This is a genomic window from Streptosporangium sp. NPDC049046, assembly GCF_040649155.1.
Lineage (GTDB): Bacteria > Actinomycetota > Actinomycetes > Streptosporangiales > Streptosporangiaceae > Streptosporangium.
Genome location: NZ_JBEZEZ010000050.1, coordinates 1 through 43,611 on the forward strand (window position 1 = coordinate 1; position 43,611 = coordinate 43,611).

The window sequence follows — 43,611 nt, forward strand, 5'->3', positions numbered from 1 at the left end:
AAACTACGCTGTTGCCCCCTTCGCGCAGGTCAGCTCATCAAAGCCATCTTCGCTCTCCAAGCCCGCGAATCAGGATGAAATACGTTCAGTGATCCGTACGACATCGACGGACCTGGCACCTACGAACACATCGACGGCCCCTGGTACATCTGGGAGGTCAGCGACTGGTAGGTAGGTGGCCCGTCCGTCTCGTGCACCAAGGGTTCATCAGGGCCGGAGCAGCTCGGCGAGGTGATCCGTTCGCCTTACGGGAGTCACCTTGGGAGCTATCCAGGCGGGCGATCATGGACTGGACTGAACAGCCCCGAACGGCCGGAGCCCTGACGATCAGCAGAACGAACGGCTTTGAACGTTCCTGGAGATTGTTCGAGGATCTACGGATTAGAAAGTGAGGCCGCACCCTCGATCCAGGAGCGCAGCCGATGGAGGATCTCGCGCAGGTGGGCGTCATCGGCGAGGCCGGGAGGTGCCCATACTTCCGTCCTGAGTTCGCTCTCGGCGTCGAGTTCGCCCCACAGTTCTTCGAACGAGTCCCTGATGCTCAACTCGCGCGGATCGGCGGCTTCGAACAGGCCGCGAAGGTCCTCGGCCAGCTTGGGTAAGGAGATTCCATCCGAGTCGTACAGGTCAAGTCGCGCAGCCATTTGGCCAATGAGAGCGCGTTTGTAGTCCTCCACGGCATCACCTTCTCGATTTATGCCGACGGCCGACAGTTGGTACCGTCCCGAGGATGCTCAAGCTGCGGTGGAGAGGACGTCCTGGGGGGACGTCCCCACAGGGCGAGAGCGGAGCGAGATGGGGCCTGATCGACAACGGAACGCCCAGTGGCGATAGCGATGCGACGCGGGCAGGGTTCCCCCATTCACCGTTTTGATGTTGATGGGCGGTGGACCGATACACGAGGGTGCTGACGCCGCACCCCGCATACTTTTCCTTTCATCCGTCCCATTCGGTTGCAACCTGTCCTTAAGTGCCGCCGTCCATGATCCGATCATGGGGAAGACGACGCGGGAGCGCCGTAACAGACGGCAGCGATGGGAAGCGGCCCGAGCGCGCGAGGGGGCGCGGGCTCAGCGGCGACGGGAGGCTGCCCGAGCACACGCGAAGGCGCAGGAGCAGCACCTCAACACGAACGGCTCTTCCTCGACGGCTCGGAGGACCGGCGAGATCGGCGCGAACCTGTTCGTTGGGCTGGGGATGCTTATGCTGCTCTTCGCGCTGGTGGGATTTCCGGTCCTCATCATCGACTCCACCGTGCCCGACGTGCGGACGGCGCTCGGCATGGAAGGCGAACCCGGGACCGCGACCGTCCTATCCTGCCGTGAGTATCGGAGGGCACGCCGCGCCGCCACCCAATACGACTGCAAGGTCCGGTTCGTGTTCGAGGACCCGGCCAGAGCACCGATTGTCATCCAGACCGTGGCGGAGACAAAGGCAGGCGAGATATTTCCGGCCGCGATCAGCACGGAGGGAGACCTTGCCATCCCTACCGGCACCCGAGGCGTATGGAGAGTCATGCCGGTGATGAGTGTCGTCCTGGTCATCCCGGCCATACTGCTGTTCTCCATCGGCATCCTGGTGGAATCCAGGGCGATGAAGATCGGCACGGGCGTACTGGTAGCTGTCATGGCCGTGGCCATGACCGGAGGATTCGCACTCGGCCGGTAAAACGCCGGTCAGGCCGGCGCGGTCCGACCCAAGGTCGGTGCGTCATGTGTAGGTCGCCGTCGGATTCGTAAGCACCGGCGGCCATCGACGCAGCCGTTGAGTGAGGGGTACGGGAATGGAGGACGGTTGACTTGGGTGGATCTGAACAGCCGGGCTTTTGGATTGGCAAGGAAGTCGGCTCTGAGTTAGCCTGAATATTCCCTGGATTATTCGGACATATGCATCCGATAACACCTCATTCCCCCATTTCTCCGCCGTCCCCTTGCTGCTCCGTCCTCGAGTGCATCGAAGCGAGGCACTGGCCAGGAGGTAAGGCAGGTCATACGCTCCGATCGTGGCGGACATAGGCTATTTCGAGGCGTGGCAGATGTGGCTGAACGGCAGGTCCACCTTGGGAAACGACATGTTCGGCCTGCCGATGATCTGGTGGGGCAGGGCCGGGAAAATCGCGGCCTTCGTCAGCGGTATGACGATCCTGCTCGACATCGCGGGTCCCGAGCGTCTCACGTCGTTCGCAGGTCGGCTACACGCCCTCGTTCAGGCTCTCTGGAGCCACGCGTTGATATATTCGTTTTCGGTTGCCTCGTTTGTCATGGCGTTCAGCTGGGTCGCCATATGGGACCTCGTATGGAGCATCGACATTCCCGTACCGGTTGCTGTCTCCGGCTTGGATGTGTTCGTCGGCCTCCTCAGGATTGTCGCCATCGTCGCGCTGTGCTTTCTGCTCCCCCTGGCCATAGCAGGAACCGTACTTGTCATCGACAAGGTGTGCGCGAAGCTGCCTACGATTTTCACGCATCCCCGCGCGGTTCACATCCGTATTGTGGCGGCCGCACTACTGATCGTCGGTTTCCATTTCGATCTGCTCGCCTCATAACTCGTTCCCAATAGCTTCCCCTGCGACCGGGTTGCCAGGGGTGCTATACGCCGATGTCGGGTGAGGTGAAGTAGGCGGCGCTCTCGGCGTCCGTCGGGTAGTAGGACTCGATCGCGACCTCGTCCAGGGTGATGTCCATCGGAGTGCCGAAGGTGGTGGTCGTCGAGAACAGTCGCAGTTCCCGCCCGCCGAAGTTGAAGATCATTGGGATGGCGATCTCGGACTCGACCGGCTGGCTCGCGTCCTCCGGGTGGGGGGCGAGGAGGTCCTCGTAGAGTGCGGTGAGCTCGGGGTCGGGAGCCGTGGCAAGCTGTCGTGTGATCCGGATGCGCAGCACCGCACGCACCTGCGCGAGGTTGACGATGTGCGGAGCGAGGCCGCGCGGATCCAATCCCAGCCGCACCATGTTGATCGGCGGGGTCAGCAGGTCGGGGGCGACGTCGGTGAGGAACGGGGCGATGGCGCGATTGCGCATCACGATGTTCCATCGGCGGTCGACGGCCAGTGCCGGATACGGCTCATGCGCGCGCAGCACCCGTTCGATCGCGCTCCAGGCCGCCGCCAGCGCTTGCTGATCGAGCGGTCGCTCGGCATAGCGGGGCGCGAAGCCGGCGGCCAGCAGCAGCCGGTTGCGCTCACGTAATGGCACGTCGAGCTGCTCGGCCAGCCGCAGGATCATCTCGGTGCTCGGGTGGGACTTGCCGGTCTCCACCAGGCTGACGTGACGAGCCGACACGTCGGCGGCGATCGCGAGGTCCAGCTGGCTGAGTCGCCGGCGATGCCGCCACTGCCGCAGCAGTTCACCCACCGTGTACATGGACGTCGATGCTACTCATCGAACAGCCGGGCGCCATGAAATGGGATTTCATCGACAATCTTCCCGGAAGGTGGAAACACTGCTGCCCATGACCACGCAGAACATGGCTTACGACAACAAGAGCATCGTCCAGCAGGCGCTGACGGCGCTGGTCGCGACCGGTGACGTCGACGCGCTCGCGCCGTTGCTGAGTGACGACTTCCTGCACCACCGGCCGGACGCGACCTCCCGGACGAAGCCGGAATGGCTGGCCGCCGTGGGCGCCGCGCTCGTCCCGCTCGCCGGCATGCAGGTCGAGATCCAGCACGTGCTGGCCGACGGCGAACACGTCGTGATGCATTCGCGGCGCCGGCTGCCCGGTGCCGGGCCGGAGATCACGGTCGTCGACATCTGGCGGCTCGACGACGGTCTGATCGCCGAGGCGTGGGAGATCATCGAGCCGACCTCCCACGCGGCCGCCAACCTGAAGTGGTGGGAGATTCGCTGATCGCCGACCGTACGGCATGCCGGTCGATGGCCCGCGCCGCGACAATGTCGCGTTCGGGCTGAGCGGGGTGGGTCGCACATCTCCGCGTCACGCCAGGATCGAGGGAGAGGCGCACAGTACGCGGCCCGGGCCTCGAAAAGGCGCGCCGTGCGCGGCCCGGGCCTCGAAGGGGCGTGCCGTACGCGGCCGAGGGCTCCGGGAGCGTCGGAAGACGAGCTTGCGGGATGAACGGCAGGTCAGCTCTTCTCCGCCAGGCGCCGCCGAGCGGCCTCCCATCGCCGCATCCCACCCTCTTCTTCGGAGTCCTCCTCGTACCAGCCGGTTCCCGAGACCCAGGTCTCAAGCCAGTCGGGCAGGCTCTCGGAGTCGACGTACCATGCGTCGTGCCAGTCGTCTTCGATTCCGTTCGGCTCGAAGAGCAGTATCGTGCCCGCAGGGGTCCGGCAGTCCATCGCGGCGTACATGCCGCAGCCCCAGTCCAGGATCGGCAGGACCTCCGCCGGCCAGTACGCCTTCTCGCCAGGCCCTGAGGCCGCGCGTTCCTCGTGGTAGACGCTCACGGCGGTGCGGCCCTCTCCCAGGAGCGGGAAGAGCTGGTATTCGGGGCCGAAGCCGCCGTCGGCCACCTCCCGATAGAGCCGTGCGAACAGCGGAGGAAGCCCGAAACCCAGGATGTTCTCCGCCCGCGCGACCTCTTCCTCCGTCGCGGCGGGAGGCAGTCGTTCTTCGCTCGCGCTCGCCTTCGTGAACACGCGCCGGAGGAGGTCGTCGATGTCTGTCACGGCGACGATCCTGCCATCCGCCCACGACAGATTCCCCTGATCGAGAGCCGTCCCGAGTCGCCTCTCCGGCGCGTGAGACGAAGTATGGGAGAAGGTTGAAGCCGACCTGCCTACGGTGCCTCTTCGACGGTGGGCACCCGATTGCCCAGTCCGTGAGGCATCAGCAGGAAGACCTTGGGGGACAGCCGGTCCATGTCCCCGCCTCTGCCGAACACCAGGCCGGCGGCGAAGTCGACGAACTGTTTCGCCTCGTCGTCCGTGAGCCCGTTGAGGTCCATCACCACGGGCATGCCCGTACGGAAGAAGTGTCCGACGTAGATCGCCTCGTTGTAGTTCTGGGGACGTAGTGTTTTGACCACCGGACAAGTCTCCACCGTCCGTCACAGCCGTCAAGGTGTCTTCTGCTTGGAACCCGCGAATATGTCGCGTACCCGGGAGTGATCGCGTGACCGAGTCCGGCAGGCTTCTGTACGTCATCGTGTGCGCGGCGGGCGCCGCCCGGGACGTCGGCCGTCTCGTCGCCCTCGCCCTGGACGAGGGCTGGGTCGTCCAGGTCGTCGCGACCCCGTCCGCGCTGGACTTCATCGACGTCCCCGCCCTGGAACGGCAGACCGGACGTCCCGTCCGCAGCCGGTATCGAAGGCCGGACGAGCCCAAGCCGCCCAGGGCCGACGCGATCATCGTCGCCCCCGCCACCTACAACACCGTCAACAAGTTCGCCCAGGGCATCGCCGACACCTACGCCCTCGGCCTCCTCGCCGAGGCACCCGGCCTCGGCATCCCCGTGGTCGTCCTTCCCTTCGTCAACGACGCTCTCGCCACACGCGCGCCGTTCCGCCGGAGCGTCGAGGGCCTCAGGGCCGAAGGCGTCCGCGTCCTGCCCAGCCCTTCCGGACCCGACCCGGCCGACACCGGAGACGAATGGGCCCTCGCTCTCCAGGAGATCTCGGGGAAACAGGCTTACCCTCGGTCGAACAGGCAGTAGGCGGCCGTCGCGTCGTCGTGGGTTTTCGTCCGGGGCCAGCGGGAGCCGTCGGAATCGGTGTCCTCCGCCTCGCGGACCCTGCGGATCAGCTCGCCGGGTCCTGAGCGTTCGAGGATGTCGAGGGCCTCGCGCCAGGTGGTCAGCCCGAACAGGTCGACGAGCCGGGAGGCTCCGTCGCTGAGCAGGGCGGCCGCCCGGACCCGGTCGGCGGGGAGCGTGCCGGTGAGCGACCGTTCGGCGGTGAGCGGGTCGACGGCGGCGATCCAGAAGCCGCCTTCGCGGTTGCGGTGGTCCCGCATGGTCTCCACGTACTCCCGGCGCGCGGTCACGTGCTCGGCGCTTCCGTGGGCGAGGCTGTCCATGGCCGACCGATGCGCCCTGCCGATCCGGTTCACCCGGTCGTCACAGACGACCGTCGGCTCCTGCTCGCCGACCACGTCCAGGAGGAGGACGGAGTCCGACAGGACGAGGAAGTCCAGGTTGCCCGCCATACGGCGGACCATGATCACTGTGGCGGACGGCGATCCGGGGTGGGTGAGGTCGCAGAGGAAGTGGTGGAGGGAGGCGACGGCTTTTATGCCGTTCGCGAGTATCTCCGTGAGCGTTCCCGTGTCCTGCGTCATGCCCGCGAGGAGGGTCGAGCCCAGGGAGCGTACGTACCAGCCGACGCCGTGAACGCATCCGGTCTCCGCCCCCGCGGGGGTGCCGGCGCCGTCGAGGAGGACGTAGGCGTCCGGGGTCGCCCCGAAGAAGTCCTCGTTGTCTTCGCTGTCCGCGCTGTCCGCGCTGTCCAGGGTGTCCGTGATACCTGCGGCGTCCGTGGTTTTGTCGGCGTCCGCGTTCTGCCTGCCGGGTGCCGCTTCGGTGGCGAAGGTGATGCGCATCGGGTCGGAGCTCCTCGTGCTGGACGGGCGTGCGCGTTTCCCTCACGAGTTCCCCGGTTGGAACGGCGTACTCCCACTCACTCCGCGGGGGACGTCCGCGGCGTACTCTCGCGTGCACTTCGCGCGGGACGTATTCCGCGGCTTACCGCCGTGGCACATCCTCAGGCCTCCAGGGCGTCCCGTACGGCGATTCGTGGATCCGGGGCAGGGCGTCACCGGTCCTTCGAGGTAGGCGCACCGGTGCGGGGACGAGCGAGGCAGATGAGCCGGGCACGGAAAAACCAGGGCACGGAGACGCCGGGGATGGGACACCGGAGCGCGGCGACCGGGATCCGGGGCGCGGGACGGACCATCGGAGAGGGTGGATCCTCGGTGGGGATGGACCCTCAGAGGGGGCGGAGGTCAGTACGAGGGTTCGGAAATGGACTCGGCCCGGTAGACGTCCAGCGGTCCCTCCTCGTCCTCGTCCTCGCCCACCTTCCTCAGCAGCAGGGTTCTGCTGCCGATTTTCAGGGAACGTTCGCCGTTGATCTCCGTGGACGCGAACACCGTGACCGCGTGACCGTGCATATCGCGCACCTGGTCATATTCCGGTCCGTCAGGAATCTCCAATTTGATGCGCCTCATCTGGAATGTCACTCTTCCAGTGTGAAAGCCGCGGCCCGGAAAATCGATCGTGCGTATGACGATATTTGGCATCATTTTTGACTGAAAAGGTATGAATGTAAGGCCCCTGCCGAGGTTCGGGTCCGTACGGTCGGCGGTGGCCGCCATGCCGGCGCGCCGCTCGGCCACGTCACCCGGCCGGGGAGCGGGTCAGGGCAGGGGATCGATCTCGATGTTCTGGTCGTACTGGACGAGCTCCGCCCCGCGATCGGTGAGGATGGGCCACTTGGTGGCGCGGGCACACCAGACGACGTGTCCGGCCGTGATGTCGCGCGATCCGTCGAGGATCTCCGCGATGTCCCCGACCTTCCCGTGGGTGAAGTCGTCGATCTTCACGCCGGGTGTCGTGACGAGCTCGAACAGCTCCACCTGGGTCGAGATCGGGGAGATGGACAGGACGGCCGCGAGACTGGTCGCCGGGACGCATATCCCGCCGCCACGGAAGAGACACATGGCCGCGACGCTGCGCGAGTATTCGGTCTTCGCCACCGCGATGTCGACCAGTGCGCTCACGTCGAGCACTCGACCGGGAAGCATGGCTCAGCGCCTCCGGAAGCGACGAATGCCGATCTGGCCCCACTCCGCCTCGGAGAGCTGGTCGACCCCGAGGGAGTCGGCCGCCGTGTCGAGGTCATCGCGATGCAGGTTCCAGCGGCGCATCAGAGTGATCACGTGGGGTTTGTTGCCGATCTCTCTCTGGAGGGCCGCGTGGATCACGTCGGCGAGGCGGTTTCCGGTCAGCCGCGCCTTACGGGAAAGCGCCTCATAATCCGCTTTATCCAGCTCTATGGTGATAGCTGTATCAGAAACCGGTGCGCTGATTTCCTTTTGCCCTTCTCTGAGCTGAAGGTGCGCCAGCCACAGCGGAACCGAATCCGATTCTTGTCTGGCGCCATCGTGATCATTTGATGATGGTTTTTCCGATCCTGTGCCGTCTCGCCATGCCGGCATGGAGTGGGCCATGCGTTCGACAGTAGCTGCGAATTGCGGATTATGGCAGCACTTCTGCATCAAAGGTCATCACTGCTGGAACCCCGGCGGTTGAATGTCGGGATTCGTAGGAGCGGAAGGATCACCGGGGTTCGTGGGGCCGGAGGGAGCGGAAGGATCGCCGGGATTCGTAGGAGTGGAAGGATCGCCGGGGTTCGTGGGGGCGGAAGGATCGCCGGGATTCGTAGGAACGGAGGGATCACCGGGGTTCGTAGGAGCGGTGGGAGCAGTGGGATCGGTGGGGGCGGTCGCGCCGGGGCTGGGGGTGGTCGCGCCGCAGAGTCCCAGGGCCCGCCGCTGCGCGGCTATCTGGTCGACCGGAGCCTGGTAGGTGAGCCGCTCCTCGGGCGACGGTTCGTACCGCCACGCACTGCTCTCGAAGACGAAGCCGAACTCCGTCGTCTCGCCGAGCCTGGCCGCCTCGACCTTGGCGCTGTCTCCGGTGATCGTGACGGTGGAGATGGTGAGCGGGGAGTTCGTCACGGGCGGCGGGCAGATCTCGAACAGCCTCACATACTCCTCCCGCGCGATGAGCCCCTGCGCCTCGACGGTCCACAGGTCCCAGAAGTCGCCGTACAACCCGCTGCTGTAGGCGTCGAGTGCCGGCTGGACGGCCTGGCGGACCGAGACCTCCGAGTGCTCGCCGCCGCCTGTCGGGGATGTGCTCGGCGGTGACGAGGGCGGGTTGAGCACCGTGAGAACGGTGATGAGGGCCCCGATGGCCACCCCGACGGCCATGATGACTATCGCGGCCAGCCCGCGTCCTGTCTCGCCACGTGGCGGCTGGCCGTACTGCGGCGGGTAGCCCACGTGCGGTCTCCGGGGGGCTGGCAAGAGCGGATAAAAGTGATCATAACGCTCGCAGCTCTCGGCTGACCACGTCATCGGTCCGGTGATCGCGCTGGAGTCGACATTTAGGTAAACATCGACAAATCGCCCGAATCTAGGGCAAACCTACTGGGAAATTACCTACCATGCGAGACCATTTGCGCTTCTATCGGCATCGATGGTTCAAGGCGTGGATCGCCCTGATCGTTCTGTCCTTCTCGCTCATCACCATGATGCAGGTGGCCGGTAACCAGGCCGTCCTGCCCGCGGCCTTCTTCTACGGGGCGGCAGCCGGGCCCATCGCGCTCCTGCTCGCCGTCCACGACCGTATCCACATCGCCACCAGCGTGCCGGCCATGACGCTGGCGAGCATGTTCATGTTCGGCGGGGGCGTCGCGCTCCTGCTCGGCGGCTACTTCGACGCGCTTCTCATCTCCGAGAAGAACAGCACCTCGATCCTGCGGGTCGGCTGGATCGAGGAACCCGCGAAACTTGTCCCGCCCCTCGCGGTCGCGCTCACCGGCCGCCACCTCACCAAGGCCGCGGGGATCGCACTCGGCCTGGCGTGCGCGACCGGGTTCGCGATCATGGAGTCGATGGCCTACGCCTGGAAGAGCGTCGCCAACCACGACGGTGCCATGGGCGCGGGCACGGTCCTTCTCCTGCGCGGCCTCAGCACCCCCTTCAGCCACCTCGTCTGGACGGGCCTGGTCTGCGCGGTGGCCTTCGGCGTCTGGGAGGTCCGGGGGCGCGCCGTCGTCGCCCTGCCCATCGTCGTCGCCTTCGTCACGGCGGCCATGCTCCACTCGCTCAGCGACGGCCTGCTCATCCTGGACATCCCCCGGCCGGCGAGGCTGTTCTTCATCGCCACCGCCGTGACGAGCTACTGGCTGTTCCACCGGGCCACCCGAGATCTGAAACCGGTGCCGCCCCTGGAACCGGAACCGTCCCGCGCCTGATCCGCGGGGTCGGAGTCCCGCGCTGATCCGCTGGGTCAGAGCTGTGCCAGCAGCCACCGAGGCCCGGTGACCTCGGCGCCCAGTTCCGTGACCCGCTCGCGCAGTCCTCGGTCGGCGGTGACGACCAGGACGTGCTCCCACGGCCGCGCGTCCCGTACGGCCTGGACGACGGCGTCGTCCCCGCTCCCCGGCGCGGCGATCACCCGGACGCCGGGTACGGAGGTGACGCCGCGGGCGGCTCCCTCGACGATCGCGGTCAGCCTGGGAAACCAGCGTGCCAGCGTCGGCGTACGGCCGGGCACGGTCAACCGGCCGTCGCCGGCGCTCGCGCCGATCTCGGCGAGCAGTCTGGACGCCGCCCCCGCGCGATCCCTCCACCAGCCGTGTTCGGCGCGGGCGCCCACGATGTTGGCGATGTCGAGGACGACGAGGGAGGGGGTGAGCGCGAGGCCGACGACCGGCCAGGTCGCGGCGAAGCCGGGGTGGAGCTCCCTCGCGGTGATCTCCTCGGTGGGGACCCAGCGCAGGTCGTCGCTCTCGGCGCTGGCGGGGACCACGCGCAGCAGCTCGGAGGCCTCGGCGATCACGGTCTCGAAGGACCAGCCGCCGTGGTCGTCGAGGTAGACGCCCTGGACCCGTAGATCGGTACCGTCCAGCGCGGCCTCCTCGAAGGCCTCGCGCAGCGCGGTCTCGATCGTGTCCTCGTGGCTGTCGCGGGCGCCGCCCGGCAGTCCCCAGGTGCCGCCGTGGTGGCTCCACGCGGCGCGCTTCTGCATCAGGACGCGGGGCCCGTCCGCGGGGTCGTGGTGGACGGCGAGCAGACCGGCCGCGCCGTACACCCCCCAGTGCCGGTGCCCGAGATCGCACCGGGCCCAACCGTCCCCATCCCTCGCCGTCATGACTTCATGATGTCCCAGGGCATGCTTGAGGATTCTCCGCCCCCGGCCGATCAGGGAGACGCCGGGGATGGAGGGGACGGCCGGCAGGTAAAAATCGTTCATGCTGCCATGTCATGATCCGGCATACTTGCCGTTTTGATCCTCGTTGAAGGACTCGCATGTATCCGAGCGCGCGTTTCGCACCTGTTCGCGTCCTGCGGCCGGTCCGCGCGTTCGCGACCGTGGCCCTCACCCTGATCGCACTGAACTCGGTCTTCGCCGCGGGGACCTCGGTGCTTCGGCTCCTCTACCGGGAGGGCTGGTCGTGGCGGGCGGCCGACGAGTGGAACGCCGTGTTCGCGCTGCTCCTCTCCCCGATCCTCCTTCTTTTCCTGGCCCTCCAACTGGCGGCGGGCATCGCCTTCATGTGCTGGTCGTTCCGCGCCCGGGCCAACGCGTACGCGATCTCTCCCGGTGTTCTCCACAGGTACGCCACGCCGTTCCTGGTGTTCGGATGGATCGCCCCCCTCGTCAACCTGTTCGTCCCTAAGGGGCTCGTCGACGACATCCTGACCACCTCAAGGCCCGGCGGGCTGCGGCCGGGAACCGACCTCTACCGGTACCGGGGGCGCCGCTCGGGTCTGGTCTGGGCGTGGTGGCTGACATGGCTGGCGTGGGCGGTGATGGAGGCGGCGTCCGTACCTCTGGGGTACGCGGGCATGACCGTTGCGGAGACCGCCGTCCTCGTCGCCTGCGTCCTGCTGCCGATCGCCGCAGGCCTGCTCGCCGCCCGGGTCATCCTGAAGATCACCAACCTTCAGGAGAGCGCCCGTGCCGGCCTGCCCGCGGGAAGAGGCCCCCTGAAGAGGCAGGAGCCACCGGTGGGTTCCTACCTCGGTCTCACCACCGTCGTCGTACGCGACTACGACGAGGCCATCGGCTTCTACCTGAACGTCCTTGGCTTCGAACTCCTGGAGGACACGCCGCTGGGCGACGGCAGGCGCTGGGTGACCGTCCGTCCGCGCGGCGCCGGGGAGACGGCGCTGCTGCTCGCACGCGCCAACGGTCCTGAGCAGGAGGCGAGGGTCGGCGACCAGACCGGCGGCAGGGTCGGCCTGTTCCTGCACACCGACGACTTCCTCCGCGACTACGAACGCCTGCTGGCGGCGGGCGTCGTCTTCGAGGAGGCCCCGCGCAGTGAGCCGTACGGCCAGGTCGTCGTCTTCCAGGACCTGTACGGCAACCGCTGGGACCTGCTCCAGCCCGCCGACGTCTCCCCGGCGTACGGCTAGCCCGGCCCTGCTCGGTGTGCCGGGCTCAGCTCCCGCCCTTCGCGAAGTGCTGGTAGTCCCTGGCGCCTGACCAGGAGCCGCCCCACTCCCAGCCCTTCTGCTCGAAGGCCCTGACCACGCGGTCACCTGGGTTGATCACCCCGGGAGCCTTCAGCGGGCGCTCGGCGAACTCGCGGGCGTTCTTGTGCGACACCGAGCCGTTGGCGTACACGTACGGGTTCTCGCGCGGGTTGATGTCGATCGCCCGGCCGTAGGCGTGCTTGGACCAGTTGCTCGTCCCCTCCACGGGGCGGCAGTTGAAGGCCGAGGTGTTGTCGGCCTCGATGGAGGCGAAGTCGCTGGCCTTGTAGACGTCGACGAGCTCCATCCTGCGGATCGGCCAGCGCCAGTCGTACAGGCGACGGAAGACGGAGACGATGTCGTCGGTGACGTCCTTGTTCACGACCAGCTCGCCGGTGTGTGGTTTGTCGTCGAAGCCCCAGTAGGTCATCGTGATCAGCCGCAGGTCGCCGACCGGGACCGGGCATCCGGGCCGCCACGAGTGTTCGAGCCGTTCACGGGCGACCCGGGAGATCTTCGCGGCGAACTCCGGCGGGCCTGTCGGGGTCGGCGACACCGTGGTGGACGGGCCGGCCGTCGGCGTCGCGGCGGACGGCTCCGGGGGGGTCACCCCGGTGGAGGGCGAGGACGCCGAGATCGGCGCGGAGGTGGCCGGGGGCGCGGCCGGGGCGGGCTGGGAGGTGGCCGGGCCACACGCGGCCGCCGCCAGGCAGCCGGCGGTCGCCGCGAGCACGGCCCGCGTACGGATCATGAATCGGGAACCTGACACGTGCCGCCTCCTCAGAAAAACGGACAAAAGCGACAAAAAGCTATTGTAGGCGACCGGCCCGCCCGGGGTGGGAGGTGGCTGCGGCGGCGATCCACCCGTGGTCGATCGTAGGCTCCGGCGGTCAGGCCCCGATCCCGGCGACGTTCTCCGAGGGGGTGTTCTTCGAGGGGGTGCCGCTTACGGCCGGATTTGTGGTCGCTTGGCGTGGGGGCCCACATTCCTTGGGGAGGCTTTTCATCGAAACGTATCGCGCCTGTGTTCGAACCCGCGCTACAGTCATGGGCACGGGATCGAACACGGGTTCGGTCTGACGTTCTCCCAGGTGAGGGGTGTGCCATGGCGACGCTCGCGGTGCCGTCGACGACGCGCCCCCCGCTCCCTCGCCCGTCGGCGGAGGGCGGCGCGACACGCCGTAGCGCTTTCTACGGAATTCTAAGCAGGCCGCTATATCCCGTCATAAAGTCCGAGAGCGTGGACCCCGTGCGCAATCCCTACGCTCCCGGTGCCGGACAACGCCCCCCGGAGCTCGCCGGCCGCGACCGCGAGCTGCAGCAGTTCGAGATCGTCCTGGAACGGGTGGCCAGAGGGCGCCCCGAGCGCAGCATGGTGGTCACCGGGCTGCGCGGCGTGGGCAAGACCGTTCTGCTCAACACCTTCAAGTCGATGGCCATGCAGCGGTTGTGGGGCACCGGCAAGATCGAGGCGAGACCCGACCAGTCGATCCGGCGTCCGGTGGCCGCCGCCCTGCACATGGCGATCAGAGAGCTCGCCCCGAGACATCGGGCGCCCGAGCGCATCGAGGAGTTCCTCGGCGTGCTCAAAGCGTTCGCGATGCGCGACCCGTCCGCGGCCAAGGGCACCTCACACTGGTCGCCCGCGATCGACGTGCCCGCGGGCCGGGGGCGGGCCGACTCCGGAGACCTGGAGATCGACCTCACCGAGCTGTTCGTCGACGCCGCCGCGGTCGCCACCGACCTGGGGGTCGGCATCGCCCTGTTCATCGACGAGATGCAGGACGTGCAGGCCCCCGACGTCTCGGCGCTCTGCGCGGCCTGCCACGAGCTCTCCCAGAGCGGCGGCCCGCTGATCGTGGTCGGCGCCGGGCTGCCGCACCTGCCCAGCGTGCTCTCGGCGAGCAAGAGTTACTCCGAGCGCCTCTTCCGCTACGCGAGGATCGATCGCCTCGACCGGGAGGCGGCCGACCTCGCGCTCATCGCCCCGGCCGAGAGCGAGGGCGTGGAGTTCACCCAGGACGCCCTCGACGCCCTCTATGTGGCCGCCGACGGTTACCCCTACTTCGTCCAGGCGTACGGCAAGGTCGCCTGGGACCTGGCGCTGCGCAGCCCGATCACCGCCGATGACATCAGGGTCTCCGCGCCGGAGGCCGAGGAGGAGCTCGCGGTCGGGTTCTTCGGCAGCCGCTACGAGCGGGCCACCCCCGCCGAGCGCGACTACATGCACGCCATGGCCGCCATCGGCGACGAGCCCGTCGCCACCGCCGAGGTGGCCGAAGGGCTCGGCCGCAAGCCGTCGAGCCTCTCCCCGGCCCGCGACAGCCTCATCAAGAAGGGCCTCATCTACAGCGCGGAACGCGGGCTGATCGCGTTCACCGTTCCGCACTTCGGAAAATTCCTGCGGTCACAACCGATCTGATCGAACATTTGTTCGATATAGTGTACGGGAACCCCTAGCCCTCTATATGGCTCTCTAGTGGGGAAGCTAGAGAGCCATATAGAGTTCAATCGTGCTGCCCTAGGAAAATCTAGGGCTCTCTAGCGTCCAGCCGAGATCGGCAGAGATTCCGGCAGAGACTCCGTCGCCACCGGCCGCCCGTCCAGACCGACCATGGCGACCCGCACCGCCGGGTGCCGTCCGCTCAGATAGATCGCGAAGACCACGTCGACGGGGTCGCCCGTGTGGCTGTTGCCGGGATAGACGAAGAACCGCCAGCACAGCTCCCGCCAGCTGTCGACCGGATCCTTGCTCGACAGCAGTCCCAGGTGCGAACGCCAGACGGCGCTCGACCGCAGCCGTCCGAGCGCGGTGGCCGGGTCGAGGCGGCGCTGCTCGCAGGGCGCCCGGTGGCGGAGCCTCGCGACCGTCTCCTCGATCTCCGGTGAGAGCGCGGCGAGCAGCAGCAGCCCCGCGAGCGCGGCCGACGCGTGGGTCCACGTCAGATCCGCCGTCGACTCCCAGCCGGAGATCCCCGGGGTGAGGAGCAGTCCGAGGGACATCGCCGTCAGCACCATGGTGCGGCCGAGTGACCGCCGTCCCACCGGGAGCGCGCTGACCTCGCCGAAGCAGCCGCAGCCCGCGTCCGGACGGCGACGCCGCAGCTCCCACAGGACGTAGGTGGAGACCGCGAAGAACCCGGCGGTCGCCCACCGGAAGAACGGATGGCCGGTCAGCAGCAGCCCGCTCGCCAGGAACAACTCCACGAACGCGCAGCACAGCATCGCCGGCGCGCGCCAGCGCTCGGGCACCAGCACGGCCGGCCCCAGCTTGCTCAGCATGCCCGGCTCGGTCTCGCGTACGACCGTTCCGACCTTCGCGACCGTGCCCGCGACCAGCAGCACGAACACGACCGGCAGCTGTGCGGCGGCGATCGTCGTCAACATCCGTGTCACCCCATTCCAAGCCGGGCGTTGAAGCACCCGGTGGTCAGGTCTCCGCCGAGTTCCACGAAGGAACTCGGTGACAGTTCCAGAATCCGGCCGCGCGGGGAGGTGCCGCACTCCAGGCACCGGTCACAGAATCGGCCGGCGAGGCAGCCGCAGGCCACGATCGGCAGGAGCGAGGTGCGCCCGGCGCACACGTTGCGCACGTTGAGCATCGACCCCAGCGCCAGGTACGGCAACCCCGCGCAGGACACACCGGTGTCGTCGCACGCCGTGTCGGCCCGCTCCAGCATGGGGTAGGCCACCCCCTGCTCTCCGTCGTCGAAGGTGTCCGACCAGGTCGCCGTGCCCGAGATCCGCGACTGCACGCCGACGTAGCCGGAGGGCGGTGGCGGTACGGCCGTCCACCGGTAGGGCGGCTGCGAGGTCGCGGGCAACCGCGCCCGCGCCGCACCGTCCTCGCGGACCCCGATGGCGTCGAACAGATAGCCGGGCTCGAACCGCGGATGCCTCACCCGCAGCCGGCCTGAGGAGCGGTAGGGGATGACGATCGTGCGCCGCCCGCGGTGCGGCCCGCAGTACAGCTCCACGGTGTGGTCCTTGCCCTCGGTACCGATCGACTGGATCACCCCGGTGATCCTGGTGATGTCCGCCCAGATCCGGTCCACGACCCGGCCGGACCGCAGCGCCTTGATAATCACGTTGGCCCCCCGGGGGAGGTCGGCGGGGCTGACGGCCTCACCGCGCCAGGCGGTCGCCCACGGGGCGATGACGAGCCGCTCCTCCTCGCCCTCCGGGGTGTCGATGACGATCAGATGCGGGCTGACGTCGAGGACGGTGCCGCTGACCGCGTGGAAGGACTCGCCTTCGAAGGGGAGAGGGCCCGGTTCCTGGACGGCCCGGCCAAGCGCGGCGGCAGCCAGCGTACGGCGGCGATCGGCGCTGCGATAGGGCATCGTCGCTCCCCAATTCTGCGAGGTGTCGCAGCCAGCGTCACACGCTTCGCGGAATCCCGCTGTCCGCTCCACGAATAATCACGGCAGGTGTCCAACCAGGTACTAAAGTTCCCCTCCCTGGTGGAACGCATTGGTGCCCACCCCACAACAAACCGCTATCTAATGGTTCTTGCGTGCTCCATCGCCCATCGAAGCCGATCTTTACCTTTGATGGATGAAATATAGATTTCGGTTCAGCCGCAGTATGGGTTCGGGCTGCGATTCTGGCACCTAAGCACCTGGAGCACAGGCTGGTGATCGCGGTGACCGGCGGGACCGACGAGGAGTTCCGCGAGTATGTCCTTGCTCGCGGCCCCGCGCTGCTGCGTGCCGCCTACCGGCTCACCGGGCATCCGAGCGACGCCGAGGACCTGCTGCAGGCGGCGCTGGTCAAGACCTATCTCGCCTGGGACCGCATCCAGGACCGCGGCGCCCTGGACGGATACGTACGCCGGGCGATGGTCAACATCAACATCTCCTGGTGGCGGCGGCGCAAGCTGGAGGAGTATCCGTCGGGCGAGCTGCCCGAGCCGGTCGCCGCGGGCGGCCAACACCTTCCGGAACGTGTCGAGCAGGCCCTCGACCGGCTGCCCACCCGGATGCGGACCGCCGTCGTCCTGCGCTACTACGAGGACATGACCGAGCCGGAGATCGCCAAGGCCCTGGGGATCAGCATCGGGACGGTCAAGAGCACGGTCTCCCGGGGAATGGCCAAACTCCGCGGGGACCTCACGCCCTCCGAGCCGCGGCACCTGGATCGGACGGGATGAGCGCGCCCTGCTCCTGCCGGAAGTCCTCGGCCCCCGCGGTGGCGCACGGTCGTACGGCGTCGCGGATGGTCCTGAGGGTGGCGAGGAAGGAGTCGAGCTCCGCGGGAGGGAGAAGCCCGGTGAACCAGGTCTCGATGTCGATCAGGTGTTGCGGGAGGACCTCGCCGAGCCGGTCGACGCCGGTCTCGGTGATGGCCGCGTAGGAGGCCCGCCGGTCGGTGGGACACGCCTGTCTCATGACCAGGCCCTCGCGCTCCAGCCGGTCGACGACCCGGGTCGTCCCGCTCGTGGACAGGCTCGTCTGCGCCGCCAGATCGCTCATGCGCAGCCGCCGCTGTGGCGAGCGCGCCAGCCTGACCAACGTCTCGAAGTCGACCTCCGAAAGCCCCGCGGCCGCGAAGGACTCGTGCGACTTCGCCGCGATGCCGCTGTAGACCTCGGCGAGGAGGCCCATCGCCGTCAGCCGGGGGTCGTCAAAGTGGTTCACGGTCATACCCTACCCGACAGTAGTTGACGAGAGGAATATTTCTCGTGTAGAAATCTGTTGACGCAATCATCCAATCGGCAAGCATCTCTTCGGGAGCAGAAAATGACCACTCGGACCTGGGAGAACCTTCAGATCCCCGCCCCGGGCACCTACGCTCTGGACGTCGCCCACACCCAGATCGGCTTCGTCGTCAAGCACATGATGGTGAGCAAGGTCCGCGGTCACTTCAACGAGTTCGCCGGCACCGTCACCATCGCCGAGAACCCCCTCGACTCCTCCGCGCAGCTTTCGATCAAGACCGCGAGCATCACCACCGGTGCTCCCGACCGTGACGGCCACCTGCGCAGCGACGACTTCCTTTCCGCGGAGAAGTTCCCCGAGCTGACCTTCCGCAGCACCCGCGTTCTGGGTCACTCCGGTGACGAGTTCACCCTCGTCGGTGACCTCACCATCCGCGACGTCACCAAGCCGGTCGAGCTCACCGTCGAGTACGGCGGCGCCGGCACCAACCCGTGGGGCCAGGACGTCTGGGGCTTCTCGATCAAGGCCGAGATCGACCGCGAGGAGTTCGGCCTGACCTGGAACCAGGCGCTGGAGACCGGCGGCGTCCTGGTCGGCAAGAAGATCAAGATCGAGATCGAGGGCGAGGCCAACCCGGCCGCCTGATCTCCGTGACCACCCGAGGTCCCACCGGGCGGTCGGGGCCTCGGAAGTGTTCACGTGGTGAGATGTAGCGTCTCGCGAACTGGGAATCCACAGGATTTCCGCCACACCCAGCTGCGGATTCCCCGGTTTGTCCACAGGGGCGAGGAGAGTTATCCACTGCTTGTGGATAACTCTCCCCCAACTCTTGCCCGAGACGTGATCGTTAACCACTTTGCCGCCTTGCCTGATGGCCGGTACTCTGTGCTGAGCCGAACGGCAACCAGGAGGCTTCGCCTAGTCAGGTCTATGGCGCCGCACTGCTAATGCGGTTTGGGTTTACCGCCCATCCGGGGTTCAAATCCCCGAGCCTCCGCAGATCAGAGGCCCTCTCCCGAGTCTTGGGAGAGGGCCTTTTTGATCTCTGAACCCTGTCAGGGTTGCAGTTTGGGTTGCAGTTCTCACGCGTCGCCCCAGAGGGCGGCTCCCATGCGGGTGCTCGCGTCCTGCATCAACGCGCCGGCCACGTGGGTGTAGCGCTCGGTGGTGGTCACCCGCGCGTGGCCGAGGATCTCTTGTACGACGCGGATATGCACACCTTGTTCCACAAGGAGTGTTCCGGCTGTGTGACGAGCGTCGTGGAGTCGTGCGTCACGAACGCCCGCCCGCTTCAGGAGCGCTTTCCACACCTTGTAGTCCTCGCTCCGTTCCATCGGCTTGCCGTGCCGGGTGGTGAACACAAGATCGTGTTCTTCCCACAGATCTCCCGCCTTTTCCCGTTCGGCCGCCTGTGCGTCGCGATGAGCCCGCAGGAGAGGTAGCAGCTCGGGAGGGCACTGAAGGGTGAGCTTGCTCCGCCCTTTGCGCTGACGAAAGACCATGCCACCACCCGTGCGCTTTGGGCAGCGATCCGCGTGACCGGTGCACCCCTTTGGGCATGTGCGCTTCGGGCAGACGTGACCGTGCCTCTTACATGCCTTGGGGCAGTCCGGCCGGTGCTTGTGCTCGGTGCATCGCTTCTTGCACGGCCAGCGATGCCACTCCTTGCCACACTCGTGGGGGTCACCACAGCCGTGTTCCCATGGCTTGCGCTGCACTTGATACCACGCCTTGATTACCCCGGTCTCCAAGTCGACGAACGACCACCGCAGCCCGAGGGCTTCCCCCTGGCGGATTCCGAGTGACAGCGCGACCGACCACCTCGCCGCGTTGCGCCTGGTCTTGGCAGCTTCCAAAACCTTGCGCGCCTCGTTGCGGGTCAGCGGCTCAAGGTCAGGGTCGTTGGCTACCGGCGCGTCAATTAGCGTCGCGACGTTCTTAGTCACCTTGCTCCGGCGAACCGCGATCTTGAGTGCGCGAGAAAGAATGCGATGAATCTTGAGCACTGTGCTAGGCGAGAGCCCGCTTTCCAACATGGTCGAATACGCCTGGTCGAGGTGCTCCGGCGTGAGCTTGTCGAGTCGGTGACGGCCGAGCAGTGGCTTAATCCAGTGCTCCGCCTTGGACCGGTAATCATCGAGCGTCCGGGGAGCCATCGTGCCCGAGGCGACGAGGCGAGCACAGATCACGTCGAGGTATTCGGCCATCCACTCGGCGAGCGTGGGAGGCCGACCCGGCTTGCTGACCTGGCCTGCCTCACGCTCCTTTTCCAACTTGGCAACGCTGGCGGTCACCTCGGCTTGGGTCTTGCCTTTACGGTGCCGACGATCGGGTGAACCGTCCGGCTTGACCCCCACCGTGACCCACCCGTGCCACTTGCCATCTTTGCCGAGGTAGATAGAAGAACGGCCGTTGGGCTTTCTGGTTGCCATCACGCCGCCTCGTCATGTGAGAGTCCTGCCTTGGCCTCCAGCGCGCGGGCGAACTCATGGAGCGCCCACCGGGGAACCAGCCGGTATCCCTCGTCTTTGATCGACTTGAGTTCGCCAGACTTGATCAGCCGAAAGACAGCCGTACGACTCATGCCGAGCATCACGGCGGCATCCTTGGGCCGGTAGAACAGTGGTTCCATGTCAGGCCGCCTCTCCGATTATCGAAAGATCTTCGATGGGTTGTCCGTCTGCTCTGGCTTGGAGTTCGATCAGGCGTGCGCGGGTGCGCTGGCGGTTGGCGACCTCGCGCAGCAGTCGTTTGGCCAGTGGGGTGCGGTTGGGGTCTTTGGAGGAGACCGGGCGCCAGACGTAGCGGTGCGGATCGGTCACGGTGTCGTCGGGCAGGCCGAGCATGTCGAGCACCCAGGCCCGCCGATCCTGCTTGTGTTCGCGCAGGGTCTTGTTCGACCACTTACGGGAGACCAGGACGCGCCGTCCGGCGTAGCCGAGGTGGTCGGTCTTGTGGGCCTTGCCCCGGCATCGGCCCGGCACCATGCCCGCCTTGGCCCCCTTGGGCTGCACGCCATAGCGGAGCCAGTTCGCGCACGCCGGGGAGCACGGTTCGTAGCGCAGCGCGTCGACCATGCGGGTGACGTGGTCGCGACGGGCCTGGTTGTCGGTGTCCTTCGGGTCGAGGGGGTCGCCGAGGTTCTTGGTCAGGTATTTGGACAGGTAGATGAGGCACTGGTCGGCATCCGGTGATCCGGCGAGCACGCCCTGAACATCGGCTTGGGCACCGAAGCGGACCACGTGCAGGGGTTCGGCCGCCTCGTCGGTGCCGAGCTGGTCGAGTGCCTCGTCCCAGGTGGGTAGGAGTTCCCCGGTGGCCGGGTCGAGGTAGTCGCCGGCTTGGCCGTCCGGGTAGGGCTCAGCCCGTTCGGTCCGCTCGCTCCAGAGCGGCAGGCGGTCACCGTCGAAGCGGACCTCATCGACGGACGGCCACCACACCTGGTGGTAGGTCGCGGCGGCGATCGCCTTGACCTCAGCGCGCGGCATGGTCCCGCGGATCGCCATGTGCAGATGCGGCGCGAGCCGTTTTTGAGGTTCGACGGTGGCGAAGTACTGCACGTCATAGCCCGCCACCCGCCGCAGGTTCTGCACGAACCGGTCGACCAGCTTGGAGAAGTGCAGCGCGTCGCGGGCCGCGCGAGCGTAGTCGTAGGTGGCCGGGGTGACCGGGACGCCGTTGTCGATGCGTCCGTAGGAGGGAAGCGTCAGGGTGATGAACAGCGACGGCCGGTAGACCTTGCCGTCGGAGGCTATGAACGTCCGCCCCAGGGTGGTGTTCTGCTTGGCCCGCTTGGGCAGATCCGGCGCATCCTGACGACGCCTCGTCGAACGAGAACGCTTGGGAGTCGACCGGCCACCCAGGACGTTGCCCCGCATCCCGGCGGCGTTGATCTCGGCATCGATGCCCGCGATGGCCTCGTCCCAGTCAAGGGTGTCCTCCCCGTCGCGTTCGGCCGCGTCCCGCTTGGCTTGCACATCGGCCCGGAACTCGATCAGCCACCTCTGGTCGTCGGTGGAGGGGTGAGGTTCGGCGACGGGTTCAGCCTCCAGGTGCCAGCCCTCCCGGCACTGAGCCTTACGAAGCTGCTTGTTGCGCTGAGCGCAGGGCGGGCATTTGGCTTCCTGGGTGGCGCCGCAGGGGATGTTGAACGACTCGACGGTGCCGGTGTGGGTGTCCAGGCGCCGCAGTTCGAGGGGGCGGATGCAGACGCCGTTGAGTTTGGCGACCTCCACCGCCACGTCGAGGGCGAAGGGCAGGGTGTCGCGCACCAGGCGGGGAAGGGTGCGATCAGAGCCGTCCGGCGAGGAGGAGGCGGGGGATGCGGGGGTGTCGGTCACTGTTCCTTCTCCTCTCGGTCGAGTCGGTCGAGCACGTCGGCGGTGAAGCGGTAGGCGTCGCCGTAGGGGTCGCGGCGCAGCCGGATGTTCACCAGGTCCGACAGCACCAGCTCAAAGCGCGCCGGAGAGTCGGACAGGGAGCCCAGGAGGCGGAAGGGGATCGCGTCGATCTCGGCGAGGCTGCCCTGAATGATGATCTTCACTGGGCTGCCTCCCCGGCGAAGTCGGCGACCATCGCGCGAATATCGGCATCAGAGACGTAGCCGGCACGAGCGCGGATCGGATCGGGTGAGGTCTCCAAGCGGACGTAGCCGATGCCCGCCCCCTGCTCGGAGATCGGGGAGATGTGATCGGCCAGCGCGCCCCGGTCACGGGCGCCGTCGCCGAGGACCATGTCCACCTGCTCGGACTCATCCAGCCGCAACGCGATCTTGTCGGGGAACAGGTTGCGGACGTTCATGACCTCCTTGCGCGGGTCCTGGAGCGCGGCCATCACGCCGAACCCGACCGCCCGGCCCTGCGTGGTGAGCGTGGCCAGCGCAGCGGAGATGCGGAGCTTGAGGCCCTTGTCGGATTGGTAGGCGGTCAGGAACGCCACCTCGTCGACGACCACCAGGACGAACGGGTCATCGACGGTGGGCGTGTGGGAGCGCTGGAGCCCGGCGAACCGATCGGCCCGCTCCTGCATCACAGCCACCGCCGCCTCCAGCAGATCGGCACAGGCCGCCGGAGTAGCGGCGTAGCGCTCACCGAACAGGTCGCGGCCGAAGGACAACTCCATGCGCTTGGGGTCCAGCGCCCAGACCTGGACCAGGCCCGCCCGCACCGCAGGCAGCAGGCCCCGGATGGTGGACCAGATGATCGAGCCTTTGCCCGCTCCGGTGGCACCGGCTACCAGGACGTGAGTGCCGTGGACGTTGAGCCGCCATGGGGTGCCGTCCTCGCATCGGCCGATCTCGACCGGTCCGACCGAGGCGACGTCGGGGATCGGGAGTGCGGGTAAGGGGGTGGCCAGCGGGTCACGCCGGGGGAAGGCCAGCAGTAACCGGCCTGAGCGGGCGATGGTGACGCGGCAGGAGGTGGCGCCGAAGCCGTGGGCGAGGTGGTCGAGGCGGTCGGTCCAGTCCTTGACCGACTGTCCGCTGATCATCTTCACCGTGACCACGTCCGCCCAGGAAGTACAGGAGACGCGGACGAGGTAGGGCAGGTAGTCGCGGCCTTGGAGGTGACGGCCGAGGCCGGAGACGATCATCACTGGTTGCCAGTGGCGCCGATAGACCCACACCAGGCGCCAGAAGGCCAGCAGTCGCCAGCCGATCCACCGGTTGAACGAGGCCCGATCGACGAACGGCCACGGCGCCAGCACCGAGAGCGGAACAGCGACGAGGACCAGGGCGACGCGCCAGCCGTACACGATGGCAACAGTGACGGGAATGGCGAGCACGGCCACGGCGATCGGGTGACGCCAGAGGAGCCGGACCATTCCGGCCAGCAGTCGCCACAGGAAGATGGTGATGGTGAAGATGGCCGGGGTCGTGACCACGGCCGGGCGGAAGACGACGGCGGTGTCGGGGGTGGTGGTGACGAGGGTTCGTGTCTCGTCACCGGGCAGTTTTTTGAACATTAGGCTGAAGCCCTCTCTTGATTCGCTGTCTGGGGAGACCGAGGGGCCGCCGGAATGCCAGTTCCAGCGGCCCCGCTTCGTGTCAGGCCGCCCTGCCCTGCTCGGACTTGTCGGCCTGGTGGGGGTTGGTGGACTGTTCGGTGTGCAGGCGCTCGCAGTCGGCCAGGTAGCGCGCAGATGCTTCGGCGATCTGCCGGGCGAGGATCACGTCCCGTTCGCTGACCGGTCCGCCGCCGGTGGTGGAGATGACCACCTGGGCCTCACGGGAGGACAGGGACAGGAACGGCCGCCCGTTTTCGCCACCCAGCGCTCTGACCGACAGGTACGGAGTGCGAAACGAGGTGTCGAGCCGGGTGCCGTCCTCGTCGAGCGTCACCACGGCGCGGGTGTAGGGCAGGTACTCCCTCATGCCGCCACGTCCTTACCGGCCGCCGCAGCCTTGGCCGGAGCCGCAGCCGAACGGGGAGGACGCATCGCGGTCGCGCGAATCGACCAGGCCAAACGGCCGGTGTTCTGGCCGACGTAGGCGGTGGCGGTCATGCCGTCGAACTCCACCGGCACGAACGGCACCCCCGGCAGCGCGGCCGGAACGGTCGGCTGAACCGGGGACAAGATCTTGACGGCCACCGTCTTCTGTCCGGCCTTCACGGTCGGATCGGCGTCCATCACCGCGACCTGCCACACCAGCTCTCCGGTGGTCTTGTCCTTGGCGTAGACCGTGCGCCCCTTGGACGAGGCGTCGAAGTCCTTGACCTGCTCGACCTCACCGACGACGTAGCAGCCGTGCGGGAAGACCTGGTGGAAACTGACGGGGATGGGTCCCTGAAGGGCCATAAAGCAACAACTCCTCTTCTTGACTGGCCAGACTGCTTGACTGACCAAGTTGCTTCTACATTAAGCACGAAGCCCGCTTGGTTAGTCAAGTGCACCAAGCGGGCTTCGTGAGGAAAGTTGGATTACCGGATCGGGTAGGCGTCCTCAAGCTCGTGAAGATCACCGGGAAGCACGGTCTCCACCACCACCCACGGCTTACCCGTCGCATCGCAGGCGACCGCGTACACGGCCAGCAGCGCCGCTGAGGGCTTCACGCCCAGGAGCTTGCGTTCCTCGGCCGTGGGGTTGCGCGCGGTGATGTGCTCGATGATGTGATCCAGCGAGACGCCGGCCGCACTCTCCACATACCGCCGGATGCCCTGGCGTAGATCGGCCGACTCCGCCAGCGCCTTCCAGTCGGCGACACTGGCCGCTACCCAGGTGGCGGAGATCTCGGTAGGTTCGCCGTCGCGCTCTACCAGGAGCCTGCGTAGCACGACTGCGGATTTCTGTTCCAGGCCGAGATAAGCGGCGATGCGGTTGGGAGCCTCCACCGGTCCGGCCGTCAGCAGCTTGCTCGCGGCCTGGGTCTCTGTCCGGTCGAGGAGTTCGCGGCCCGTGCGCGCCTTCTGGTCTTTGGAGATCGCCGGGCGACCGCGCACGAAACGGCCCTTGCCCTGTTGGGTGACGATCCATCCCTGATCACGCAGAACACCGAGAGCCTTGACCACCGTGGGCCGTGCCATGCCGAACTCCGCCATGAGCGTGTGTTCACTGGGCAGCAGCGAGCCCGCCGGATACTCGCCGGAGTCGATGCGCCGTTCAAGCTCGGCGATCAACTGCGCGTACTTGGGAGGCGTGTACTCAAACGACATTAGAGCCTCACAATCAACATGCTTGTCTAGCCAAGCAGGCTATCAGCGCATGTCAGTGATGCGAAGCCTTCGACCGACAGGAAGTTCTCACCCCGTGACGCGACGACACGACCAACCGAGGCCCGCCGTGCCGCCGCGTCCGCCTATCGGGCCTCCCCGGAGAGCAACGCCCTCCATATATCGCTGGCCTGCCGGATCGGCCATCGATAGGTCTCGTGAACTTTCTGACTGCCGTTCAGTTGGAGCGTGCGGCGGATGAACCCCTGCCCTCCGGCCTGGCACAGCTCATACAACGTGGCCCGGCACCGGCAGGTCCAGGTGATCACCCGCAGGCGCGTCGTCCCCCTGTCAGGGTTCAGCCAGACCAGCCGCATGTGATCACGCTGCGGTGTGGACACATGCGGACTCAGGCAGCTGCTCAACTCGATCACTGCGGAGCACATCCCGTCGGGCTAGGGACCGGGGCCGGTCCCTGCTCGCGAAGCTCAACGCAACGACTCGCCACCCGGCGCGCGGCCGTCACCGGATCATTCGCCGGACAGAAGGCGTAGCGCCGACGACGAGCCCGGTCTGCCTCCTGCCCGGCCCACCAGCGGAACACCTGCCCATCGGTCCACACCACCAGCCCGAACCAGACCGACACCAGCGCCAGCCCGTACCCGTCATGAACATCGGAGGCGATGTTCAACGCGGCCAACTCATCCCGCAACCGCCGCGCCGCCCGTACCGGCGTGATCGCTTTCTGCCGACTGATGGCCGGAATCTCGTTGCCGCTCATCAGGCCGCCACCTCGCCAGAGCCCAGGCAGTCGAAGCACTGGATCCGGACCGGCTTTACCGCCTGGCCGTCAATGCGGCATTCGACATCGGCACGGCCCCGGCGAATCCACCGCCAGCCACGACCACAGCAAGTCCCGCAACCCTCACCCGTCGACTCACCCTCGGAAATCATGGATCAAGGTTCGTCACCTGCGGTTACCCAACCCATCCCGAGCCGGAATCCTTACCCCGAATAGCCGATATCCCTTGACGGGATAACTCCCAGCGGCAAGCGTGGGATATCCGGAAGCCGCAGCCGCAAAAGGAGGCGCCACCTATGCCAGCAGATGCGACTAAACCAGTCGTTATCCTGCCGGAACTGTGGCAGCGCCCCGAAATGCTAACGGCCCTCCAAAACCGCAATATCGGCCAGGTATTTCGGCTTATTCGCCAATACGCCGGAGTCAGCCAGACCCGCATCGGTACCGCCGTGAACCTCAGCCAGGGCAAGATCAGCGAGATCATGAAGGGAACCGTCAAGGTCACCGCCTTCGACGTCTTTGAACGCGTCGCCGATGGCCTGGACATGCCCAACCCCGCCCGTATGGCCCTGGGACTCGCCCCCCGCACCACGCCACCACGCGTGATCGACACCACTACCCATCCTGCCGCAGTCATCCCGTCTCGGGATGGAAGGCCAACAAGCTCCCTGCCTAGCGTGGAAAGCGTTGTAGCCACCGGCCCGCGCCGACTCGATGACCCCTGGGACGTCGACCTTCCAACGCTGGCCTGGATTGTGGGAAGGCTGGACTCACACGTGGACCGTCGAACGATGCTCCTGCTCGCCGCCGGAATGACCGCCGAAGCCGCGGCCACCATCAGCGACCCCTGGGAGCGACTTTCTCGCGCCCTCACCGGCCCCCAGGCCCTCGATGACGACACCATCGAGCGCCTCGAAGCACGCACCATCGGCTTTCACCGCCTGGAGTACGTGCTCCCGGCCCGCGCCATCTACCAAGGGCTCACCACCCACATCAACGAACTCAGCACCCTGCTCCAAAGCGGCCCCTCCGACCGCTACCGCCGACGCCTGGCCGCCACCGCCGGCGAAGCCGCCACCCTCGCCTCCTGGATCGCGTGGGACCTCAAACAGCCCGGACAGTCAGCCTCGTTCGAACGCGTCTCGGCCCTGGCCGCCAAGGAGAGCGGGCACCAGATCATCCAGGCGTGCACCCACGCCTACAAGTCCTACGCCGTCGAAGGCCGCGCCGCCTACGACGCCATACGCCACGCCCAGCAGTTCCTCCCCGCCCAGGGAGACGACGCCACCCGCGCCTGGCTCCTCAGCCGCGAAGCCGAAGAACTCGCCGCCCTCGGCGACCGCCGCGCCATCGAGGTCATGCACCAGGCCCAAGAGGCATACGGCCGAGCCCGCCCGCATCGCGAACGCGCCTGGACCCGCTTCCTCGACCCCGGGCGGATGGCCGCCTTCCAGCTCTCCACCTACGTGCGACTCGGCGACGAGCACCACGTCATCGAAGCCGGCCAGACCGCCCTGTCCGCCGTCGACCAGGAGAGCGACCACAAGAAGGCCGCGATCGTCTACGCCGACATCGCCCAGGCCCAACTCCAGATCGGCGACATTGCCGAAGGAATCACCTACGCCCGCCGAGCCCTGGAATCCGCCCAGCGCAGCGAATCCACCTGGGGCATCGAACACCTCGCCACCGTAGAGAAGACCCTGGCACCCCACACCGACCACGCCGTCCGCGAGCTACTCAGCGACATCGCCGCTACCCGCCGGAACCAGGGGACGTCTCCCGCCTGATCCACTCCAAGTAGTCAGCCGTACCGGCTACGAGTGCGCTGGCGATGATCTGCGGCACCTCGTAAGAGTGCAGCTCCCGCACACACCGAGCCAGATCCTCGAATCGCCCGGTGGTGGTCGTCATCAGCAAGAGCCACTCGTCGGAGTGCTGGATCTGCCCGGCCCACCAGTAGGTCGACTCGATCGGCGCGACGACCTGAGCCCCCGCAGCCAGCCGACGCTCCACCACTGCCGAACAAATCCGATCGGCCTCATCACGGCTGCTGGCAGTGACGCGGACCTCGATGCAATCCGAAGTTTTTTCGATCATGCCAACACACTGCCGAATTGTTCTCATAGGTATCAAGGCGACGGCGCGGCGCGCCGCCGCACGGCCCTCCACCCGCTCCGCCGTCCGGGCGTGCGGCGTGGGCGCCGGTCCCGAACGGCGGCGGGAATCGGTCCGCCCGCCGCACTGGCCGCGCGCCGCACTCGCCCATCGCCCGCCGCAGTGGGGCCGCACCGCCGCCCAGGGGCGAAAGCTTCGACTGACCGGCCCAACCTCTTCGAGGCCCTTTCGGGTGCTTCGCATTGCGCCGGCTGCTCGCTCTCTCAGGTCTGGAGTCTTGTCCAACTCCGAGCCTGGAAGCCGAGGCCGCACTTGGGCCATAGAGAGCCCACAACGCCCCGTCAAGTTCCGCGAGATTACGCGAGATTACGCGAGATTACGCGAACTTCCGCTACCTTCGAACGTACGTGTTGCGTGCATGCACGGATGGATTCCATCCGTGCATGCACGCAACCTCGTGGATGGAACCTGTTACCAGGTGATGAGGGGCAGGTTCCTAGTCGCTATGAAGGCTCCTACCGCTACGGCGGTGGCCATCAGTAGCAGACACATTCGGGCGGTACGGCCCCAGTTCGTTGCAGCGAACCGGGCCGTCCGTCCGATCTCCTCTGACGCTCCCATGTCCCTCCTTTCTACGCAAAAAGCGCCACAGGAAGCCCCATTACTCTGTGTGATCTCCAACATCACAGTGGGTGGGACCCTGTAGCGCGTTACCAAGGCACTCAACAATGCACCCGGCTTTCCCTCGTCTTGAGCAGGACGAGTAGCCACGTCGGAGATGGCAGCTGGGTGGTGGATCAACATTGTTGCGTGAGCAAGCCCAACATATAGCTGGGGCTCTTGCGATGCGACTAAAAACAGAAAATTTCCCTCCGCGGGGGCGCTCCGGCTCCGGGATGATCGCGAGCTTCTCCGCGCAGTCCGTAGGAGGCTGAGGTAGGGGCCTGATCATCCCGTCTGCCATCGACCGGGGGGACAAGCCGAGCAGACCGGGGCCATGGGGCCAAGGTCGTTCGTCCAGTGGGGCGCTCCACCTTGGCCCCATGGCCCCGGTCTGCTTCCCCTTCGGGCGGGTCGACGGCAGACGGGATGATCAGGCGGGCGAGGCGTGCGCGTCCACGCAGGATTCTCGGGCCGTGCCCGTTGCGCGCCCGATGGGGCGGGAAACGAGGGAGAACAGCGGGGAGTCACGGGGAACGCGATCAGGGCGCTGATCTGCCTCTTCGTAGGTCGAGCAAGATCGGCATCCGTCTTTGCAAGCAGGATGTCAGGAGTTTTGACTTCACGGCCTTTGTAGACCAGGAGACCCATGTCTTCTGAAATTGGCTGAGCCCTTTTTAGCTGGGGCATCGACTCTCTTCGACGAGTTGCGCCACTAGGATCGCGTGTACGAGCGCGGTCGCGCGATGCGGGCAACAGCGCAGCTTAGTCAATGCCTTCCAGTTCTTCAAGGTCGCGAATGTGTGTTCGCCGATAGCTGCGATATGAACGTGGGCGCGTTTGACTTTCCGCTGTCTGTGCGACAGCAGGGGCCAATAAAGATGCCGTTTGAACGGCGTGCGGATCGTGCCGTCCACTCCTTGGTAGTCCTTGTCCGCGAAGGCTTCACCTCGGCGCTGGTCAAAGCGTCGATCAGAGTGACCGTACGAGCGGAAGTCATGTCATGTACGGCGCCCGGTAGTGCAGGTGAAGCCCATACCGGCTAGCTCGTGGAATCGGCCAGTAGTTGCACGTTCATTCATGCCGCTTGTGTTTGTCCCTGATATCCGACTGCTCGTCGGAGAAGTGATCCATGGGAATGCGGGCGCTGTCCAGGACGGTGTAAATCAGCTGGGATGCTCGCTCGCCAGTGATACGCATGGTGTTGGCCAATGTAGCTAGGAGATCAGCCAGCTTGATCACCGATCATAGATTCGAACTGTAACCGCCATATCAGGAGAAGATGTTTCAGTGCGGAGGTCTTCTTCGATAGCGCGTGGATTTCTCAAGCGACCATCGTAATCGAAAACAAGGCATATGAGGTGTGTCACTGAATTATGGGCGAGGTATCGATCGCGATCCACAATAAGTTGCTCACCCAACTTGCCGTCTCTCAAGCTTTCGCGAGTGCGCTTTAGTTCGATCGCAAGCTTATACTTAGGGAGAAGAAAATCTATACGCGAATTTTGACCCGCATACGATGGCGTATATTCTTCTTCTCGGATATCTTCAAAGAATTGGGTCAGCAAAGCCCTGAGGAGATATTGATCATCATACTCGTTCTCGAACGTTATCGGATCGCCGTGAGAGCGCACCTTTAGGCTTCGCTGCACCAAGAGCATTCGGTCGCCAAGCTCCAGGATAAGAGAGACTGCATCGATTTTCGCCCCAGCAAATGAGGTGGTACCCGCAGATTCGGCGGTCCTGGCCTTGCCTTCAATAAGCATTCGAAGGAGAAGGCCAATAATTTTCGATTTGCTGGCAGCCGAGCGAGCGAGAGCGCCCCACTCTTGGCGCCCATAGAGTTCAGCCTCGGTCCTACCGTTCTTAAACGATCGAGTATCCAAATCGTTTAGCCGTGCAACACTCTCAAGCTTTCCATGAGGTGCGTAATCCTCACCGTATCGTGCTGCAAAAAGTCCGTCGACGTCCACGCGGCGTTCGGGGGTGCGAAATGTCGGGGCCTTGCTAGTGAGGTATTCGTATCGCGCAGCAAGAGCTGCAAATCCATACTCGGGACGATTCATATTCCAATGCAGAAAATAAGAATCTTCCCGGGACGAAATATCCCGATAGAACTGCTCAAGTAGGTGGATTTCGCGGTCGTCTCCTTCTACTGAAGGCGGGGCGTCTGACATGCTGTATGCATTTGTATCTCCTGTCTGGAGATCATACAAAGCGATCGATGCTATACCTGCAGGGTGATCATTCGCGGTGAGAAAAGATTCGCAAGCATAATGAATGGCAACCACTGCTTCATTGCGCGCCAGCGCTCTGGTCAATTCTTGAAATGTGAGGTCAACATTCATTTGATCTCCTTTTTTAATATTGTATAAGTTTTCTTTCGGGCAAGATTATTGCAGTGAGAGGTGCTCGATTGACAGTTCCGCAGCCAGTGTCGATGCAGATAAGATTTGGTGAAATATATGGACCACCCTGGCTCTGTATGTAGTGGCCGCACACGGTTAACGGCCTTGGCCATGGTCCACTATATCGGAACAACTCGGGATGTCCACGGCGATACATAGAGTCGGGCGTCCTTGAGTCGATGTCGTGAGGATCGAAACCGCAGTGGGATATCAAGACATCTTCGTTCTCGTATGCAATCTGAGTGTTGCGGAGAAGATTGAGGTGCTCGGCAGGAAAGGAGGAGCGGAATTTTTCGATTGCATTTGAATCAACCGTCTCAAGATATGATCGAATAGTCGACATTCCGCTATGAGCAGCAAAGTCCGCGACATTTCCATCATTGAGGAAGTTTAGAAGGGCTTCATCGTGATTTCCTCGCAGAAGAGTTATCCTGTCCGAGTACTTATTTACGGCCTTTAGGAGTAAATCTAGAACCGCTTTAGTGTTCGGTCCACGGTTGACATAATCTCCTACGAATACTAGATGGAGCGAGCTGTCTGCTAAAAGCGAATTAAGTGCTCGCGGCAGTCGTACGCTATCGCCATGAATATCGCCAATCACTGCCAATTTCGATCTCTTCAAGGGAGTCACACTATCGGCAACGTCAATGACGTATAGTCGATGGTAGAAGCGCCTGCTAGGGCTAGTTCCAGCAAACGACTGGCGAGTGGATAATCGTCTTTCGCCCAAATTGCTAGGGACGGTAGATTGTTTGGAGTATCATTCGGTGGATGTTGTCCGAGGAGTTTGTAGCCAAAATCGCGCAATTCGCGAATATGTTCAGGATGATGTGTGCGCAAGAGATCCGCGAGCTGAGGGAATCCAGCAATTTCTGCTGATCGATCTCTATCGAAAGTAAGATCTCCCAACTCGGCGCATTTGATATAAACCGCCGATCTAACTGCGTAGATGGTCATTCGCAAAAGGCTTGTGGCGTACTGGTTGGCATCCGAAACTTCGGTGCCGGCTAGAGCTAGGCATAGATTTCTCTTCAGTCTGCTGTAATTTTTCGGTGGTCTAAATGAATCTAGGATATCGGCAAGGACATTTTCGGGGTCATCGACAATCCTCCCTTCGTTCTTAAGATGATGAACAAATAGGCTTCCACGAACGGCCAGTAGCTTCAGATGGTCGATCGTATAAGCCGCAACATTGATGCGCCCATAGGAATAAGATCTTGGTCGGTCTTTAACGATCTGCAAGACATCTATGTCGCTATCGGCGCGAGCGCTTCCCCTTGCTCTACTACCGTAAATCATCACCGCAATAGATTCTCCCTCTAAATGCGGGTAAATCAATTCCATAAGACGATCTACCTCTATCGTCGGCGTGATCAGCCGAGGGTCATCTCTACACATGTCATCCAGGCTAAGGGAAGACACTGACAGAACCCGACCGCCATACATCGAGCTGTTCAAGATCAAAGCACCTCCGTGGGGGATCAGATGGATTGGATCACAGTGTGCACTCGCTCGGCTTAGGTAGACATTCTGGGCACGGTACTTATGATCTAGAACAGTAGAGCCACAGCACACATGAGACCGCAGGCCTGTAGATGGCTGAGGGAGCCTGATTGCCCTGTCTGCCACGACCTAGGCAGCCTGGCAGGCGGTTCCTCCAGCTCAAGCCCGTTTGTGACCGTTACCGCCTCATGGTCGAGGAACGACGAGCGGTGAATGGACACACGAAGATGAGCTTGCTCCTCCGCCGCCGACCGCGGTGGTGCGAGGTAGACGGGATGCTCAGGCGGGTGGGGCATGCGTGAAGCGACCTCTACTCACCTTCGTCAGGGCAACGCTATTCCTCGATCACCCAGGGTGCGCCAGGCGAGATCCGGCGCGCAGAGGAGTACAGAGGTCTGCTCTACGGTGGGATCGAGGTCGACGGCGTGCCGGACATGGCAGATCATCGAGGCGTCTGCATCGTCGACGTCAGTAGTGTCGTCCCCGATCAACCGGTCGTTGTCTTCAGCGTAGATCACGATGAGAGCGTGCAACTCGCCAGCCACGACCGTTTGCTGAACGACAGCTCCCAACTGAAGCTGGAACCGGCTGCAGGGAACGAGAAGTGCACGTGCCGGGTGATCTTGCTCATGATGTGCAGTTTGCTAGTTCGGCTGCTGGGGGCTGTGTACAGACTAGAGCCGGACGGGTTGCAGTTTGGGTTGCAGTTCACCGCCGCACCATGCCGTTCCAGGCGGACCGGCCGAGCGTATTGGTCCAGCTGGAACTGATCGGGACGGCCGAGATCCGAGCTGCTAATGCGGTTTGGGTTTACCGCCCATCCGGGGTTCAAATCCCCGAGCCTCCGCAGTTCAGAGGCCCTCTCCCGAGACACGGGGAGAGGGCCTTTTTGATCTCCAAAGGTGCTGTGGTCGCAGTCCTGGTCGCAACGTTCAGGACTTTCCCCGGAGCACGGAGGCCGGCCCCGTTCCCCGGCATCGCGCATCAACGGTGTGGACACGTGCGCGTACCTCTCGGTCGTGGTCACCCTCGGGTGACCCAGGACCTCCTGAACGGCCCGGATGTTCACACCCTGCTCGATGAGGAGCGTCGCGACCGTGTGCCAAGCGGTACCCCGGCCTCCGTGGAGGGTGCCCTCGATGAGGGGGCGCACCGCAAAACCTCATGCGTGAGCCCATTCGCCCTGCAGATCTTCGGTGCACCCGGTGCCGCAGATTACGACCACAGGGCGGTGTGATCACAAATCCAACCCGTGGCCCCTCGCGAGATCCTTCGCAGCATACGGTCGGAGCATGCGCAACTGGATGTGCATAGTACTCGTGGGAACGCTCCTGGCCTGTCTCACTGGCTGCACAGTCGCCGCCAACGGCAATGTCGGTATCAGTGTGGACGAGTCAGGTCACCTCATCGCCGTACTGGCCTGGTGTGGGCCTGCACCGGACGGAGTGAAGCTCTACCACGAGCGTGTCACTCCCCGAAGGAGCCCGACCGGCAACCCCGACGATGCGTACATCGACGACGCGGTATACCAAGCACCCACCTTGAACGGACAGAGCGCCTCGTTTCGACTCGACACCCCCGCCGGTGGCTGGGTGATCACGCCCAAACCTCCCTCTCTGGAGCCGGCGATCACCTACAACGCGTACGGCTTCACCAACGACAACACCAGTTCGCTGCGACGCGTGACGTTCGAGCTCGACGATGCCGCCAAGATCGCCCCGGGCCAGGTGCTGATACAGGAATGGGATGAGAAGAGGCAACAAGAGATCGACGTCGTGATCTCTCTGGACGCTTTCGAGCGAATGGGCCAGGATCCCGGAAACTGTCCTTGAGATCATGCTCTCGTGCGATATGCATGAAATGATCAAGATGGCGGGAACGACTGAAAGACGCCCGATGAACTCCTGTTCTCGTTCGTCCAACGGAAAAGGCGCAGTGAGTATGTCATCCGACCTCACGCACGAACTCTGCCTCGAAATCGGGCGAACCGTGCGGGACGGCGCCCCGGACGGATGGCAGGAGGTCGACGTCCTTCGCTGCCAGCTCGGCACCTTCGGCATAACCGCGATCACCTATCGGATGGCGGACGATTCCCGGCAAACTCGAGATGGCGAGGACCTCGGTGACCTTTTCCATCGGCTGAAAGTGGCCGAGTACAAGGCGGGTGAGGGGACGTGGTTCGTCTGCCGGCTCGGCTACAGCCTGCGCGGGAAGTCGTACGACGCCATGATGCGGACCTTCAGCATGGAGTCGCCTTTCTCCCGGGACTACACCGTCATGATGACGCCCGCCTTCGGGATGGAGCTGCCCTTTGCCCAAGCCGTCGAGGTGCCCGCCTGGGCCTATGTGGAGGAACTGACCATGTTCCCGCGCAGGCAGGACCTCACCCCGTCGTGGATGCGCGCCGCCTGGCCCGAAGGTGTGCCCCTGCCTGAGGGCGACTCCACTCTCACCTCACCGGCCGACAGCGAACCCGGTTCGGCCTGGCCTCCGCTGGGAACCATGGTCGCGCGAACCGTCGGCCGCGACGAGGACCCGGAGACGATCGTTTTCGGGATGGCCGAACACGAGGACGGCACCGGGAACGCCTTGATCTTCATGATGTCCGCCGAGGAACCTGACGAGCAGGAGACAGGGCTTGGCATGGACACGTACTGCATCGTCCGCGAGGACCAGGCAGGCACCACCTACGGCGGCGTGACTCACTGCGGGATCGACTCCGGTCGCCTGACCTTCCACTTCACCGCGGAGGCCGCGAAGGAACTGAACGTGGAGCCCGTCGTCCGGATCGATCTCCAGATCGACGAGGGCGGCGTCGAACTGCTCAGAAGCAGCCTGCGAGAGATCCTGCTGTCCGGCCGTCACGACCAGCACCCCCAGGGCATGCATCTCTGACCGCCGGGCCATCGGCGGGCTGTCAACCAGGGTGACGAGGGGTCAACCACGGTCACTCACGACCGGCCCGAAGCTCAAGCCGGCAGCCCTACCGGCCGTACTCGACGCACTTCCCAAGCCCGGCAGCGCGGGTTCGATTCCCGTCACCCGCTCCACTTCAGAAAAACGGCGTCTTCCGATCGGCCGGATAACTCACATGCTTCGGATCATGCCCTGATGTCACACTGTCGCGATGTCCCGAACCGACCTCAGCGATATCGAGTATCTGCGTCACATCGAGCACCTGGCACGCGAGATCGTCAACGCGGCAGACGACGCGGGATGGCTCACTCTCACCACCGTTTCCGATGAGGCCACGCCACTTCGGCGAGCGGTGATCGAGACAGCCCGCCAACTCCGTCACCATCACTTCGATGGGGACGGATGTCTCGACGAGGACCTTCCGCTGATGAAGCTCGCCGGAGTGGTCGTCCTCCGGCCGCACGCCCTTCCCATCGGCATGGAAGAGAGCTACACCGAGATCTGCGCCCGCCTGGACATCGAAGCCCAGCCCGGAGGGTGGGCGATCTGGAACACCTGGGCCAAAGACGGCCAGCCCATCTCGATCGTCCTGGTCGACTCCAGCGGCACCGAGGGACTGCTCACGAACTGGGCACAGGGCGTCGAGGTCCACCCGATCACCCCTCTCCCGGCCCAAGTAGTCCTGACACGGCAGGGATGGGTCACCCCCATGACCCTGTCCCCTGCCAGTGCCCGGAAGTTGGGTGCGACTCGCCCCACCTGCTGAACGCCTTCCGTACACCCCGAGGTCTTCGGCGGAGGAATCCCAATTACGGGATGAGCAGGTATACGTAGGTGGATGATTTCGTCCATTAGATAAACTATGGGATTCTCTTCGGCATGACTGAGCCTACAGAGACCCCGCCTCCCTATATTCCTGGCCCCAGGCCCGACGACGATATCGTATCTGTTCGCATGCTGGGATCTATTGCGTTGGTTGGCGGCGTCGTTCTGTCCTTCGGTATTCTGCTCTTCGGCGGTAGGTTTTCGTCATGGCCATGGCTCGTGGGCTTATGGCTCACAGCGCTGATCGGTCTTGGATTACGTCTGGAGGCGGCGATTCGCGAGCAGAAGCGACGCCGCTGAGGTTCCTGCTGTCACTCTTGATCTCCGCGCTGATACCCGACGTCGGGCGGATCGTCGGTTTCGTAGGACACGGAGTCGCTCTGAGCGGCAGAGCGACGAGGCTTGTAGCTACGATCCGCGGGTGCGTCGGCGCACCATGACGATCAGTCCCATCTGGATGAGGAGTAAAACCAGCGCGACGACTCCCGATGCGGCGGCCAGCTCTTCCTCTGAAAGCCCGCCGACGCATTCCGTTATGTTGCCACCCTCATATGAAAGGGTGCAGGTAGGGCCGAGGATCATGAGAGCGATGAACCAGTTGGCGAGCAGAAGGGGAGCCGAACCCAGGATGAAGAGCAGCGTGATGTGGTTCATCCTCCCGCTTGTCGGGTTCACCTTCGCCGCAATAGGTGCTGGACGCCCGCTTACATCGGAATCACGACTCACTTCGAACATGTAAGCAGGGTCAAGTGATCGTGACAAGGGCGGTACGGTGCACCTCCAGTCAGGTGGTTTCGTTCTCCTCCGTGTACATCACCGGCTCCGGAGCTGTCCGGCTGGGAGGATGAAAAGGGCTCCGTGAGTTTTCAGGATTCCTGCTTCTCAAGACGAAACCCCGCTCGGCGCCGCCCGCCTCCTGATCGGAGGTCGTGATCCGCTGGAGCCGTGCGAGTGCGGGTCGGTGAGATCGCTTTCCTGACCTTTGAACACCGGCAGCGTCTCAAGCCAGGCGATGTGATCACCATGTACGAGATCCGAGCTCGTGGACACCTGGTTGTGGTCATCTGCTGCGTGCCCGTGGGCACCGTACAACCACGCGGGGCATCCAGCTCCGAGATGATCGACCGGCGGTAGCCGGAATCGTAAACGGCTGAAGTGGGAGCCGTGAAACGGTCTGCCAGGTCCGGACATTTCCACTGATGACACTAACTGTCGGAAGGAAATGCTCCGTGGGACCGCCCGAGGCCAGGCAACGTTTCGAAGAGATCTACCTGGCGCACTACCCAGCCGTTTCCAGCTACGTGACCCGCCGCGTCTCCTCGCCGAACGAGATCGCGGACGTGATCGCCGAAACGTTCCTGACCGCCTGGCGGCGGCTCGCCGACGTACCCGTGGGCGACGAGACCAGGCTGTGGCTGTACGGAGTGGCCAGGCGCGTGCTCGCCAACCACCGTCGCGCGGAGTCCCGGCGGAACGCCCTGGCCGTGCGCCTGCGGGAGGACCTGATCCTTTGGAAGGAGTCCGTCGTCGAGCAGCCGTACGACGGGGCTCGGGAGGCGTTCTCGCGACTGTCGGACGACGACAGGGAACTGCTGTCGCTGGTCGGCTGGGAGGGACTCGGCGCCGCCGAGATCGCGAAGGTGCTCGGGTGCTCCCGTGGCGCCGTACGCATCCGCCTGCACCGCGCCCGTAAAAGGCTGGCCGCCGAACTGGCCGCCGCCGAGCTCGACCTCACCAGGTATGGCACCCGTGCCGTCGCCCTTGCCAAGGAGAGCACATGACGAACGAGCTTCACCGTGTTGTCGCGGCGATCGCCCCGGATCCGGGCCCGGGTCTGGTGCCGGGCGCACGGGAACTGATGAACGAGATCATGGACGCCGATCCCACGCCCGCCCTCGGGCCTGTCGGCCGTCGCAGGCTGACCTGGCGGATCGCACTGCCCGCCGCCGCGCTGCTCGCCGCCGGGGTGACCTTCCTGAGCTGGACGGCGGTGCTGCCCGGTTTCGGGCCGCGGCCGGTGGCGGCTCTGGACATCAAGCAGCAGGACGGCTACTACCTCATCGAGGTGAAAGACCTTCACGCCGATCCGGAGAACTACGAGGCGCAGCTCAGAGCGGTCGGACTTGATATCTCACTCCGGCTCCTTCCGTCCACTCCCGGGCTCGTCGGCAGCATCATGGCCACCGACGACCGAAAGGTCGTCGACCAGATCAAGACGATCGACCAGCCTGGATCGTGCGACAAGGTAGGCGGCTGTCCGATCGGGCTCAAGGTCCCCGTGGACTTCGTCGGCTCGGCGGACATCTCCCTGGGACGTGCGGCTCAGCCCGGTGAAGCCTATGCGCGGATCACGTCCATCTCCGCCCTCGGCGAGCCCTTGCACTGCGTGCCTCACCTCAACAAGACCGTGGCCGAAGTACGGACGCTGCTCAAGGATCGTGGCATCACCATCGAGGAGTTCATGGTGAGCGATCCTCTGCGCACGAAACCCGGAGACTACGAGTTGACCGACTCCGTTCCCGACTCCTGGTATGTCATGGGCGGCACCCTCGGCATGCCCGGCAAGGCCACGATCTCCACCTTCTCGTCGCCGATGCCGGCCGACCAGGTGGAGAATGTGAGAAAGGCCACCGGCTGCCCCGGACTGTGACGGTGCCCTCGCACGATCCGAGAAACGGCCTTGGGGGACCCTGCCGCGGTTCTGGTTGTGATCCGACCCTGCGCAACCCCGTTCCGGAGGGACCGGCGGCAAGCCCCTGCGGCCACCCGCCTTCGAGATTCGAACGGGAATGCGCTCAAAGGAGGCCGCCGGTGCCTCCCCCGTCCGGGGGAGGCACCTCCCCTTCCGTGGGGAATCACGTTTGACGTGCGGTTTCTACTCTCGTGGTCATGGTTACCTCTGATCGCCGACGACGCTGGCCGGCGTACGCGGTGGCGGTGCTGTTTCTCGGTTACGCCGCAGGGAAGGCCGCTTTTGCTCTGCAGGCCCGACTCGGGTTTCCGGGCGGGCCTCCCGTGTCGGCTGCCGAGGCTGGAAGCTATTTCATGGAGGCGGCCACCGCGCAGTGGCTCGCGACCGCGTCCGGCGTGCTGGGCGCGTGCGTCGCTCTCGCCACGGTCACGGTGCTGGGGCGCCGGGTGCCGAGAACGTTGATGCTGCTCGTGCTGGCCGGGATGTTGTTGGCCGTTGGCGGCGGTTCGGGGATCATGATCGTGGACGGGTTCGTCGGGATGGGTGTGGGCTGGCAGTGGTACCACGGGGTCCTTGGAATCCTCGTGATCGGGCTGTTCCTGGAGATGATCCGGTCCTACGCGGCGGTGACGAGACGTGTCGCGGACTGATCGGGCGCAGGTGGGCGCGTACGGGGCCGCGGCGTGCGCCGTGGCGTACGGATCGATGAAGCTCGCTCAGGCGCTGGGGGCCAACGCGCTGGCCGACAAGGACCCGTTACCCCCACACCTGCGCGAACAGTTGCTCGCACGTGATCTCCTGTTCGTGGCAAGCCACTGGTTGCTGGCCGGTGCCGCGATGGTCGGTGTCGTCGTCGCACTGGCCACCGTGAGGCCGTGGGGTACGAGAGTGCCGCGCCGGTTGCTGCTCGCGATCACCTGGACGCTCGGAGTCTTCATGATCGTCCGATCGATCGGCGTGCTCGGGTTCGGTTTCGTCGGCGACGTGCTGCTGTTGACCGGGGTTCGCCCGCCCTCGGCCGAGCACGCCTCGCTCGCTCGCGAGCTGGCACTTTGGGATCTGCTGCTGTGGTCGCCGTTCTTTCTTCTCTGGGGGGTGTGCTGGGCAACGGCCGGATGGCGGCTGAGCAGAGCGAGCGGCGGCGTGCCCGCAAAGCGGTCCGAGAGTTCGGCCGGGTAGGGCCGTGGCCAGGAGATCGTCTCGCGCCTCGCTCCCCGCGGGATCGAGCGGGGCATCGGGATGGGCATCGGGATGGGCATCGGGATGGGCATCGGGATGGGCATCGGGATGGGCATCGTCACGCTGGTATATGCCCACCGGACTCGCTCGCCGTGCGGCATCTGTGGTTGAGGATGATTGAAGGCATGTTGTCCCCCCTCGTTGGCCGCGCCACCTATCTGCGATGGGTCTGTCTCGTCCTCGGTGGAGCTTTGCTGATGCCGTACGTGATGGTGGGGTCCGTGATCGGTGGTCTCATCGGGTTGCCGGCCGCGCCAGGCCCCTTGCCCCAGCCGCTGGTTTTCCTGGCGGTGCTGCCGCTGGTGGCACTGACCGGGCTGGTGCTGCCGGTCCGGGCGCTGGAGGTGACGGCGGCGCGTAGCCTGCTTGGCGCCGAGATCGCCCCACTGCCCGCCGAGTGGGCGTCCGGCAGGCGGAGCTGGGATGAGCGCCGGCGTACCGCCACCTGGTTCACCCTGCACCTGGGGGTCGGCGGGGTGATGTCGGGACTGACGCTGGCGACGGTGCCGTTCGTGATCGTGACGATTCTGCTGCCGATCACCGGTGTCCCGTTCGACGTGTGGATGCTTTCCAGTTTGTGGGAGGTCTGGTGGAGCGGCCCGCTGCTGGGCGTCGCCCTCCTGGTCGCGCTCGTCTACCTGACCGCCGGGGTGGGTGTGTTGCTGGCCCGGTCGGCACCGAAGCTGCTCGGCCCCTCACCTGCCCAGCGGCTCGCGCTGCTTGAGGAACGGGTCCGCCGCCAGGCGGTCCGCAACGGCCTGGCCCGTGAACTGCACGATTCGATCGGGCACGCGCTGAATGTGGTGACCGTGCAGGCCGGGGCGGCCGCCCGGATCCTGGACCGCGACCCCGCGGTGGCCCGGGCCGTGCTGGGGGCGATCGAGGAATCGGCGCGCGCGGCGCTGGAGGAACTTGACCAGGTGCTGGGGGTGTTGCGCGAGCAGGAAGACGAGCCGTCCACGGCCCCGGCGCGGACGCTCGCCGACCTGAGCGGCCTGGTACGGGGGACCGGTGCCGCCGCTGAGGTCACCGGTGACCTGGCTACCGTGCCCAGCGAGATCTCCCGGGAGGTTTACCGGATCGCCCAGGAGTCGCTCACCAACGCCCTGCGCCACGGGACCGGTCCGGTACGGCTGGCGTTGGTCGTGCACGACGACCATCTGGAGCTCGACGTGCGCAATCCGGCGGGACGAGCGCCTGGCAGGAGTGGGCGCGGCATCGATGGCATGCGCGAGCGGGTCACCCTGCTGGGCGGCGACTTCGACGCCGGTCCCGCAGGTGGAGAGTGGCACGTTTCGCTACGACTGCGACTTCGCCCCTGAACGGTGGTGGATAGTGTCGGGCGCATGCCGATTCGTATGGTCATCGCCGATGACGAGGATCTGATCCGGACCGGTCTGCGGATCATCGTCGACTCCGAACCCGACCTGGAGGTGGTGGGCGAGGCGGCCGATGGAGCGGCAGTGGTGCCGGTGGTTCGGACGACGCGGCCCGACGTGGTGCTGATGGACGTGCGCATGCCCGCGGTGGACGGCATTCAGGCCACCCGGCTGCTGCTGGCGCTGCCCCAGCCACCCAAGGTCATCGTGGTGACCACCTTCAACAACGACAACTACATATATGACGCGTTGCGCGCGGGGGCCAGTGGCTTCCTGCTCAAGCGCAGCCGACCCGACGACCTGGTCCAGGCCGTCCGAATCGTCGCCGCCGGGGAGTCGCTGCTGTTCCCGGCCGCGATCCGCGCGCTCGCCGCGAACCGTCAGAGCCGATACGCCGCCCCCCGTGCCGTCCCCGGGCTCGGGAGGCTGACCGTGCGGGAGGCCGAGGTGCTGCGGTTGATGGCCTGTGGCCGATCCAACACCGAGATCGCCGCCGAGCTGGTCATCGGGGCTGAGACGGTGAAGACTCACGTCGGCAATGTCCTGGCCAAGCTGGGGGCGCGCGATCGTACCCAGGCCGTCATCACGGCCTACGAGTCCGGGTTCGTCTCCGTCGGCTGAGCCGAGGCCGCGAACCGTCCGCCCGCAGTCCAAGACCGTACGACGGCTTCTTCGAGAACTCTGCCTCAGGTGTGAAGGCGGAGCGGCGGATGCGGAGTGACCTGGGAGTGTGGTGTCACCCAGGTCTGACCACATCGTGCGTCTCGGGGGGAGGTGCGCCGTGTTGACGCTGCCAAATCGCGGTGCGGCCTCCCTTCTGCATCCCGGTATCGCGGGTGGTGATGACGGAGAGTCAATACAGCGGGCCCGGACGTTGTCAAGGGACGGGGGTTCTCGGGGGGCGTCTGCGCCAGGCATCGCCGAGAAGGGCGTCGCTGCCTGCGGAGCTCGGTCCTCGATTCCGGAAGTTGCGGCCCTGATGTGAAAATTTCAGGACGAGACTGCCGATAGATTTCTCCTATATGCCCTGAAGAGATGCCGTGCCCTGGCTGTATCGGACCCGCGGTGAGGGGCATCGGTGCTGGAAGAGCGCGACCGAAAATTTCGCTTAAGTATTGACATGTTTCGGATAGATTTCCAAACTGAGTCTCCAAGCGGCCGGCCCTGCCTGATGTGGTGATCGAGTAAGGGTCGCCGGCCATGACGCCATCGTGGTGTGCGTCCCCGTCCGGGGTGCGGCGTCGTTCGCGGGGTTCCCGCGTATCCCTCTTTCCGTGATTTCAGTATGGAGTCAGGCATGGGCATGAAGGTTTCACCCCCATCCGCGCGCCGAAGTTTCGGTGCCCTCACCAAGATCATCAGTGCCGGCGTCGTGGGTGTCGTCGGTGCGGCGCTGATGGTGTCGGCTCCCGCGGAGGCGGCGGAGAGCACGCTGGCCGCCGCCGCCCAGCAGAGCGGTCGCTACTTCGGCACGGCGATCGCCGCGGGCAAGCTCGGTGATTCGCAGTACACCACGATCGCGAACCGTGAGTTCGACATGATCACGGCCGAGAACGAGATGAAGATCAACGCCACGGAGCCGAACCAGAA

At 65.3% G+C, this 43,611-nt stretch carries 51 protein-coding genes, 1 tRNA gene and 4 pseudogenes; 24 read left to right on the forward strand and 32 right to left on the reverse strand.

Translation table 11 applies throughout. The annotated features are described in order from the left end of the window. Positions 1-374: 374 nt before the first annotated feature. A complete protein-coding gene (locus AB0B96_RS38550; protein ID WP_362906975.1) occupies positions 375-644 on the reverse strand; it encodes a hypothetical protein in 270 nt (89 codons plus the stop codon). Positions 645-993: 349 nt separating this feature from the next. Here AB0B96_RS38550 and AB0B96_RS38555 point away from each other — a divergent pair, with 349 nt between their 5' ends. After that, a complete protein-coding gene (locus AB0B96_RS38555) occupies positions 994-1,668 on the forward strand; it encodes a hypothetical protein (protein ID WP_362906977.1) in 675 nt (224 codons plus the stop codon). A gap of 334 nt (positions 1,669-2,002) precedes the next feature. After that, positions 2,003-2,545: a hypothetical protein gene (locus tag AB0B96_RS38560; protein ID WP_362906979.1), complete on the forward strand. Its 543-nt coding sequence runs from the start codon at positions 2,003-2,005 to the stop codon at positions 2,543-2,545. A gap of 43 nt (positions 2,546-2,588) precedes the next feature. Here AB0B96_RS38560 and AB0B96_RS38565 read toward each other — a convergent pair whose 3' ends face one another. After that, entirely contained in the window at positions 2,589-3,362 is a 774-nt protein-coding gene (locus tag AB0B96_RS38565; protein ID WP_362906981.1) for a helix-turn-helix transcriptional regulator, read from the reverse strand. 88 nt (positions 3,363-3,450) lie between these two features. Between AB0B96_RS38565 and AB0B96_RS38570 the strand changes: the two genes are divergently transcribed. Then, positions 3,451-3,849, forward strand: coding sequence for a nuclear transport factor 2 family protein (locus AB0B96_RS38570; RefSeq protein WP_362906983.1), 399 nt, complete (start codon positions 3,451-3,453; stop codon positions 3,847-3,849). Between the two features lie 236 nt (positions 3,850-4,085). On the opposite strand, the gene AB0B96_RS38575 is transcribed toward AB0B96_RS38570, so the two are convergent. Together AB0B96_RS38575 and AB0B96_RS38580 are read right to left on the reverse strand one after the other, a co-directional pair. Then, positions 4,086-4,631 carry an SMI1/KNR4 family protein gene (locus tag AB0B96_RS38575; RefSeq protein ID WP_362906985.1) on the reverse strand — a complete coding sequence of 182 codons (546 nt, stop codon included), beginning with the start codon at positions 4,629-4,631 and terminating at the stop codon, positions 4,086-4,088. 110 nt (positions 4,632-4,741) lie between these two features. Further along, a complete protein-coding gene (locus tag AB0B96_RS38580) occupies positions 4,742-4,990 on the reverse strand; it encodes a cell division protein SepF (RefSeq protein ID WP_350942069.1) in 249 nt (82 codons plus the stop codon). An 86-nt stretch (positions 4,991-5,076) separates the two neighbouring features. Here AB0B96_RS38580 and AB0B96_RS38585 point away from each other — a divergent pair, with 86 nt between their 5' ends. Further along, positions 5,077-5,616, forward strand: coding sequence for a flavoprotein (locus AB0B96_RS38585; protein WP_362906987.1), 540 nt, complete (start codon positions 5,077-5,079; stop codon positions 5,614-5,616). On the opposite strand, the gene AB0B96_RS38590 is transcribed toward AB0B96_RS38585, so the two are convergent. The 5 genes from AB0B96_RS38590 to AB0B96_RS38610 all read right to left on the reverse strand — a co-directional run bounded on the left by AB0B96_RS38590 (position 5,592) and on the right by AB0B96_RS38610 (position 8,990). Beyond that, positions 5,592-6,500, reverse strand: coding sequence for an integrase (locus AB0B96_RS38590; protein WP_362906989.1), 909 nt, complete (start codon positions 6,498-6,500; stop codon positions 5,592-5,594). The two genes, AB0B96_RS38585 and AB0B96_RS38590, sit on opposite strands and share 25 nt — an antisense overlap. Positions 6,501-6,902: 402 nt before the next feature. Next, a complete protein-coding gene (locus tag AB0B96_RS38595; protein WP_362906991.1) occupies positions 6,903-7,295 on the reverse strand; it encodes a hypothetical protein in 393 nt (130 codons plus the stop codon). A 21-nt stretch (positions 7,296-7,316) separates the two neighbouring features. Next, complete coding sequence (locus AB0B96_RS38600) at positions 7,317-7,703, reverse strand: hypothetical protein (protein ID WP_350942077.1); 387 nt, start codon at positions 7,701-7,703, stop codon at positions 7,317-7,319. Positions 7,704-7,706: 3 nt separating this feature from the next. Further along, positions 7,707-8,129: a hypothetical protein gene (locus AB0B96_RS38605; RefSeq protein ID WP_362906993.1), complete on the reverse strand. Its 423-nt coding sequence runs from the start codon at positions 8,127-8,129 to the stop codon at positions 7,707-7,709. A gap of 57 nt (positions 8,130-8,186) precedes the next feature. Beyond that, positions 8,187-8,990, reverse strand: coding sequence for a hypothetical protein (locus AB0B96_RS38610; protein WP_362906995.1), 804 nt, complete (start codon positions 8,988-8,990; stop codon positions 8,187-8,189). Positions 8,991-9,130: 140 nt separating this feature from the next. Here AB0B96_RS38610 and AB0B96_RS38615 point away from each other — a divergent pair, with 140 nt between their 5' ends. Next, positions 9,131-9,943 carry a PrsW family glutamic-type intramembrane protease gene (locus AB0B96_RS38615; RefSeq protein ID WP_350942082.1) on the forward strand — a complete coding sequence of 271 codons (813 nt, stop codon included), beginning with the start codon at positions 9,131-9,133 and terminating at the stop codon, positions 9,941-9,943. A 35-nt stretch (positions 9,944-9,978) separates the two neighbouring features. Here AB0B96_RS38615 and AB0B96_RS38620 read toward each other — a convergent pair whose 3' ends face one another. Next, positions 9,979-10,944, reverse strand: coding sequence for an NUDIX hydrolase (locus AB0B96_RS38620; protein ID WP_362906998.1), 966 nt, complete (start codon positions 10,942-10,944; stop codon positions 9,979-9,981). 56 nt (positions 10,945-11,000) lie between these two features. Here AB0B96_RS38620 and AB0B96_RS38625 point away from each other — a divergent pair. Both AB0B96_RS38625 and AB0B96_RS38630 read left to right on the forward strand, forming a co-directional pair. Next, positions 11,001-11,621 (forward strand): annotated as a pseudogene (locus AB0B96_RS38625) (DUF4328 domain-containing protein); the annotation flags it as partial. Positions 11,622-11,702: 81 nt separating this feature from the next. After that, the gene (locus AB0B96_RS38630; protein WP_362907065.1) at positions 11,703-12,113 is read left to right on the forward strand and encodes a VOC family protein; all 411 of its coding nucleotides are present in this window, start codon (positions 11,703-11,705) and stop codon (positions 12,111-12,113) included. A gap of 25 nt (positions 12,114-12,138) precedes the next feature. Here AB0B96_RS38630 and AB0B96_RS38635 read toward each other — a convergent pair whose 3' ends face one another. Continuing rightward, positions 12,139-12,942, reverse strand: a complete 804-nt coding sequence (locus AB0B96_RS38635; protein ID WP_362907000.1) for a M15 family metallopeptidase — start codon at positions 12,940-12,942, stop codon at positions 12,139-12,141. Between the two features lie 471 nt (positions 12,943-13,413). Between AB0B96_RS38635 and AB0B96_RS38640 the strand changes: the two genes are divergently transcribed. Then, positions 13,414-14,595, forward strand: a complete 1,182-nt coding sequence (locus AB0B96_RS38640) for an ATP-binding protein (protein WP_362907002.1) — start codon at positions 13,414-13,416, stop codon at positions 14,593-14,595. Between the two features lie 119 nt (positions 14,596-14,714). Here the strand turns inward: AB0B96_RS38640 and AB0B96_RS38645 are convergent, their stop codons facing one another. Together AB0B96_RS38645 and AB0B96_RS38650 are read right to left on the reverse strand one after the other, a co-directional pair. Continuing rightward, positions 14,715-15,560, reverse strand: coding sequence for a MauE/DoxX family redox-associated membrane protein (locus AB0B96_RS38645; protein WP_362907004.1), 846 nt, complete (start codon positions 15,558-15,560; stop codon positions 14,715-14,717). A 5-nt stretch (positions 15,561-15,565) separates the two neighbouring features. Next, entirely contained in the window at positions 15,566-16,516 is a 951-nt protein-coding gene (locus AB0B96_RS38650) for a hypothetical protein (RefSeq protein ID WP_362907006.1), read from the reverse strand. Between the two features lie 302 nt (positions 16,517-16,818). On the opposite strand from AB0B96_RS38650, the gene AB0B96_RS38655 reads away from it, so the two are divergent. Further along, complete coding sequence (locus tag AB0B96_RS38655) at positions 16,819-17,325, forward strand: SigE family RNA polymerase sigma factor (protein ID WP_362907066.1); 507 nt, start codon at positions 16,819-16,821, stop codon at positions 17,323-17,325. Here AB0B96_RS38655 and AB0B96_RS38660 read toward each other — a convergent pair. Then, a complete protein-coding gene (locus tag AB0B96_RS38660) occupies positions 17,285-17,818 on the reverse strand; it encodes a MarR family transcriptional regulator (RefSeq protein ID WP_362907008.1) in 534 nt (177 codons plus the stop codon). The genes AB0B96_RS38655 and AB0B96_RS38660 overlap by 41 nt on opposite strands. A 96-nt stretch (positions 17,819-17,914) precedes the next feature. Between AB0B96_RS38660 and AB0B96_RS38665 the strand changes: the two genes are divergently transcribed. Together AB0B96_RS38665 and AB0B96_RS38670 are read left to right on the forward strand one after the other, a co-directional pair. Beyond that, positions 17,915-18,478 (forward strand): YceI family protein, encoded by a 564-nt coding sequence (locus AB0B96_RS38665; RefSeq protein WP_344915082.1) that lies wholly within the window; start codon positions 17,915-17,917, stop codon positions 18,476-18,478. Positions 18,479-18,740: 262 nt separating this feature from the next. Then, a tRNA-Ser gene (locus AB0B96_RS38670) sits at positions 18,741-18,830 on the forward strand. Positions 18,831-18,915: 85 nt separating this feature from the next. On the opposite strand, the gene AB0B96_RS38675 is transcribed toward AB0B96_RS38670, so the two are convergent. The 8 genes from AB0B96_RS38675 to AB0B96_RS38710 all read right to left on the reverse strand — a co-directional run bounded on the left by AB0B96_RS38675 (position 18,916) and on the right by AB0B96_RS38710 (position 25,485). Further along, positions 18,916-20,265 (reverse strand): tyrosine-type recombinase/integrase, encoded by a 1,350-nt coding sequence (locus AB0B96_RS38675; protein WP_362907011.1) that lies wholly within the window; start codon positions 20,263-20,265, stop codon positions 18,916-18,918. Next, positions 20,265-20,465 (reverse strand): helix-turn-helix domain-containing protein, encoded by a 201-nt coding sequence (locus AB0B96_RS38680; protein ID WP_362842364.1) that lies wholly within the window; start codon positions 20,463-20,465, stop codon positions 20,265-20,267. The genes AB0B96_RS38675 and AB0B96_RS38680 overlap by 1 nt, the downstream gene beginning before the upstream one ends. A gap of 1 nt (position 20,466) precedes the next feature. Next, complete coding sequence (locus tag AB0B96_RS38685; RefSeq protein WP_362907013.1) at positions 20,467-22,173, reverse strand: replication initiator; 1,707 nt, start codon at positions 22,171-22,173, stop codon at positions 20,467-20,469. Further along, entirely contained in the window at positions 22,170-22,376 is a 207-nt protein-coding gene (locus AB0B96_RS38690) for a hypothetical protein (RefSeq protein ID WP_362907015.1), read from the reverse strand. Before AB0B96_RS38690 ends, AB0B96_RS38685 begins: the two co-directional genes overlap by 4 nt. Beyond that, entirely contained in the window at positions 22,373-23,797 is a 1,425-nt protein-coding gene (locus AB0B96_RS38695) for an FtsK/SpoIIIE domain-containing protein (RefSeq protein WP_362907017.1), read from the reverse strand. Before AB0B96_RS38695 ends, AB0B96_RS38690 begins: the two co-directional genes overlap by 4 nt. A gap of 82 nt (positions 23,798-23,879) precedes the next feature. Beyond that, positions 23,880-24,206 carry a hypothetical protein gene (locus AB0B96_RS38700; protein ID WP_362907019.1) on the reverse strand — a complete coding sequence of 109 codons (327 nt, stop codon included), beginning with the start codon at positions 24,204-24,206 and terminating at the stop codon, positions 23,880-23,882. Then, positions 24,203-24,631, reverse strand: a complete 429-nt coding sequence (locus AB0B96_RS38705) for a plasmid replication, integration and excision activator (protein ID WP_362907021.1) — start codon at positions 24,629-24,631, stop codon at positions 24,203-24,205. The genes AB0B96_RS38700 and AB0B96_RS38705 overlap by 4 nt, the downstream gene beginning before the upstream one ends. Positions 24,632-24,753: 122 nt before the next feature. Next, complete coding sequence (locus AB0B96_RS38710) at positions 24,754-25,485, reverse strand: GntR family transcriptional regulator (RefSeq protein WP_362907023.1); 732 nt, start codon at positions 25,483-25,485, stop codon at positions 24,754-24,756. Between the two features lie 255 nt (positions 25,486-25,740). Between AB0B96_RS38710 and AB0B96_RS38715 the strand changes: the two genes are divergently transcribed. Beyond that, on the forward strand, positions 25,741-25,863 hold the full coding sequence (locus tag AB0B96_RS38715) for a hypothetical protein (protein ID WP_362907025.1): 123 nt from the start codon (positions 25,741-25,743) through the stop codon (positions 25,861-25,863). A gap of 49 nt (positions 25,864-25,912) precedes the next feature. Here the strand turns inward: AB0B96_RS38715 and AB0B96_RS38720 are convergent, their stop codons facing one another. Further along, positions 25,913-26,263, reverse strand: coding sequence for a hypothetical protein (locus tag AB0B96_RS38720; protein ID WP_362907027.1), 351 nt, complete (start codon positions 26,261-26,263; stop codon positions 25,913-25,915). Positions 26,264-26,640: 377 nt separating this feature from the next. Between AB0B96_RS38720 and AB0B96_RS38725 the strand changes: the two are divergent. Together AB0B96_RS38725 and AB0B96_RS38730 are read left to right on the forward strand one after the other, a co-directional pair. After that, positions 26,641-26,781, forward strand: a pseudogene (locus AB0B96_RS38725) (hypothetical protein); the annotation flags it as partial. Between the two features lie 279 nt (positions 26,782-27,060). Further along, on the forward strand, positions 27,061-28,071 hold the full coding sequence (locus tag AB0B96_RS38730) for an XRE family transcriptional regulator (protein ID WP_362907068.1): 1,011 nt from the start codon (positions 27,061-27,063) through the stop codon (positions 28,069-28,071). Here the strand turns inward: AB0B96_RS38730 and cutA are convergent. The 7 genes and pseudogenes from cutA to AB0B96_RS38765 form a co-directional block, all read right to left on the reverse strand. Beyond that, complete coding sequence (gene cutA, locus AB0B96_RS38735; protein ID WP_362907030.1) at positions 28,037-28,381, reverse strand: divalent-cation tolerance protein CutA; 345 nt, start codon at positions 28,379-28,381, stop codon at positions 28,037-28,039. The two genes, AB0B96_RS38730 and cutA, sit on opposite strands and share 35 nt — an antisense overlap. Before the next feature lie 1,355 nt (positions 28,382-29,736). Beyond that, a pseudogene (locus tag AB0B96_RS38740) lies at positions 29,737-30,286 on the reverse strand (transposase family protein); the annotation flags it as partial. 11 nt (positions 30,287-30,297) lie between these two features. Beyond that, entirely contained in the window at positions 30,298-31,407 is a 1,110-nt protein-coding gene (locus tag AB0B96_RS38745) for a hypothetical protein (protein WP_362907032.1), read from the reverse strand. A 13-nt stretch (positions 31,408-31,420) separates the two neighbouring features. After that, positions 31,421-32,098 carry a metallophosphoesterase gene (locus AB0B96_RS38750; RefSeq protein WP_362907034.1) on the reverse strand — a complete coding sequence of 226 codons (678 nt, stop codon included), beginning with the start codon at positions 32,096-32,098 and terminating at the stop codon, positions 31,421-31,423. Further along, the gene (locus tag AB0B96_RS38755; protein ID WP_362907036.1) at positions 32,095-32,865 is read right to left on the reverse strand and encodes a nucleotidyltransferase domain-containing protein; all 771 of its coding nucleotides are present in this window, start codon (positions 32,863-32,865) and stop codon (positions 32,095-32,097) included. Before AB0B96_RS38755 ends, AB0B96_RS38750 begins: the two co-directional genes overlap by 4 nt. A gap of 428 nt (positions 32,866-33,293) precedes the next feature. After that, complete coding sequence (locus AB0B96_RS38760; RefSeq protein ID WP_362907038.1) at positions 33,294-33,488, reverse strand: hypothetical protein; 195 nt, start codon at positions 33,486-33,488, stop codon at positions 33,294-33,296. 488 nt (positions 33,489-33,976) lie between these two features. After that, positions 33,977-34,123: pseudogene (locus AB0B96_RS38765) on the reverse strand (tyrosine-type recombinase/integrase); the annotation flags it as partial. Positions 34,124-34,262: 139 nt separating this feature from the next. On the opposite strand from AB0B96_RS38765, the gene AB0B96_RS38770 reads away from it, so the two are divergent. Then, entirely contained in the window at positions 34,263-34,802 is a 540-nt protein-coding gene (locus AB0B96_RS38770) for a hypothetical protein (RefSeq protein ID WP_362907040.1), read from the forward strand. A gap of 112 nt (positions 34,803-34,914) precedes the next feature. Here AB0B96_RS38770 and AB0B96_RS38775 read toward each other — a convergent pair whose 3' ends face one another. Beyond that, positions 34,915-35,106 carry a hypothetical protein gene (locus AB0B96_RS38775; RefSeq protein ID WP_362907042.1) on the reverse strand — a complete coding sequence of 64 codons (192 nt, stop codon included), beginning with the start codon at positions 35,104-35,106 and terminating at the stop codon, positions 34,915-34,917. 9 nt (positions 35,107-35,115) lie between these two features. Here AB0B96_RS38775 and AB0B96_RS38780 point away from each other — a divergent pair, with 9 nt between their 5' ends. Both AB0B96_RS38780 and AB0B96_RS38785 read left to right on the forward strand, forming a co-directional pair. After that, on the forward strand, positions 35,116-35,865 hold the full coding sequence (locus AB0B96_RS38780; protein ID WP_362907044.1) for an Imm10 family immunity protein: 750 nt from the start codon (positions 35,116-35,118) through the stop codon (positions 35,863-35,865). Positions 35,866-36,097: 232 nt separating this feature from the next. Beyond that, complete coding sequence (locus tag AB0B96_RS38785) at positions 36,098-36,652, forward strand: hypothetical protein (protein ID WP_362907046.1); 555 nt, start codon at positions 36,098-36,100, stop codon at positions 36,650-36,652. 467 nt (positions 36,653-37,119) lie between these two features. On the opposite strand, the gene AB0B96_RS38790 is transcribed toward AB0B96_RS38785, so the two are convergent. After that, a complete protein-coding gene (locus AB0B96_RS38790) occupies positions 37,120-37,446 on the reverse strand; it encodes a hypothetical protein (RefSeq protein WP_362907048.1) in 327 nt (108 codons plus the stop codon). 494 nt (positions 37,447-37,940) lie between these two features. Between AB0B96_RS38790 and AB0B96_RS38795 the strand changes: the two genes are divergently transcribed. From AB0B96_RS38795 to AB0B96_RS38825, 7 genes are all read left to right on the forward strand, one after another. Next, positions 37,941-38,492 (forward strand): RNA polymerase sigma factor, encoded by a 552-nt coding sequence (locus tag AB0B96_RS38795; protein WP_362907050.1) that lies wholly within the window; start codon positions 37,941-37,943, stop codon positions 38,490-38,492. Beyond that, entirely contained in the window at positions 38,489-39,361 is an 873-nt protein-coding gene (locus tag AB0B96_RS38800; protein WP_362907052.1) for a hypothetical protein, read from the forward strand. Before AB0B96_RS38795 ends, AB0B96_RS38800 begins: the two co-directional genes overlap by 4 nt. A gap of 239 nt (positions 39,362-39,600) precedes the next feature. Continuing rightward, entirely contained in the window at positions 39,601-40,053 is a 453-nt protein-coding gene (locus AB0B96_RS38805) for a hypothetical protein (protein WP_362907054.1), read from the forward strand. Continuing rightward, complete coding sequence (locus AB0B96_RS38810) at positions 40,040-40,582, forward strand: DUF3995 domain-containing protein (RefSeq protein WP_362907056.1); 543 nt, start codon at positions 40,040-40,042, stop codon at positions 40,580-40,582. Before AB0B96_RS38805 ends, AB0B96_RS38810 begins: the two co-directional genes overlap by 14 nt. Before the next feature lie 185 nt (positions 40,583-40,767). Continuing rightward, the gene (locus tag AB0B96_RS38815) at positions 40,768-41,964 is read left to right on the forward strand and encodes a histidine kinase (protein ID WP_362907058.1); all 1,197 of its coding nucleotides are present in this window, start codon (positions 40,768-40,770) and stop codon (positions 41,962-41,964) included. A 24-nt stretch (positions 41,965-41,988) separates the two neighbouring features. Beyond that, positions 41,989-42,642 (forward strand): response regulator transcription factor, encoded by a 654-nt coding sequence (locus tag AB0B96_RS38820; RefSeq protein WP_362907060.1) that lies wholly within the window; start codon positions 41,989-41,991, stop codon positions 42,640-42,642. A gap of 676 nt (positions 42,643-43,318) precedes the next feature. Further along, positions 43,319-43,611 (forward strand): endo-1,4-beta-xylanase (locus tag AB0B96_RS38825; RefSeq protein ID WP_362907063.1); only part of this gene is annotated, 293 nt, incomplete at its 3' end.

Bases quoted from the DNA above. Each gene is read 5' to 3' on its own strand.
- AB0B96_RS38785 (WP_362907046.1), top strand. From the start codon at position 36,098: ATGTCCCGAACCGACCTCAGCGATATCGAGTATCTGCGTCACATCGAG.
- AB0B96_RS38645 (WP_362907004.1), bottom strand. From the start codon at position 15,560: ATGTTGACGACGATCGCCGCCGCACAGCTGCCGGTCGTGTTCGTGCTG.
- AB0B96_RS38550 (WP_362906975.1), bottom strand. From the start codon at position 644: ATGGCTGCGCGACTTGACCTGTACGACTCGGATGGAATCTCCTTACCC.
- AB0B96_RS38790 (WP_362907048.1), bottom strand. From the start codon at position 37,446: ATGTTCGAAGTGAGTCGTGATTCCGATGTAAGCGGGCGTCCAGCACCT.
- AB0B96_RS38695 (WP_362907017.1), bottom strand. From the start codon at position 23,797: ATGTTCAAAAAACTGCCCGGTGACGAGACACGAACCCTCGTCACCACC.
- AB0B96_RS38615 (WP_350942082.1), top strand. From the start codon at position 9,131: ATGCGAGACCATTTGCGCTTCTATCGGCATCGATGGTTCAAGGCGTGG.
- AB0B96_RS38755 (WP_362907036.1), bottom strand. From the start codon at position 32,865: ATGTGTAGAGATGACCCTCGGCTGATCACGCCGACGATAGAGGTAGAT.
- AB0B96_RS38570 (WP_362906983.1), top strand. From the start codon at position 3,451: ATGACCACGCAGAACATGGCTTACGACAACAAGAGCATCGTCCAGCAG.
- AB0B96_RS38770 (WP_362907040.1), top strand. From the start codon at position 34,263: ATGCGCAACTGGATGTGCATAGTACTCGTGGGAACGCTCCTGGCCTGT.
- AB0B96_RS38820 (WP_362907060.1), top strand. From the start codon at position 41,989: ATGCCGATTCGTATGGTCATCGCCGATGACGAGGATCTGATCCGGACC.
- AB0B96_RS38600 (WP_350942077.1), bottom strand. From the start codon at position 7,703: ATGCTTCCCGGTCGAGTGCTCGACGTGAGCGCACTGGTCGACATCGCG.
- AB0B96_RS38605 (WP_362906993.1), bottom strand. From the start codon at position 8,129: ATGGCCCACTCCATGCCGGCATGGCGAGACGGCACAGGATCGGAAAAA.
- AB0B96_RS38620 (WP_362906998.1), bottom strand. From the start codon at position 10,944: ATGAACGATTTTTACCTGCCGGCCGTCCCCTCCATCCCCGGCGTCTCC.
- AB0B96_RS38565 (WP_362906981.1), bottom strand. From the start codon at position 3,362: ATGTACACGGTGGGTGAACTGCTGCGGCAGTGGCGGCATCGCCGGCGA.
- AB0B96_RS38800 (WP_362907052.1), top strand. From the start codon at position 38,489: ATGACGAACGAGCTTCACCGTGTTGTCGCGGCGATCGCCCCGGATCCG.
- AB0B96_RS38815 (WP_362907058.1), top strand. From the start codon at position 40,768: ATGTTGTCCCCCCTCGTTGGCCGCGCCACCTATCTGCGATGGGTCTGT.
- AB0B96_RS38680 (WP_362842364.1), bottom strand. From the start codon at position 20,465: ATGGAACCACTGTTCTACCGGCCCAAGGATGCCGCCGTGATGCTCGGC.
- AB0B96_RS38590 (WP_362906989.1), bottom strand. From the start codon at position 6,500: ATGCGCATCACCTTCGCCACCGAAGCGGCACCCGGCAGGCAGAACGCG.
- AB0B96_RS38720 (WP_362907027.1), bottom strand. From the start codon at position 26,263: ATGAGCGGCAACGAGATTCCGGCCATCAGTCGGCAGAAAGCGATCACG.
- AB0B96_RS38555 (WP_362906977.1), top strand. From the start codon at position 994: ATGGGGAAGACGACGCGGGAGCGCCGTAACAGACGGCAGCGATGGGAA.
- AB0B96_RS38675 (WP_362907011.1), bottom strand. From the start codon at position 20,265: ATGGCAACCAGAAAGCCCAACGGCCGTTCTTCTATCTACCTCGGCAAA.
- AB0B96_RS38805 (WP_362907054.1), top strand. From the start codon at position 39,601: ATGGTTACCTCTGATCGCCGACGACGCTGGCCGGCGTACGCGGTGGCG.
- AB0B96_RS38665 (WP_344915082.1), top strand. From the start codon at position 17,915: ATGACCACTCGGACCTGGGAGAACCTTCAGATCCCCGCCCCGGGCACC.
- AB0B96_RS38650 (WP_362907006.1), bottom strand. From the start codon at position 16,516: ATGCCCTATCGCAGCGCCGATCGCCGCCGTACGCTGGCTGCCGCCGCG.
- AB0B96_RS38775 (WP_362907042.1), bottom strand. From the start codon at position 35,106: ATGGAAAAGGTCACCGAGGTCCTCGCCATCTCGAGTTTGCCGGGAATC.
- AB0B96_RS38660 (WP_362907008.1), bottom strand. From the start codon at position 17,818: ATGACCGTGAACCACTTTGACGACCCCCGGCTGACGGCGATGGGCCTC.
- AB0B96_RS38745 (WP_362907032.1), bottom strand. From the start codon at position 31,407: ATGAATGTTGACCTCACATTTCAAGAATTGACCAGAGCGCTGGCGCGC.
- cutA (WP_362907030.1), bottom strand. From the start codon at position 28,381: ATGATCGAAAAAACTTCGGATTGCATCGAGGTCCGCGTCACTGCCAGC.
- AB0B96_RS38715 (WP_362907025.1), top strand. From the start codon at position 25,741: ATGAACCCCTGCCCTCCGGCCTGGCACAGCTCATACAACGTGGCCCGG.
- AB0B96_RS38700 (WP_362907019.1), bottom strand. From the start codon at position 24,206: ATGAGGGAGTACCTGCCCTACACCCGCGCCGTGGTGACGCTCGACGAG.
- AB0B96_RS38705 (WP_362907021.1), bottom strand. From the start codon at position 24,631: ATGGCCCTTCAGGGACCCATCCCCGTCAGTTTCCACCAGGTCTTCCCG.
- AB0B96_RS38710 (WP_362907023.1), bottom strand. From the start codon at position 25,485: ATGTCGTTTGAGTACACGCCTCCCAAGTACGCGCAGTTGATCGCCGAG.